Genomic DNA, 54,576 nt, shown 5'->3' with positions numbered 1-54,576 from the left:
GATAGCACAGGCCCCCGTTGACCTTAAAAACAACCGCTCAACCGCTTAAATCAAAATCAAGAAAACCGCCACGCGCGTTCTTTCACGCGCCATTCATCTCCTTTTGTACGCTTGGCTCAGCTCTGTGGTTTGCTACTGATTGTGAATAAAAACTACGAGAAGGCCATTTCCTTTCTTGTAGCTTTCTTCGATTTCGTAACGAACGTAGCGCCTTTCTGCCGTTTGAGATCCAACTAAAACGACGGTAACGCCAGTGCCTTTCAATTGTCGATCAATCCAAGATTTTATCGCTGATACACCTTGTTTTTTTACTGATTCCCATGAGGCAGAATCCATAAAGGTGTTGGTTTCGCCATCATGCAGCAGCCAACTATTCCTGACTTGGCTGACTCGCCAAATATCATTTTGATAATGAAAACTGAAGAATACGCGACGTGCCATAATGAGTTCCCTTTTATGAGGCCAAATACTCCTCTGCCCCTATATCGAGTTGAATGGTAAATTGATGGCGCATCATTTCAAGTTCATTCATCTGCATTAAAACTAGGAAGGCTAAAATGGAGCGCGGCTTTTAAGCCGCTTCAATGCACGATAACTCAAGCGTCTCAAATTATTCGAGCACAGCGTCTGTAGCGTAGGCGTCCTCGCCTGCGGGTTATCGTGGCATCTTGCCACGAGTCCGTTCGGTGGACCGCGGCTGTGTTTCCTCGGTGGAAACCAGCCGCAGCGGGCAGGGTAGCTTCATAGGCTTCGAAATATTTAGAAACGTTGCCCTCGCTTCGTCCCCAAAGCGGCTGATCCTCCAAGGACATCCCGACACCGCATCGGCACAAGCCGCCGCGTTCCAAGATAAATCCGCGCCAATTCGTGAAACTTCACCCCGGCTTCTGTCGCGGTCGTGTCTTCTCCCGTCTCTGGACGTTGAAAGTTGAACGTTGGAAGTTGGACGTTTCCCCGGTCTTCAATTTTGCGCCTTTTTGCGGCCATTAAATCATCCCCGACCGTTTCCTCAACACCCACTCCAACGTCAGCAACGTCACCAGCGGGATAAACCACCACCAGCTCTGCCACAAAATCGTCTCACTCTCCACCACGCGACCTTGGCTCAGCGGACGCAACAACTCCGCCAACCGCCCCGTCTCCTCCTCGCGCAGATACACGCCGCCGGAATGAAACGCGAGCTGTTGCAACAGTTCCTCATCGCAATGCAACTGCGCCATCTCACCCGCGCCCTGCGGCTTCACCGTGAAACTGCTCCGTACCTTGATATCGCTATCCGGAAGTTCCGTCGTGCTCACCCGCACCTCGTATTCGCCTTCCTCAAGCGCCGCCGTGCGACCACGCAACACGCCGCCTGAATTCCCATCCGCACTCAACGCCACCGTCGCCACCTTGCGCCCGTCCTTGTAGAGCTGCGCCTCAGCACGTGCATCCATCTTCAAGCGACCCTGCGCATCCCGCACCCGCACGCGCAGTTCCGCCGTATCACCCGGCGCATACGTCATCGCACCCGAATCCAGCGCGATATGCTTGTCCTGAACCGGGAAGGGCGCTTCCATCACCCACTTCGCCGCCTGATTCCAAAACTTCTGGTGATGCACATCGCCCACTTCATAACGCCAGCGCCACGTCTCCTCGATGCCGTTATACAACACGCGCCCCGCACCCACGCGCCGATACACGATCGATGCCGCCTTCCGCGTCGCATCCGTCACTTCGAGGATCGTCTCCGAGCCCGGCAATGACTCACTGCCCGCCGCCCAACGCGGTGGCTGCAACGCCGCCCACAACTCGCGATTCCGCTCCGGATCACCCGCCAGACTGAACGCCCCCTCCAACGTTCCCGACGCCACAAACGTCTGCTTTAGCCCGCCACCCTCCAGCGGTGCCCCGCGCCACTCCACCGGCAACAATGTCTTCAACGGTGTGGAAATATAATCCTTCAACGGATTACGCGGCCCCTCCACGAAGATGATGCCACCACCACGCTGCTCCACGAATTCACGCATCCAATCCAGTTCATTCGGCGTGAACGTATTCTGCGGCAGATCGCCAAAGATGATGAGCTGATAGCCGAACAGCGTTTCCTTATCCGGCGGGAATTGCCCCGGCAACTTGCCGCGCACCCACTTGATCTGCTCGCCGCCCACACCCGCCAGCAGATTGTTCACATCCCACTTCTGATCGCGCTCCATCAAGTTGCGCAGATAGCGGAACTCCCAGCGCGGCCGCCCATCCATGAAGAGCACCTTCGGCCGCTCCGTGATCGCACTGAACCGCATCACACTGTTGTTATTCCCTGTATCCCGCTCATCCTTCACCGTGCTGACGCTCACGTTTAGATTCATCGGCAAGCTGCTGAACCTGATCTCCCGATCCAGCTTCTGCATCTCCGTCCCCACGATTCCCTTGATCGGAAAATCAAACGAGATGGAGCGCAAGCCACGCTGTTCTGTGATAAAATTCTTCTCCCACAACGTCGTCCCCTGATGCTCGATCTTCACCGTGAACTGCTGCCCCGGCGCCGCATCATCCTTGATCTCCACCGAGCCCTTCACCGACGCATCCTGATACACCGTCTCCGGCACCTTCACCTCCAGCACCGCCAGATCCTGCGGATGATTCGCCGAACCGATGCCCACCACGTACATTGGCGTCTTCTTCGTACCCAAAAGCTTCGCGAGCTGCACCGGCGTCGGCCCATTGTTGTGCTGACCGTCCGAGAGCACCACCACCGCCACGCGCTCGTCATCCTTGATCGTCTCCAACCGAGTGCGGATGCTGCTGTTCAGATCCGTGCTGCCAAACTTCGGCGTGAAATTCAGCGAAGTGGAGATCGCCTGTTCCGATTCCGGCCACCACAGCATCTCGCTCTTGTTCGCCCCCAAATTATGTATCTCCAAGTGATGCTGCACCGAAAGCCGCGACACCAGACTCTCGCTGCCATCCAGCAACAGCGACTCGATACGCTTGTAGCGGGGCAGGGTATCATACTTCGCCGTGGCCGCGCGTGAGGAAGCATCGCCCGTCATCTTCTCCGCATGCACGTTCAAGTTCTTCATGAATTCATTCTCCCAACGCGTCACCGGCTCTTGCAGCCGGAAGAGATCGTTCAAGAAACCGTCCACATTGTTTCCGATATCGCGCTTGCTCAGCTCTGTCGCCTGATTCAGCAATTCATTTTTGAACCGGTCGCGCATCCCGTTATCCACCTTCCAAGTCTCCGGGCGCACCGTCGCCAGACACTTCGCCGCATCCTCCAAATCCTTCAGCACGAGCTTCGCCTGTTCGCGCAAACGATCGCTTGGCCACTCCGCCTGCGTGCTCGCAATGTGCCGTTTCGCCCGCGCCAGAGATTCCGCACCATCCACCAAAACCGTGTCCAGCTTGCCCGGCGGCAACCAGCCCGCTTGTTGCGCATACAGCAGCTTGCGCGAGGCCGGCATCTGCTGATCCGTCACGCTCATGCTCTGCGAGACGTCTACGAAGAAGATCACGCGCGCCAGCTCACCGATGACCTGTCGATGATGCAGCATCGGCCCCGCCAGCATGAAAAGCAGCCAGAGAATCGCCAGCGAACGCAACGTCGGCAGCAACCAGCGTAGCGCCCCTTTGCGATGCCGCGATTCCCGCCAATACAACCACCACGCGAGTGTCGCCAGTCCGATCGACACGATAAGCGTAACCGCGAGCGACCAATCCCCATTCAGGCGTAGAACGGTTGTTTCGTTCATCGCCGCCTCCTTGTGATCCACTGTTGCAGCAGCAGTTCGCTGAAGAGCAAGGCCACGAGCAGCCACAGCAGCGGCTTCCACAATTCACTGCCGAAACGACGGCTGCGATCCAGTGCCTGAAACTCTTTGAATGACGTGATGACCTTCGCCTCAAACGGCTTCGCCACCGTCTCTCGCTCTGCTGCCGAGAGCTGTTGCAAATCGGACTCCTGCCGCGAAGTGCTCGCCACGAAATGCGTCACCTTGCCATCCGGTGCCGTGAGCAGATATTGCCCCGGTCGTTGCGTAGCCCGGAACTCTGCCAAACCACGCGTGCCCTTATCCGTCACTGCGACATCATGCTTTTGGCCCGAGGGATCCACCATCATCGCCTTCTTGCCGATGGCGGCTTTATCGAGGAATACGGCTGCGGGTTTACCTACTTCAAAATTACGCGGCGGGAAAATTGTGGAAGCGAGATAAACGACGAGCCGTTGTGACAGTGGCAGATAAAACGAGCGCACCGGCAAATTGCTCCAATCCACATCACACGGGATCGCACTCATGATGATACGGCCTTCACCCAGCTTCTTCTCCACGAGGAACGGTTCACCCGTCTCGAACCGCGCCAGCACATTCACCGTCTGCTCTTCCTTGCGCTCGGCCAGCTTGAACCACGTAAAAATTTCACCATCGGAAAGCGTGCCATTGCGCGGATCGTTGAACATCTCCATCGCCGGATGCGAATAATTCTGCGAGATGATCTTGGTCGTCTTCTTGCCGTTGCCACCCACGTTCAAGGAGGCAAGGGGCAGGGGAAGCAACTGATTGTCATTCGCCAGCACGCGATTATACCACGTCGTATCAATGCGGTCGCCGGGGAAGATGAGCAAACCACCGCCGTTGTTCACGAAATCGCGCAACCCTTTCACCCAGCGATCACTAAGCTGCCGCACATTCGCCAGCACGATCGTGCGATACTTCGGCAAATCCTCCACCTTGATGTCATTCTCGCCATCGATGACTTTTGTGGTGATCAGGTCCGTCAAATCCGCTTTCGCCTGGCCGAATGGTTGCAGCGCAATCTCCAAAAAGTCTGTTTCACCCTTCAAAGCCTCGACACTCGGCGCACCGTTGTAGAGCAGCACCGGCACCGTGTCCCATACTGGAATGGCCGCTTGAAAACTATTGTCTGCTTTCAACGTATCCGCATCCGCCACCACTTCGATGACGTGCGAGCCTGCCGTATCAAATGCATGGGTGAACAACACCTGCTGCCGTTCACCGGGCCCCAGCGAGATTTGCGAGGCCCCTTTCTCCGTGCCATCCACGCGGAAGTAAACACGCAGATCGGAATACTGCCGCTCGCCAAAGTTTCGCAGATTCGCCCGCACCTGAATAGGCTGGCGCACACCCACGATGAGCCGTGAGAAATCCAACGATTCCGCACTCACATTATCACGACCTTCCACCCCCTGATGCACGAAAGTCACTTGTGGTGGCAACGGCATAGCCTTGAGCAATTCCGATGCACGCGTGCGAGTCGGTGCATCTTCCTCCGTCCAGCTTACTTTCTGGAAATCACTCACCACCACGATCTGCCGGTAGGTGTTCTGCATCTTGCCCAGCATCGCTGCCGCTTTCTCGAAAGAAGCTGCCACATCGGCCTTGCCATATCCCGCATCCAGTTCATTCACCGCTTTGCCGAGACGTGACAGATCGAAGTTCGGGATGGCCTCCAATTCAGGATTCTCCCCCGCCATCAAAATGACTTCCACGTCAGACCCGCGCCCAAGACTCGTGATGATTTCGCTCGCCGTCGTGCGTGCTTGCACAAAATTCCCTGTGTCCTTGCCGCCGGATTCCATTGAATAACTGTTATCCAACAGCAACACCATCGAAGTCTTGGAAGAACCTGCGAGTGCCGCCAACTGGCTCAAGACCGGTCGCGCCATGCAAAAAGCGAGCACCGCCGGAATGAGGCAGCGAAGGATCAGCAACAGCAGTTGCTCGATGCGGATGCGCTTCGAGTTCTTGATGAGCGCGGCATCCATCAGATGCGTCGCGCCCCACTTCACCACGCGGAAGCGGCTGCGATGGAGCAGGTGGATGATGAGCGGGATGGAGGCCGCTGACACACCGGCGAGCAATGCGAAATTCAGGAAGCTCATGCTCGTCCCAGCCGTCGGGTCAGATATTGGGCGAGCGCCTCGGAATAAGGCTGATCGGTGATGAGACGGACGTGGTCGATGCGATGCCTACGGCAGCCATCCACCAGTTCCTTCTGGAACTTCTCCAAGTTCTCCAGATATGCCTCACGGAATTGCGCCGGTTCGACCATCCGATGCCAATCCGCCTGTTCCAGCGATTCAAAGCGTGTCCACGATTCGAACGGAAACTCCAGTTCATCGCGATCCATGATCTGGAAGAGGACGATCTCATGCTTCGCCGCGCGGAAATGCGCGAGCGCCGTGATGAGATCCTTCACTGTCGCAAAACAATCCGAGATGATGATAAGCAAACCACGCCGTTGGATGCGCGGGACAAGGCTGCGGAAGACATCGCTCAACTCCGTTTCACCCGCTGGCTTGCTCTGATCCAGTTCATCCAGCATCACGCGCAAATGCCCGACACCGGAACGCTGTGGAATGAAGCGGCGGATCTCTGTATCAAATGTGACGAGGCCCACGCTATCCCGCTGCTGCATCATCAGGTAGGAGAGGCAAGCCGCGAGGCGCGAGGCGTAGTGATGCTTTGTCACGCCGTTCTCGTTCCCGTAATTCATCGAACCGCTTTGATCCAGTAGGATGGTCGCGCGGAGATTCGTCTCCTCCTCGTATTCACGGATATAATAGCGGTCCGTCTTGCCGAAGAGTTTCCAGTCCAGCCGCCGTATCTCATCGCCCTGCACATATTGGCGATGCTGCGCGAACTCGACGCTGAAACCCTTGTGCGGTGACTTGTGCAAACCCGAGAAGAAGCCCTCCACCACCAGACGCGCCACCACTTGCAGATTGGAAATCTTCTGCAGGTCAGTGGGCGAAAGGAGATTTGCGACGTGAGCCACGTGGGAAAGAGTTATGAAGTATGAATTATGAGGTATGAAGTGAAACTCGAAGCACGTTTACGAACTCGCAAATCATACTTCATAATTCATACCTCATGCTTAGATCACAGCACCGTCTTCGCCTCACCCTTCGGTATCGCTTCGAGAATCTTACCGATGATCGTATCCACCGAGATGCCTTCGGCCTCCGCGTTGAACGTCGGCACGATACGATGACGCAGCACCGGGTAGGCCAGCGTTTGGATATCGTCGATGGTCACGTGGAAGCGCCCTTGCAAGATGGCGCGCACCTTGCCGCCCAGGATGAGCTGCTGGCACGCACGAGGACCAGGTCCCCACGCCACCAGTTCCTTGATGAAGGGCAGGGCATCGCCCTCATCCGGACGGCTGCGGCGGACGAGGTCCAATACGAAATCCGTGACATGATCCGGCACCGGCACCTTGCGCACGATCTTTTGGCACTCGATGACTTCCTCACCTGTCAGCACCGGCACGATGTCTGCTGAAAACGCACTCGTCGTGCGACGGATGATCTCACGCTCCTGTTCGCGGCTTGGATAACCGACCTTCACGTGGAACATGAAGCGATCCCGTTGCGCCTCGGGCAGGGGATACGTGCCTTCCTGTTCGACAGGATTTTGCGTGGCGAGCACGAAGAACGGTTCCTCCAGCTTGAAGGTCTGTCCACCCACCGTGACGGAATGTTCCTGCATCGCTTCCAGCAACGCCGCTTGCGTCTTTGGTGGCGAGCGGTTGATTTCGTCCGCCAGAATCATCTGCGCGAAAATCGGTCCTTTCAGGAATGTCAACCGGCGATGCCCCGTGACCGGGTCTTCTTGAATAACGTCTGTGCCTGTGATGTCCGCAGGCATCAGGTCCGGTGTGAACTGCACACGATGAAAGGAAAAATTCATCGCTTCGGACACGCTCTTCACCATGTAAGTCTTCGCCAGACCGGGCACACCCTCCAGCAAGCAATGGCTGCGTGCAAAGATGGCGATGAGCAACTGCTCGATCACGTCGTCTTGGCCCACGATCTTCTTGGCCACCTCCGTGCGGATGGCGCGCACGGCATCCGAGAGCTTCATCGCCAGCCTCGCATCCTGATGCGATACCTCCGGCGAACCGCCCGGCTTATTGATCGGATGCACGCGGATGGGTTTGTTGGATTGTGGTGCAGATGGCGTCTTGCTGAGGAAAATGGTGTCCGCCTGATCCACCGTTCTGGCTTCGGGCGAATCCGTTTTCGGAATGGTGATCGGCTTCTCACACGAAGGGCAGGAGAGGGCCGCTCCCGCAAGGGAGGATTCCACCGCCAGTTCCTGCTGGCAGACCGGGCATTTGAACACGATATCCATGCAAAACAGCTTCCCAAAAGCCCGGCGCTTTGGGTGTCTCGAGGCACACACATTGCGCCTGCGCCAAAACCGCTGCCGGGCTGATGCGCTGCACTATCCCGAAGGGGTTGCCAGAGTGTCAAGCCAGCGCGGTTGATAGTTGATGGAAAAGAAGCAGTTAAGAATTCTTCGCCGGTTGTTGAAATATTTGTTTACAAGTGTAATCCATACACTAGACTACATCTGTAATCATTAACCGCAGACGCCATGGAACTACCGCCCCGTATTTCGGACACAGAATGGGAGATCATGAAAGTCTTGTGGCAGCGCTCGCCGCTGACCGCGCATGAGATCATCGAGGCTCTCACTAGCCAAGATCCCTCCTGGCATCCGAAAACCGCCAAAACCCTCCTGAACCGGCTCGTGAAAAAGAAAGCGCTCGCCTATCAGCAAGATGGCCGCGCCTATCTCTATAGCCCACTGGTTCAGGAGGGCGATTGCGTGCGTGCCGAGGCTGAGTCCTTCCTCCAACGCGTCTTCGGCGGTTCCTTGCAACCGATGCTCGCTCATTTCGTAGAGGAGAAAAAACTCAGCCCCAAGGAACTTGCTGAGTTGAAACGGTTGCTGGACAAGAAAGGGGATGGCAAATGAGTGCCGATCTTTACCTCAAGGTCGCGCCGTTTTTGCAGAGCCTTGTTGTGCTCTCCTTGCAGGCAACGGTGCTGGTGTTATTGGTTTTGTTGGTTCAACGGATATTCCTGAGACAGCTCACGGCTAGATGGCGTTTTCTGATGTGGTGGATCGTGTTGATTTGCCTGTTGGTGCCGATACGCCCGCCCAGCAGTTTTAGCTTGGCCAACCTTTACCCGCAAATTGACCATCCAATGACCGATGGGACCGAACTTCTGGTTCTGACTGTGCCGGGAAATGAGAAGGAGTTGGAAAAGCATCTCTCTGATGTCGAAGAAACAATTATCCCACGTGATCGGTCAGAGATGACCTCGGAGCCATTGACGAGTGTTGCGCCACCAGTGGTGGTTTCCCAACCGGGTTCAATTGTTCAGGTGCGTGGTGATGCCATGACAGAAGACAAGGCGCTTCATGTCACTGTCACTGGGCCCATGGCGCTTTTGTTTTATTTTTGGATGCTTGGTGTCTGCGCTTTGGTTGGACATCTGTTATTCTTGATGGTTCGCTTTCACCGTTCTGTCTCCACCCGCTGTCAGGTAGTATCAGGCGAGGCTAAGTCAATCTTTGATGAGTGTCGGCACATCATGGATGTGCGTCGCAATGTCGAGTTGCTCGAGACGGACGCCTTGCAAAGCCCCTCAATTTACGGGCTCTTCCGCTTGCAACTCCTTTTACCGAAAGGTCTCGCTACGAGTTTCAGTGAAGCTGAACTCCGCCACATTTTCCTGCACGAGCTTGCGCATGTGAAGCGCGGCGATATGTGGCTGAACTGGCTGGTGACCGGCTTGCAAATCATCCACTGGTTCAATCCTTTCATCTGGCTCGCCTTTGCCCGTTTGCGTGCCGATCGCGAACTGGCTTGCGATGAGCTCGCCTTGATCTACAGCGGTGAGATGGAAGGTCGGAACTACGGCCAGACAATCCTCAAACTGCTTGAGAATATCAGCCAAGCCAAACCCATCCCCGGCTTGGTGGGCATTGTGGAAGACCGTCAACAGATGGCCGAACGCCTGAAGCGGATCGCCTCCTTCCGTTTGCCAACGAAATGGTCCGGTTTGGCGGCAGTGTTGCTGTTAGCTTTGGGATTAGTCGGTTTGACGGGTGCGCAGGCACCTTCGCCTGCGGTCGTGCCAGCTGCTTCAGAAGTCAAGAGCACCGGCAAAAATTTAGACACTCCATCCTTATCTACAAATCTTATGGGCAAGGTCCTGCTGCCTGATGGACAACTCGCTTCAGGTGCGAAAGTCACCACTCGCGGATTCGGTGCCGGCAACCTTTTTGATTTCCAAACTGCAGAGACGGATGGCAAGGGCAGCTTCTCTCTGCCTGATGAGAAAGGAGTTCTCTTCGTCATGGTCTCGTATCCCCAAGGCTTCGCTCAAATCAAAGTCGAAGATTTCCGCGCACAGCCCGTGATACGTTTGGAACCATGGGGACGTGTAGAGGGCACTTTGGCGGTGGAAGCAGCTTCGAGAAAAGGTGGTTACCTGAAACTGTCGCCTTTGCTGCTGGCAGTAGCGAACGGCCCGGTTCTGGTCAATGATTCCAAGTTCTATTCCGTACTGGAGAGCACAGGACGTTACACCTTTGAGAATATTCCGCCTGGTGAGTATCGTGTGTTGTGGGCGCAATCTCCTCCTCCGCATACGGTTTCACGGCCTCATATCGAGACTATCTTTTCTAATGGAGCATTGATGGGATTCGTCCGTGTCGAAGCCGGAAAAACAACAGTCATCAGTCCATTACCCCAAGGGCAAGGCCTGACTGTGAAAGCGAAACTTGTTTTGCCGGAATCGTCGGTGGGCTGGGATTGGTCCAAAGTGCAGATTTCGGGGCGTTTGATTTCGACAAGCATCCGGGAAATTTTTAAGGCAGATTCATTTGATTTCAAAAATCCCCATTGGGAATCGGAAACTTACTGGGATTCCCAGCTTAAATTCAGGGATTACAGCCAGAAGAATCGTGCCGGTGGAGAGATCATTTTCGAAAATGTCACTCCCGGTGAGTATTCTCTCTTAGTAGTTGTATTCTCGGCTGAGCGACCTGCGCAGACCGCAGCGGATGACATGATCGTGATGACTTCCATCGGCGGAGTTGAGCGGGCCGCTGTGCTTATTCCAGAAAAGAAATCTTCGGATCAAGCAGAGCATGACTTGGGAGAGTTGATACTTACCAAGCCCGCAGTGAAAACCTCCGCACCCGCCCAGTCAGAAAAAAAATCTACTTCGGATGCGTCCGCCCAGCAGCCTGCCACGAGCACGGAGGCTGCTCAGCTCCGTGTGCGAGTATTGGATAACGATTCCGGTCAACCATTGTCAGAGGCTACTGTGCGTAACGGCAGAACCGTCGCCACCACGGATAAAGACGGATATGCTTCCGTGCCCAAGCCCGCTGCTTCCAATGCTCCCTTCATGTATGAGATCAGAATCAGGCGTTCCGGCTATGCGGCGCGTGAGCTCAAGTGGTCTTCGCTTCAGCAGGACAAGCAATCTGATATCCCTGACGAATATACTACCCGATTGGACAAGGGCAGAACAATCGGTGGTCAGGTGAGGGATGAAACTGGAAAGGGCATACCCGAAGCAACGGTTGAAATATCGGGACCGTCTAGGTCTGTGATGATGGAGCGTGAAAGATTATTGGAAGGCCACGCCTTCGCCAAAGTGACCACAGATGCGCAAGGAAAATGGATCTTTAACCAGGCGCCGAAAAAATTCGAAGACCTCCAATTCTTTGTCACCCATCCTCAGTACGAAAAGCATAGCTACCGTATTGATCTGGCTAATGAGCCGACCACAGGTCCGTTGAAGTTGCGCATGGCTGACTTGGCGTCGATGAATGCGGTGATGACTTTGAAAGCAGGTATCGCGATCTCGGGTCGCGTCGTCGATGAAGCGGGAAATCCTGTGGCGGGAGTGCGGATCACCATCAACCAGCAGTGGAATGAATCCACCGGTAACATCACCAACGGTGCCGATGGCCGTTTCCATATCAGCAATGCCAGCGGCCCGAGGTTTGTGATCGATGGATTGCCACCCAAGACCATGGCGCTGACTTTGCAGGCCACGGGATATGCGTCCAAAATGGAAGCAATCCCGCTTGATCCTCCTCCTAAAGAATTTTCCATTGTCATGCTCCCGGGCAGGACTTTGCGTGGAATCGTGATGAACACGGATGGCACTACCATCACCAATGGATTTTTTGCCGTGGATTCACCAACTGGAATGGGACAAAGACCTTATTCGTTCACTACGCGCACAGACGCTGAAGGCCGGCTGGTATGGACGTCGGCGCCGGTCGAACCCATCACTGCGAGTCTTTCCGCGCCGGGTTATCTGCCGCAGCGCGTCACTAATTGGGTGGCTGATGGTGTCGAAAAGAAAGTGATCCTCACGCGGGCATCCAATGTCAGCAGTGTAAAAGTATTTAAGGGGCGTGTGTTTGATGCCGTCACCAAACAGCCGATCAAAGACTTTTACCTGCAATGGGAAGCCTTGGGTGCCAGTTCAATTCCAAACCCGACCAGATTCACATCTGAAAACTATCGGATGCCCGTGTCTTTTTCCGGGAATTCGATCAAAGCGACCTTTACGGCTTCAGGTTATCAACCGCTGATAACGACCTTCACCACCGCTCAATTGGAGAAGGACCAGGATGTGTTTTTGGAGCCGGGCAAAGATTACGAAGGCAAGGTCTTGTTGCCAGATGGCACGCCTGCGATCGGCGCTTCAGTCGTTTTTTCCACAGCACGTTTCAATGCAACTGTGGGAGACAGGCGGTTTATAACCTATAACGGGCCGAAAGCCATTGATGTCGATAATAACGGCGTGTTCAGGCACCCGCAAACAGGCGGCTGTCTTGGCATCGCTGCGGCCCATGAACAGGGCGTGGCGATGGTGTCGCCCGAAGAGTTTAAAAAGAATCCTGTCATCCGTCTGCAGCCATGGGGACGCGTCGAGGGGCAATTGCAAATCGGAGAGAAGATTGGCGCAGGCGAGGACATGTGGTTGCGCACGTTAGGGACGGGAAGCGGTAATAACTTGGAGCTCTCCGGCGCTCGATTCAGCACCAAGACAGATGCTGCTGGGCGGTTCGTTTTCGAATACGTGCCTCCCGGTGAGTACAAGATATTCCGCATCGTAAAGGCTGGGCCGGTGGTTCCGGTTGATGATTCGCTTGGACAGGCAGAACTCTTGGCGAAATCCCACGGAGGCTCATTCAGTCACGATACTGTTGTGGTAGTGGCTCCCGGCCAGAAAGTGAATGTCTCGCTGGGAGGAAAAGGTGCTTTAGTCCGTGCCAAGGTATTCATGCCGGAGAAGGCCCCGTTCGATTGGGCGGGGACGAGTCTGTTCGCCCGTTTGGAGAAATCTCCTGTGCAATGGCCATGGCAGGTGGAGAAGCGGGCTCCCAAACCTGGTGAAAACGTTCAGTATATGCGGACAGAGGCATATCGTTCGGCGGCAAAAGCACGCCAGGAATATGCCTTTTCAGTGAATGCGGATGGTTCGATCTCAGTTTACGATGTTCCACCCGGAAATTATCGTTTGGAACTCAGGGTTGAGAGAAAGCTCGACCCTAATTCCAATGTGGTTTTCCGGGGTCCGCGCATGATCGCCGGATTTACGAATGACGTAGTGGTGATCCCCGCTGGCAAGTTGACAGATTTGGGAGAGCTGATGCTGATCAAACCTGAGGTCAGGCTTCTTCCACAATCCAACTCTGAAGCAACGAATAAGAAGTGAGGTTTTGATCATGATTTGTGACAGGAGATCGGCTTATAAAATATTCGCCTAAAAGATAGTTGACTAAATAGTAAATTAAGATAGGTTGCTCTCAGAAACGGAAAACATATGGGACGCACGAGCGATGCAAAAGAGCGGTTGATGGAAGCTGTGTTGGAGCTGATTTGGAAAGGCTCCTACGGCAGCACCACCATCGACCTCATCTGTGACAAGGCGGGCGTCAAGAAGGGCAGTTTCTACTACTTCTTCGAGTCCAAGGCGGATCTGGCCTCTGCGGCCTTGCTGGCGAATTGGGAAGAGTACCGCCCTAAGATGGATGAGACGTTTTCTCCTTCCGTGGCGCCCTTGGAACGCTTGAAGAATTACTGCGATAATTCGTTCCAGAAACAGTCGGAAATGCGCTGCAGTTGCGGTTCCGTGCTGGGTTGCCCGATCTTCACGCTTGGTGCGGAGATCTGCACTCAGGACGATAAATTGCGCCTCACGGTTCAGGATGTTTTGGGCCGTTACCGCAAGTATCTTGAGAGTACCATTCGTGATGCCCAAGCCGAAGGTCTGGCGCGGGCAGGGGAACCGGCCATCATGGCGCGTATGATCTTCGCCTACATGGAAGGCGTGATGACCCAGGCGCGCATCCATAACGATCCGGCCATCTTGAAAGATCTCTATCCCGGTATGCTGGCCATCATGGGTGCGACAAACGTAGAAGTGGTGTCGGCTTAAAATTTTTTTGAACTAAAACTTTACTAAATAGTCAACTACAGGAAAGCGCGATATGAACACACAAACTCACAATCACGAAGTCAGCCAAAACTCGGTCTGCGGTCACATCGCCGCCATCGGTGCATGCCAGAAGGTGCTGAATGCCATTGAGCAGGCGCGGGAGAATTTGAAGAGCAAGTTCAACAATCTTCGCGAGGATCATGACCACATGGTGCAGCTCGCCTTGAACGAGGCAGAAGCGCTCGCGTGGGAGACCACCTATCCGCACTTGCTGTTCCCGACCTTGGCGGAAGAGAAGGTGCAAGCGGTGAACACCTGGGCCGTGCGGCAGAACGCCGTCCGCCATGGACATCGCCTCGCTGCCTTGGCCGCGTGATTCACGAACTCAAAAATTTAGAAACCGCAACCTCAACTGAAACTGAATATGAAAAATACCATTGAACTGACTGATGCGAACTTCGAGAGCGAAGTGCTGCAATCCTCCCAGCCTGTCGTCGTGGACTTTTATGCCGACTGGTGCGGCCCGTGCAAGATGCTTGCGCCCACGCTGGAAGAGATCGCCACGGAGCAGGCCGGTCGCCTGAAAGTCACGAAGCTGAACGTGGACAACTACCCGGAGATCGCCCAGCGCTACGGCGTGCAGGCCATGCCCACGCTGCTCTACTTCCGCGATGGTGAAGTGCGTGACACTACACTGGGCGCAGTAGGCAAACGCACCGTCCTCACCAAGCTCGAAGCCTTAACCACCGTGACTGCGTAAGCGAAAATTCAAGCGGCTGATTTCACCCGAAATCAGCCGCTCTTAAAAACTCGAAACCAAAAACCAGAAACCCCAAACCTTCTAACTAAAACACACATATGAGCCTGAAACTTCAAAACAAAGTAGCCATCGTCACCGGCGGAACCAGCGGCATCGGTCGCGCCTCAGCCGTCGCTCTCGCCAAAGCCGGAGCAAAAGTCGTCGTCAGCGGACGTCGTGAATCCGAAGGGCAGGAGACCGTGCGCCAGATCGAGGCCGCAGGTGGCCAAGGTCTCTTCGTGAAAACGGACGTAGCGAACGAAGCGGACGTCGCCAATCTCGTGAACAAGACGATCGAGAAATTCGGTGCGCTGCACATCGCCTTCAACAACGCTGGTGTGGAAGGCAAACACGCCACCTCCGCTGAATTCACGGCAGAAGAGTATCAGCGCGTGTTCGATATCAATGTGAAAGGCGTGTTCAACTCGTTGAAATATCAGATCCCCGCGATCCTCAAGAGCGGCGGCGGCTCCATCATCAACACCTCTTCTGCGCTCGGCCTCATCGGTATGCCGAACGCCAGTGTGTATGTCGCGAGCAAGCACGCCGTGCTGGGCATCACGAAATCCGCCGCGCTGGAATATTCCAAGCTGGGTGTTCGCGTGAACGCCATCTCGCCCGCGGTGATCCAGACGGAAATGTTCGAACGCTTCGCCGGCGGGGCAGATTCCGAAGTCGGCAAATTCATGGCGAGCCTGCATCCGATCGGTCGCATCGGCCAGCCGGATGAGATCGCGAACACCGTGGTGTTCCTCGCGTCGAACGATTCCTCCTTCATCACCGGTCAATCCATCACCGTGGATGGCGGTTTAACCGCACAGTGATCTTAAAATATTAAACCCACAAAATCTCCAATGTTATGAGCCACGAAATCCTCTTCTCTCCGTTCAAGGCCGGTGCTTTGAAGCTCCCTAACCGCCTCGTCATGGCCCCGCTTACGCGCGGTCGTGCGCATGCGGATGGCACGCCGCATCCGCGCATGATCGAGTATTACCGCCAGCGCGCTTCAGCGGGCCTCATTATCAGCGAGGCCACCGCGATCTCCGCGCAAGGTGTCGGCTGGGTGAATGCCCCGCGCATCTACACGCAAGCGCATGTGGAAGGCTGGAAGCCCGTGACGGAAGCCGTGCATCAGGCTGGTGGACGTATTTTCCTCCAGCTCTGGCACATGGGCCGCGCCTCGCATCCTGATTTCCACAATGGCGCGTTGCCTGTTTCCGCATCTGCCATCGCGGCACAAGGCAACGCTCATACTGCCAGCGGCACGAAACCCTATGTGACTCCGCGTGCCTTGGAGACGGATGAAATCCCTGGCGTGATTGAGGATTACGTTCGTGCGACGAAGCTCGCTCGTGAAGCTGGTTTCGATGGTGTGGAGATCCATGCGGCAAATGGTTATCTCATCGATCAATTCCTGCGCGATGGCTCGAACCAGCGCACGGATGATTACGGCGGGAGCATCGCGAACCGCAGCCGCTTCCTGCTGGAAGTCACTTCCGCAGTCGTAGGCGCATGGTCTGGCGAACATGTGGGTGTGCGTCTCTCTCCGACGAATCCTTACAACGACATGCGCGATAGCGATCCGGTCGCCACGTTCACACATGCCTCGAAGATTCTGAACCGCTTCAAGCTCGCGTATCTGCATGTGCTCGAAGGCAAGCCCGGTCACTTCCTGGCGGCTCCCGGAGTGCAAGTATCGCCGTCCATGCGCGCGGCGTTCAAAGGCCCGTTCATTGCAAATGCGGGTTACGATGCCTCTTCGGCGGCACACAGCATCAATGAGGACGAGACGGATCTCGTGGCCTTCGGTATTCCGTTCATCGCGAACCCGGACTTGGTTGAGCGTTTCCGCGCTGGAGCGCCATTGAATGCGCCGGATCAAAACACATTTTACGGCGGCGATGAACGCGGCTATACTGATTACCCGGTGCTGCAACCGGTGACCGCGTAACATCAACAAAACGACCAGCGATTGGAGAGCGTATGAGTGACAAGTTTCGTGCGTATGGGGCCCGTGAGGCCGGTGGTAAATTGACTCCGTTCGATTTCGATCCCGGCCCACTGAAGCCGGAGCAAGTCGAGATCAAGGTGACCCACTGCGGCATCTGTCACTCAGACCTTTCCATGCTGGATAATGAATGGGGACGCAGCGCGTTCCCGTTCGTGCCCGGCCACGAAGCCGTGGGCACGATCGTCGCCCTCGGCGAACAGGCCAAGGGCTTGAAGATCGGACAGACTGTGGGCATGGGCTGGTTCTCCGGCAGTTGCATGTCCTGCCAGCAATGCCTCTCCGGCAATCACAACCTTTGCCCGAATGCGGAGGAAACCCTCATCGGTCGCCAAGGCGGTTTCGCTGATCGTCTGCGCACTCATTGGGCCTGGGCCACGCCCTTGCCGGACAAGCTGGATGCCGCGAAAGCCGGTCCGCTTTTCTGCGGCGGCATCACGGTCTTTAATCCCATTGTGCAATGCGGTGTGAAGCCGACGGATCGCGTGGGCGTCATCGGCATCGGCGGGTTAGGGCACATGGCCTTGCAATTCCTGAACAAATGGGGCTGCGAAGTCACGGCTTTCACCACCAGCGATTCCAAGCGCGATGAAGCCATGAAGATGGGCGCGCATCAGGTCATCAATTCCAAGGATGCCGCGCAGATGAAAAAAATCGCCGGTTCGCTGGACTTCATCATCTCCACCGTGAATGCGTCGATGGACTGGAACACCATCATCGGTGCGCTGTCTCCGAAAGGACGGTTACACTTCGTCGGTGCCGTGCTGGAGCCGATCCCCGTGGCGGCGTTCTCGCTCATCGGCGGCCAGAAATCCATCTCCGGTTCGCCGCTCGGCAGTCCGGCCACGGTGAAGACTATGCTGGATTTCAGCGCGCGCCATCAGATCGCTCCGGTGACGGAAGTGTTTCCGATGTCGAAGGTGAACGAGGCCATTCAACACTTGCGTGCAGGCAAGGCGCGCTATCGCATCGTAATGGAAGCGGACTTCAAGTGACCGATTAAATATCTCATGAAAAACCGGGCGTAAGGATTTGAGTCCTCGCCCGGTTTTCTTATGCTAGCGGAATGCAACTCCACATCCGTGTTTACCAGCCGGGCGATCTGGCGGAACTCAAGCGCCTCACGCTGGAAGGCTTTGAAGGCATCGCCATCGATCAAAAGGTGGAAGAGGAATGTGGCATCCTGAACGGTCACGATTGGCGCTGGCGCAAGGCGCGTCATATCGATGACGATGTGGCGGCGAATCCCTCAGGCGTATTTGTAGCGGTGAACGGTGAAAAGGTCGTCGGCTACATCACTACGCGCATTGACCGTGAATTGGGCAAGGGGCGCATCCCGAACCTCGCAGTGGATGCTTCCACGCGCGGGCAGGGGTTAGGACGCAAACTGATCGAACACGCGCTGGCTTACTTCCGTGAGCAAGGGATGGAATACGCGATGATCGAGACGATGGCTTACAATGAAGTGGGCAATCATCTGTATCCTTCGTGTGGTTTCAAAGAGGTGGGCCGTCAGATACACTTCGCGATGAAATTGTGATCCTATGCGTTATCTCAAAATCATCAGCGTGGTTCTTTTGCTGGCCGCATGCGTGCAATTACATGCGGCAGATGCGGGCAATGATCGTTTCGCTGTGATCATGCTGCATCCGACGTTGAAGGATGGGCGTGAGTGGTTCGCGCAATGGGATAAGGAACGGACGGTGAAACAGAGCGGCACCGATCCGGCTGATCCGCTGTTTGTGAATAGCGATGGAACCTTGCAGATCAAGGATGGCGTGGCTTCGATCAAAGCCGGTATCACGCGGTTGCGGGTGTTTTCACCCAAGGACAAAGAGGGGAAATACAGTGGCCCGCTGTGGACGAATGTGGAGATGACGGTCTATGCGAAGCGCGGTCCGATCGCCAAGAAGCTGAATTATCAATCGTTCTGCCTGAGTGTTCGCAGCGGAGAGAAGCACAGTGATACGAAGCCGTGTGATGGCACGAGTTATCACGCCACGGCCAGATTCGATGGCAAGTTCGGCTTCAAGAAAGAGATTTGGCATTCCGGTGGCTATACGGATTTGAGGCCGTTGCCAACGCCGAAACCTGTTAAGACGATTCCCGAAGATAAATGGATCGGTCTGAAGTTCGTCTGTCGCAATGTAGATGGCGGCAAGCATGTAAAGCTGGAGCTGTATCTGGATGCCGAGGAGAAGAACGAGTGGAAGCTGGTATCCGAATACACGGACAAGGGCGGTTGGAAAGGGGAAGAAGTCGGCTGCGACCGTCCGCAGGACTACATCATCACAGAAGGGCGGCCGACGGTTTATTTCCGCACCGATGAAGTGGATGTGGAAGTGAAGAAGTTTTCTGTGCGCGAGATTGCGCCTTTGCCTTAATGAACTTGAGTCTTATGAGATCACTTCGTTGGATGGTGTTAGCGATAGTATCTGCTTGTCTGTTGCATGGCAGCATCTTTGCGCAGTCGTCTGAGAAAGCCAAAGACCGTTTCGGCGTCAGTGTCTTGAATCCCACAGCGAAAGGCGGTCGCGAGTGGTTTGCGCAATGGGATAAAGAGCGCGTGGTGAAGTCTTATAGCTTGGATTCTGCCGACCCGTTCTTTGTTAATGAAGATGGCGATCTGCGCATCAAGGATGGTGTCGCTTCCGTGAAGGCCGGATTGACTCGTCTGAAAGTGGTAACACCCAAGACGGCCAATGGACAATACATCGGCCCGCTTTGGACTAATGTGGAGATGACGGTTTATGTGAAACGCGGGAAACAGGCGAAGCAGATGGATTATCAGGCGTTTTACCTGAGCGCGCGCAGTGGTGAGAAGCACAACGACTATGTGCCGTGCGAAGGTACCAGCTATCACGCCACGGCTAGATTCGACGGCCAATGCGGTTTCAAAAAAGAACTCTGGCACACGGGTGGTTATGCCGGGCTGAAACCGGAGCCGACACCCAGACCTTGGCCGACGGTGCCGGAAGGAAAATGGATCGGGATGAAATATGTGTGTCGCAATCTCGACGACGGCAAGCACGTAAAGCTAGAGATGTATCTGGACGTTGAAGAAAAAAACGAATGGAAGCTGGTATCCGAATTTACGGACATGGGCGGTTGGCGCGGGATGAAGGCGGGGTGTGATCGCCCTCAGGACTACATCATCACCGAAGGATGTCCGGCGGTTTACTTCCGTACGGACCAAGTGGATGTGGAGGTAAAGAAGTTTTCGGTGAGGGAGATCGCGCCATTACGACGCTCAAGGCCATAACATAATATAGAAAAACGCTCCAATCACACCGCCGACAAGCGGACCGACGATTGGGACCCATGCATAGCTCCAGTCAGAATGACCTTTGCCAGAGATTGGCAATAGCGCATGAGCGATACGCGGTCCCAGATCACGCGCCGGATTGATCGCATAGCCCGTCGGTCCACCCAGAGAAAGTCCGATCGCCCACACGATGACGCCGACCAGACAAGGTCCGAAGCCTACATCGAAGCCCGAGTTCGGCACCAAGTTCCTCGGAGACAACACGGCGAGCACGCCCAGCACGAGAACGAAGGTGCCGATGATTTCCGTGATGAGATTGGAAGCGGGGCGTCGCACAGCCGGACCGGTGCAGAACACGGCGAGCTTGGCACCTGGGTCTTTGGTAAGTTCCCAGTGAGGCAGGTAGGCGAGCCAAACGAGAACGGCACCTAGAAAAGCACCTAGTATTTGAGCCGCTATGTAAACGGGGACGAGCGACCAATTTAGCAACCCGATGCTGGCCATGGAGATGGTCACAGCGGGATTCAAATGTGCGCCGCTGATGGCTCCCACACAGTAAACTGCGACTGTGACGGCAAATGCCCAGCCAGCGGTGATCACGATCCAGCCGCTGTTTTGGCCTTTCGATTGTTGTAGAACGACGTTTGCGACCACGCCATCGCCCAAAATGATGAGCAGCATGGTCCCAATCAATTCTGCGAGGAATGGGCTCATGAGTTGTGTGTTTGTGGAACGATGGCGACGCTAGCGAGGCTGACGAAGGCCGTCCATATAAAAAGAAATGGCGGCACAGAGTGCCGCCATGGTGGTGGTGAAGTTGTAAGCAGGCTTAAACTTTATCGGGCGTGGGATGAGTCCAGGGTGCGCGATACGGGCGCATCAGCAGCTTGCTCGCTTCAGGATCATTCACGATCTGGCCTTTGGCTGCATCCCATTGGAGAGTGCGGCCTACTTCCAGAGACACATTGGCAAGAATGCTTGCGACGCTGGAGATGACACCTTGCTCGATATCGGCGACTGGTTTGCTGCGTTTCTCGATGGCGGCGAGGAAATCTTTCATGTGACCGCGGATGGCCGGAGCGACGTGCTTCTCCAGATCCTTCTCATCCTTGTCCTCGGGATACTGTTCCAGTTCCATCACCACATCTTTCTTGATGGTTTCGCCTTTGCCTCGGGGAATGAAATCGTATTTATTCACGCTGGCTTTGAGCGTTCCGTTCTCACCATAGATGATGGCAGCCCATGGATACTCAGGGTCAGGCGGTGCGCCCCAGGTGCGATGCGTCCACACCACATTGAGACCATCAAATTCAAACGTCGCGGTTTGCGTATCACTGATGTTCGCCTTGCTTGCTTTGTCCATCAGGATGCCCCCGCTCGAACTGATTCGTTTTGGTGCGCCTAGTTCAAGCATCCAGCGAACCATGTCGAGCATGTGAATGCACATATCGCCCACGATGCCATTGCCATATTCCATGAAGGCACGCCATCTGCGGGGGTGGATCAAATCATTATAAGGACGCATCGGGGCAGGGCCGGTCCACATCTCGTAATCCAAGTTCGCTGGTGGTGCGATGTCTGGCGGATTGTTCTTCGCACGCATCTGATAGTAGCAGCAAATCTCCACGTGGGCGATCTTGCCGAGCTTGCCCGCTTTCACAATCTGCTCACGTGCTTCCATGAGATGCGGTGTGCTGCGGCGTTGGGTGCCGACTTGCACCACGCGATTGTACTTACGCGCGGCAGCGAGCATCGCCTGGCTTTCCACGACGTCAACGCTCGTAGGCTTCTGCACATAGACGTCTGCGCCAGCTTTCACTGCATCGATCATCGCGAGTGCATGCCAGTGATCCGGTGTGGCGATGAGCACGATATCGAGATCTTTTTCAGCGAGCATCTTGCGATAATCGCCGTAAGTGCGTGGTTTCTTCTTCGATACCTGACGTGTTGAGACGATGTCTGCGGCATCGGAGAGCATCTTGGAATCGACATCACAGAGAGAAACGACTTCGACAGGTGCGACTTGAACAAGGCGAAGCAAATCGCTTTTGCCATACCAACCGCAGCCGATGAGGCCTACGCGCTTGGCCTTATCAGCGGCGAAAGTGGTGGGGACGTAACTGGCGGCTGCGGTGAACGCAAGCGCGGCGGAGCTGTCGCGGAGGAATTGGCGGCGGTTCATGCCGATATGAAGCCTGACAAAGCCGTAAAAGACAAGCGACGGAAAGCGGCCTGTCCAACCTTCAGAATGTTAAAGATGTTTTCGTCAACTGCTGGAGAAGAGTTTTGTTCTGGAAAAACTTGGGGTGATTACCCCGTTAGATATTAGAGCCGCTTGACGGGAGATTCCCCTTTATGAACGCGCATACTACTTTGATCACAGGTGCTTCCAGCGGCATCGGTCTCAGCCTGGCCCGGGAGTTTGCGAAACACGGACATCCGCTTGTTCTTGTGGCACCGGATTTCGGAGAACTGCAGTCAGTGGCGAACGAACTCCACGACACTTATGGCGTGGACGTTTACTCCATTGGCAAGAATCTGGAGAGGCCCAATTCGCCTGATGAAATATTTGACGAACTTTATCGTGCCGGTATTCAGGTGGAAATTCTGGTCAACAACGCCGGGATGGGACAACGCGGCCGTTTCTGGGAAATACCGCTGGAAAAAGACATCAGCATGATCCACCTCAATGTGGAGGCGGTCGTCCGTATGACGAAGTGCTTCCTTCCCTCAATGCTTGCAAGAGGTCATGGTCGTATTCTGAATACTGCATCAGTGGCGAGCTTTGAACCTGGACCGCTGCTGGCAGTCTATCACGCCACCAAGGCATTCGTGCTCTCATTCAGCGAAGCTCTGGCCACGGAACTGGAGAATTCGGATATCACCGTTACTGCCTTGTGCCCGGGTCCTACCGATACGGATTTCTTTCCTAAGGCAGATATGCTTACCACACGTGCGTTTCAAAAAGCCAACCTCATGGCCCCACAAGATGTGGCCAAGGATGGCTATGAGGCTGCGATGAAAGGGGAACGCGTGGTGGTAAGTGGAACAGTGAACAAGACTTTGGTCTTTGCCCGGCGTGTGATGACAGAGAGTGCACAAGCAAAACTGAACCAGCAATTTTACGAGGATGTTGATCCATCTGAATGCAAACGCGAACGCGGCCAGCTTGAAACCAAGGCTGCCCGAGATGAGCTTGCCCATGATGAATCATGAAGGGCCGATGCCCTTCGTGGCGAGAAAACCTCCGGTCCGTTAGGGCCGGAGGTTTTTGTTGGCGCAGAACATTGCCCAAAAAAGCGGCTTCAGATGAAGCCGCTCCTGTATAAAAAGAACAAGATCAAGGAGTCTTGATGTTCAACGTGATCGAGCCATTGGCTGAGCGCCAGCCGTCCACCGCAATGCGGTACATCGTGCCAGTCACAGCATTAAAGGTTACTCTGCTGATCTGATAGTCGTCTTCTGGATGGCCGTCATTTGCTGCCACCTGTGTCAAGGCACCCACACTGCTGCCAGTATAAACACCCAGCAATGTATCATAGTTGCTGCCCGAAGTGTTGATCTCCACAGGTCCTGTGACTGTCGATGTCCAATACCACCAGACAGATTGACGGCCGGCAAAAGGATCGTTGATGTCAGTATGCTGTGGTTCGCCAGCTTCGCGTGTCGCGCCGACATTGGTTCCGCTCGTGGTAACAGGGAGACCGGAGATCGTGATTCCGTTGGCAAAATTGTCATTTGCCGGAGTGGGAGGTGTGATGGCCGGAGGGGCGAATTGGATGTCAGTCGTTTCGTTTCTAAAACGGTAACCCGTCTGTACCGTGCCAAGTAACTCATCAATCGCTTCCAGCCGATACGCGGTATAGGGCAGGCGTGCGCGTTGCGGCAAGACCATGGAATAGTAGCCGTCCAGTGAGGTGAAGGTGAACTGGGAATGATCATCACGCAAACGGACGAGTGCGCCGGAAACCGGGAATCTAAAGCTGTCATACACATAACCCTGAACCAAGATGGTGTCGACGGATTGGATGGTAAAGAAGCTGGCAGGCGATCCGGCAGGCGTGGTGTAGGTGGTTTCGATCCGGCGGTTGCCATTCGCATCCGTGCTCACGAAACTGTATTCTACAGGGATCGCAGTGGGTGGGTTGAACGGGATTTCAGTGCCGGTGTAGAGCGTGAATGTTTCATTGTAGGCGATGTCGGAGATCAGCAAGGTGCTGAATCCACTGGCCTGATTTCCCTCATAGGTGACAGTCAGAATGTTCGGCACAGAAAGGGTGACATCGCTGAGGAAGTCTTCGATGTCAGAACGCTTCAGGCCCATGGCTACACCGCCGAAAGTGACATCCGGGAGCGTGCCGCGCACAAATGCATCACCAGAGAACTTGGGCAGAAAGTTTCTTGGGGCACCGGAAGCGGAGAAGTGATTTGCAAGGCTGAAAGTCAAGCCGGGCGCCTGGGTGAGAGCGGTGTTGGGCGAGGTAAGAGATGTCTTTAATTCAGTGATGGTTTGCCGGAAATTCTCTTCCCGCACAGCCATGTCCGTATCGTATTGAAACAGAAGGTCCGTCTGGGAAGAGCGGTTGCGGATGGCGAGCGATGCATTCAGGTAGAATGTGACGAAATCTTCAAAAGCGGTCCTTGCAGCGGTTTGATCTGCCGTGGTGGTGAAGGTGAAGAGTTGCGGGTATGCGGTCAGCAAGTCCTTGGCATTCAAGGTTTGATTGACCGCCAGACTTTTCAAGGTGATCAGTTGCACATCCGTATTCCATGAATTCACGGTGTAGATCCAATAGTTCAAACCTTTCAGAAGCGCACGCAGCATCAAGACATCTGCGTAATCGATGTCCACTGCGCTGCTACCGGTTTCATCCGCCGTAAGCGAGACACGAAATGAAGGGCTGACAACTTTGGCAAGATTGGCTTCTGCATTCACAATCTCAGGCAGAATCTGATTCCGAAGATGTACGGTAAAGGCGGAGGCGGACATGCCTGAAGGGGCCTCGGGATCACCGTTGCCATCCTCAGCCACAGTCGCATCCCATTCGTAGATGTTGCGACCGCTGGCGCTGATACCGAGCTGGTTTAGGAAATTTTGACCTGCCGAAGTATGGGCGGAATTCAATATCCGAGTGAGGCCGTAAAAGAAATTGGCGGTCTCATGGTTGGCATTGCTCTGGACAGCCTCGCTGAAACGCAGGGTGGCAGTGGGCATGTCATGGGCAGCAAGCGCCGCGCGCCCTTGAGTGATCAAAACTTCGGTTTGGCCCCACGCGGCTGCATGGGCGCAAAGCAGGATGAGGGTTAAGAGGAGTTTTTGTGTGTTCTTCATGGGATTAGTCTTAAAATGAGCAAGCTGGCAATGCGTCACAGGCGTTGGCCTTAATTGAAATGATGCATGTCACGGCATTGCATATTTCCACATATGTACTTGGGCGGGTGAGAGTCAAACTGCACGCACAGGTTTTGGCACGAAACATGGCGTAGAAGAAAAAGCCCGATTTTATTGAGGAAGATGCACGGATTTGGGTTTCTGAAAACCTTGGTTGGGGTGAACACCCTAAGGCGATAACGGTTAGCCTTCGTTTCACTTGGTATTGGCGATCAGGTCACTGGTCCTGATACACGCCTCTTTGCGGGCGACCTGTTCGTAGATTTTAAGTGTAGCGGATGCGGTGCGCTTCCAGTCGAAGAGACGGGCTTGCTGCAAGCCGGCTTGGGAGAGTTGCTCGCGCAAGCGCGGATTGCCCGCCAGACGCAGAAGTTGCCATTTGAGGGCGACTACATTTTCCGGATCTGCGGTGGCAGCGGCATCGCCTGCCACTTCCAACATACTGCTGCAGTTTGAGCAAATGACGGGCGCTCCGCAGGCCATGGCTTCAGCAATAGGCAGCCCAAAACCTTCGTAAAGCGAAGGATAGACGAACACATCAGCGGCGCGCATCAAATCGGGCACGACTTCGTCAGGGACAAAGCCGAGACTGTGGATGGAGTTCTTGCAACGTGATTTACTGATGGCGTTGTGGATGACATCGGCTCCGTTCCAATCGCTTCCAGCAAACACAAGTTGCCAGGGAGAGTTTTTCTCCTGAAACATTTCAAATGCCTGGATCAGACGGACATGGTTTTTGGCGGGATGCTCCAAGCGCGAGATATACAGGAAAAATGGCTGTTTAAGACCATAACGTTCCGCAATGAGCTTCTTGGATGCTTGCGCTCCGATGGCCGAATACCGCTGGTGATCTACGCCATTGTGAATCACCGTGATTTGCGGTTGGGGAAGGTGAAAGAAATGCTGGATGTCTTCGGCTGTGTGTTTGCTGACGGAAATGATGTGGTCTTGTCGGCGAGCCAGATGCTTCACAACGCCACTGGCATAGAACGTCCGTTTCCAATCGTATTTACCTTTGACCCGCAGAGGTGCGAGGTCGTGAATGGTGGCGACCATGGGGCAGGGCTGCCGCCAAAGCATTCGGCGGTAGCTCGGGATGTGCAGCACATCGATCTGTTCGTGCCGCACAAGGCCAGGAAGGATAGCCTGATGCCACAGGATGTTTTTGACGGCCGGACGATAACGTTCTGCGACTGGAACCAATTTCACGCTGTCACGGGCGAATTCGAATAGCGGCAAATCTTCCTCTAAGACGAAAAGCGTGAACTGATGTTCGGTCTCGGCTTCGATTAACGCCTTGGTGAGAGCCAGCAGATATTGGCCCACACCGGTTTTGCCACGTTGGACGACGGAGGTGGATATCCCGATGTTCATTGGGTGTTAAGCGGCAAGAGGTGTCGCCATCGGCAAAGAGTGGATCTCAGCGCGTGGGGAAGTTTTCTGTGCGGCTTCCTCTTCGCTTTTTACCACGGTCAGATGCTGGAGAAGGCGGCGGCGTTTGAGCGTGATCAGAACGGTCGGCGAAGGATTAAGCAGCAGCAGTGCGTGGCCTTGCTGCTTCAACCTTTGATGCAGGCGGATGAGCATGCCTGCGCCTACGGCATCGATGAATTCCACGTTTTCGAGATTCAACAGGTAATCGTGATGGCTCACGTGGTGCCAGAAGACCGCATGATCTGTGATCAAGTTCGAATCCAAGCGCGCAGGTATATGAATCCGGCGCCACTTGGTTTCCTCCACTTCAATGGGCCCATGGAGCAGGGGAATTTCTGGCGGATGTTGATCGTGCCACTTTTCCATCAACATGGCGGTGACGAAGCCGTAAAGATCTACCGCATAACGGCGAAAGAGGCGGCGCGGTTCCTGTGAAAGGCGATAGACCCATTCCAAGCCGGATTCACGCATCCAGACTGGGGCGCGTTTGACGCGACGGGCGTAGAAATCAATCACTGCGCCCACACCGATCACTACAGGCACACCCAGAGCCTGATAGTTCATGGATATCCATTTCTCCTGTTTGGGGCAACCGAAGGACACGAGCAGGATGTCAGCATCGGCTTCGCGAATACGTTGGCAGATGCCTTCATGGTCCATGTCCTTCAAGGGAGCAAAGGGTGGTGAGTAATGTCCCGCGATGATCAGGCGAGGGTGTTGCTCTTCCAGATTCTTGACAGCGGCTTCATTGGCTTCAGGACTGCCGCCTAAAAGGAAAATGCGGTAATTTTTCTTTTCGGCCAACTCCATGAGGCGCGGGACGAGATCAGAACCGGCGACGCGTTCCGGTAATGGGTGACCGAGCAAACGTGAAGCCCAGACCAAAGGTGTGCCATCACAGAGGAGAAGGTCGGCATCCAAGAATATCTGATGCAATTTTTCGTCATGCAGTGATTGCACCAGAAAGTCGACATTGGCGGTGACGATGTGGTGAGGGCGTCGTGAGCGGATCATCTTCTGCACGATCTCGACTGATTCATCCATCGTGACCTGATCGAAAGGCACGCCGCACATGACAAAGGGGAAAGTGGCCATAAAGTTCTCACTGTTCTGGACCCGGGAATTGGTTAAAGGGCATTGTGTTTGAGTTCGTCCGCCCGAAGCATGTGACAGGTCCGGTTTTCGCGTAATGGGGCCTTTCCCGGTCTCTGCGCCAAAATACCCGCAAACGGCCGTGCGATATGGTGGAGATACACCCCCAGAGTAAGGTCTACACCCACTGTGTCTTCGCCCGCAATTAGCTTACCACTTATGCAGTTTTGGTAGACCCACGAGATACAAGGTCATGAAGGATTCAGTGTTGCCAATGGCAGATGCGGGGACAGAGCAGGGGGCATGCCCGCTGCGGGATGGGATAGAAATCATCCAACCACAGCTTTCCGATGATGAGTGCCAAAAAGTGCTTTTTGATTGGAATGCCACGGAGATGCCTTTTCCTGCGGACAAGTGCGCGCATCAGCTCCTCGAAGAGCAATGCCGCAAAACTCCCGATGCCACGGCAGTCATCTACGGAGATAAAACTCTGACCTATATGGAACTGCACCAGCGCGCCAATGCGCTGGCCGTGAGGTTGCAAAACCTAGGCGCACGGCCGGATGATCGGATCGCAATCTTGGCGGAACGCTCTCTGGAGATGATGATCGGTCTGCTGGCCATCTGGAAAAGCGGCGCTGCTTACGTCCCCTTAGACCCCACATACCCGCAAGAACGCCTGACTTACATGCTGCAGGATTCCGGTGCCAAGGTTTTGCTGAAGTATGGCGCAGAGAATTTCGAGGCAAATCCCGCTGGTGTTCAAGTGATCCGTTTGGAGGAGGCAAATGAGTCTTTGGCGTATGCGCCGGTTACTTCCGTTTCATCCGGCAACCTCGCCTACGTGATCTACACCTCTGGCTCCACCGGTCAGCCGAAAGGCGTCATGCTGACGCATCGTAATGTCAGCAATTTCTTTGTGGCCATGGACCGCGAACTGGGCGCTGAACCCGGAACATGGTTGGCGGTGACGAGCATTTCGTTCGACATCTCAGTGCTGGAACTCTTCTGGACTCTGGCACGTGGGTTTAAGGTGGTGATCCAACCCGGTGGCACCAGCACACTGGCTGCAGCGAGTGGCATGACGGTGCCCGAACAGATCATCCGGCACGAAGTTACCCATTTTCAGTGCACCCCGTCTTTGTTGAAAGGATTGTTGGGTGACTCCAGTGCGGAAGCCGCGATCCGTCGTTTGAAACGACTTTTGCTGGGCGGAGAAGCATTGCCGGTTTCGTTGGTCGGGCAACTTTGCGAGACCAGCCCTAACGGTGTCTTTAACATGTATGGGCCCACAGAGACCACGGTCTGGTCTACGGTCCAGCATATCCAGCGCGGTGATACGCAGGTTTCCATCGGCCATCCCATTGCCAATACGGAGGTCTATGTACTGTCCGAAACGCTCCAACCGCTGCCCATCGGTGAAGTGGGCGAACTTTACATCGGCGGTGAAGGTGTGGCGCGTGGCTATCTGAACCGTGAAGCATTGACGGCCGAGAGATTTCTTCCGCACCCGTTTCTTGCGGGCGACAGCAGGCGTATCTATCGCACCGGTGATTTGGCCCGCTGGCTGGAGAACGGTACGTTGCAATGCCTCGGCCGCGTGGACAATCAAGTGAAGATCCGTGGGCAACGCATCGAGTTGGGCGAGATCGAGACTGTATTGCAACGCACTCAGGGCATTGCTGAAGCAGTGGTGATCGCCCGGGCTGATGATGGGAAGGAGCCGCAACTGGTGGCGTATCTGGTGAAGTCGATGGATGCAGCCCCTACGATCGTTGACCTGAAGCGCGCGCTGAAAGAGATTTTGAGCGAGGCGATGATTCCTTCGGTTTACTTGTTCTTGGATAAACTTCCGCTGACTCCCAATGGCAAGATCGACCGGAAGGCATTGCCCAAGCCGGAGAAAGCGACTGTGATTTCAAAGCCCGCTTCGCTTGCTTCCGGTTCAGCGATGGAGAATCGCATCATCACCATCTGGGCGGAGTTGCTGGGTGTAAGCGCATCAGAGATCGGTTTGCACGACAACTTCTTCGATCTGGGCGGTCATTCCCTGCTCGTGGTGCAGATGCAGGCAAAGTTGAAGGAGCAATTGGGCGCGGACATGCCTTTGGCGAAATTATTCCAATACACGACCCCATCTTCACTTGCAGCTCACCTAGGCGGCAGTAAGGGCCAAACCATGAATGCAGTGCTTCAACGAGGAAAAATGAAACAGAGAGGTCTTCAAGCCCGGCAACGGGATGAGGTGACTGTATGAGCACTGAGGAAAATACACACGGCATAGCGATCATCGGCATGGCGGGACGCTTTCCGGGGGCGCGCAATATCGATGAATTTTGGCGCAATCTCTGCGGGGGAGTAGAATCCATCGCTTTCTTCAACGGAATCGAAGAAGCATTCCAACAGCCGCAAGACGCGCCGAATTATGTGCGGGCACGCGGTATACTGGACGAGGCGGACCATTTCGATCCTGGTTTCTTCGGCATGACGCCGCAGGAAGCGACCATCACTGATCCCCAACAACGTCAGTTTCTAGAGTGCGCGTGGGAAGCATTGGAAAACGCTGGCTGCATTCCGGAAAAATTCAATGGCTCCATCGGCGTGTTCGCCGGTATGAGCATGAACACGTATCTGGCTTACAATCTGGCAACTTCTCCGGCATTGATGGCACAGGCGGGGAATTATCAACTGATCTTAGGCAATGATAAGGACTACCTGCCCACACGTGTCTCATACAAGTTGAACCTGAAAGGCCCGAGCATGACGGTGCAGACTGCTTGCTCCACATCGTTAAGCGCCGTCTGCGTGGCCTGTCAGAATTTGCTGAATTACGATTGTGATGTGGCCATTGCTGGCGCCGTATCCGTTTCATTTCCGCAACGTCAGGGTTATTTCCATCAGGCTGGTGGTGTCGCTTCTGCTGATGGACATTGCCGCGCTTTCGATGCTTCTGCGTCAGGCACAGTCCCGGGTGAAGGTGTGGGAATCGTGGTCTTGAAGCGCCTGGATGAAGCGTTGGCAGATGGTGACCGGATCTATGCAGTCATCAAAGGGTTTGCACTGAATAACGATGGCTCCTCCAAGATGGGTTTCACGGCTCCGAGCATAGATGGACAGGCGGAAGTGATCGCGACCGCCCTGGCGATGGCTGGATTTTCGGCGGATACCATCGGCTATGTCGAAGCACACGGCACTGGAACACCGGTAGGCGATCCCATTGAGATCGAAGGTCTGACCAAAGCCTTTCGCGCCACAACGGAGAAGACCGGATTCTGCGCGCTTGGCTCGGTGAAAACGAATATCGGTCACCTTGATACAGCGGCAGGCATGCCGGGACTGATCAAGGCGGCATTGTCACTCTATCATAAGCGCATCCCGCCCAGCCTGCATTTCGGCGAGCCGAATCCGAAGATCAATTTTGCCCATTCGCCATTTTACGTGAACAACACTTTGCGGGAATGGCCTGAAGGTGAATTTCCCCGGCGGGCAGGCATCAGCTCGTTCGGCATGGGAGGGACGAACACGCATCTAGTTTTGGAAGAGATAGCGCCAAAAATTCCGAACGTTCCAGTGCGTCCGGCTCAAGTGCTGACGATCTCGGCCAAGACACCGACAGCCCTCGATGTCGCTACTGCCAATCTGGTGAAGTATCTGAAGGAGCATAATGAGTGTGAGCTCGCTGATGTAGCCTATACGTTGCAAACGGGAAGACATGACTTTGCCTGCCGCCGTGTCTGTGTCAGCAGTGATCGCACCGCAGCCATCCAAGCACTGAGCGAGAATAAGAATGTCTTTAATCGTGCAGTGAAACGTGACAATCCGGCTGTCACGTTCATGTTCCCGGGGCAGGGCACTCAGCAAGTGAACATGACCAAGGGGCTTTATGATGGCGAGCCGGTGTTCCGCCAGGCAGTTGATACCTGCGCCAGTTTGTTGAAGCCCCATCTCGATTGTGATCTGCGCGATATCCTGTTTCCCAAAGGAACTGATATTGAAGCTGCGCAATTGAAACTTACACAGACCGAATTCGCACAACCGGCCCTGTTCACTGTGGAGTATGCCTTGGCGCAGTTGTGGATGAGTTGGGGCATCCGCCCAAGTGCATTTATCGGTCATAGCTTGGGAGAGTATGTGGCAGCCTGCTTGTCTGGTGTGTTCAGCCTGCCGGATGCATTGATGATCGTGGCAAAGAGGGGGCAGATGATGCAGTTGCTGGAGCCGGGCAAGATGCTGGCGGTGCGCAATTCAGCTTCGAGTGTCAGCTCATGCTTGAGCGAGGATGTCTGCTTGGCATCGGTCAATTCTCCCTCCCTCTGTGTGCTTTCCGGTCCATCAGCGCATATCGAAGAAGTGAAGAAGCGGTTGGAGGCGCAACAGATGGCTTGCACGTTATTGCAGGTTTCACATGCGTTCCATTCGGCGATGACGGAGCCGATGCTGGAATCATTGGTCAAAGTGATTTCCGGTGTCACCCGCAATGCTCCTGAGATTCCCTTTATCTCCAACGTCACGGGCGATTGGATCACGGCTGATGAGGCCGCTGATCCGCAGTATTGGGCCAAGCATACGCGGCAGACGGTTTTATTCGGCAAAGGCGTGCATGAGTTGATGCAGGTGCCGCATCAAGTTTTGCTGGAGACCGGTCCCGGAAAGGTGTTGGGCAATCTGGCCAAGATGCAGCCGGAGATTCACAATACGGTCACAATAATCAGCGGCCTGCCGCATGCGGTGGGAGAGGGCTCAGATATAGAAGCGGTGATGCGGACGGTAGGACAGCTTTGGCTTGCTGGCGTGGCGGTTGAATGGAAAGCATTGCACGGGAAAGGAAATGGCTCGTTGATCTCGCTGCCAACCTATCCTTTCGAACACAAACGCTATTGCGCAGAGCCATCTGCGAAAACACTGGAAACACGGGTGGCAGCGAAAACGGTGAATGAAGAGAGTACCGTTCCAGCAGAAAACACCGGATACCATGACCAGAAGCTGGTGGCTGATGAAGAGCCGATCACGGTGAAGTCGGCTGTGCGCAGCATTCTCTGCGAATTGTCAGGCTTTTCATCTGGAAATGTTGAAGATCATGCGACGTTCACCGAACTGGGATTGGATTCACTGTTCCTGACGCAATTCAGCCTGGCGATTGAGCGGCGTTTGGGAGTTCGTGTGGCTTTTGGTCAATTGCTAGATAAGTTTTCAACGATCGAAAAACTGGCCGCGCATGTTGAGTCGGAGCTGGAGTTACACCTGTCGGCAGAAGAGTGCGAGCCTGCTAATAGCAGTGTGGTTTCCTCCACAGTGAAGACGCCAGAGACGGTTCGGATACCTTTGACGGAGGCTCAACGCGAGATTTGGTTCGCATCACGGATCAGCCCGGTGGCTTCCTGCTCTTACAATGAAAGCTGCCTGCTGCATCTGCGTGGCACGCTGCAGACAGACCGCTTGCAACAGGCGTGGGAGAGGATGACGGAACGTCACGAAGCCCTGCGAGTCACGATCGAGCCCGAAGGTGAAGGCCAGGTCATTCATGCGGATGTGAACTCTTCTTTCGAGTTTCGCGATCTGATTGCGATGGCTGGTGATCGTCGCAAGGAAGAGCTTAATGCGTTTCTGGTGGCGGATGCTGGCAAACCTTTCGATCTGGTGGCGGGACCGCTGGTGCGTGCATCGTTGATACGGTTGGAGAAGGACTATCATGTCTTCGTTCTGACGCTTCATCACATCATCTGTGATGGACATTCATTCGGGCGGTTGCTGGGTGAATTGGGTGAGTTGTATTCGGCGGCAGTGATGGGGCGGGAGCCTGAACTGGATGAAGCCATGCAACTGAGCGAGTTTGTGCATTCGCAAACAGCCCGTACATCCACGGAGTCAGCCCAAACCAGTGAAGGCTACTGGGTGCAACAATTTGCTGACGGCCTGCCCGTGATGGAGTTGCCCGTGGATTATCCGCGCCCGAATGAGTGGACTTTTCAAGGTGCCCGTGAATTCCGTTCTTTGCCGGCATCTTTGACGCAGGAGTTGCGGAAACTCAGCGCCAAGAATGGCTGCACACTTTATCAAACCCTTCTTGCGGCATACGCCTGCCTGTTACAACGCCTGAGCAATCAGGAGGATATCGTGATCGGTGTGCCGGTGGCAGACCGGGGATTAGAACGTGGCGGTACAGTGGTGGGGCATTGCGTGAATTTCCTGCCATTGCGTATTCAGGCGAGTTTACGCCAAACGTTTCATAACTATCTGGCAGCGGTGCATCAGCTTTTCGTGACGGCTTATGAGCACCAGAATTGCACCTTCGGGACCTTGATCAAGAAACTGAATGTCGCCCGTGCTTTGGGGCGCATGCCGCTGACTTCAGTGACATTTAATGTGGAACACTGGGCGCAGGCACCTGCCTTCCGTGATCTGGAGATCGGGTTGGCGGCGAACCGTCACAGCTTCACGAACTTCGATCTGGGCTTCAACATCATCGAGGTCAACGGTGCATTGGAACTGGATTGCCGCTATAACACGGCGCTTTTTTCCGGTGCCACCATTCAACGCTGGCTGGAACATTTCCAGACACTACTGGAAGGCATCGCTTCCAATCCGTATCAACTCGCGTGTGAACTGGAGATTCTCGCCGCTGAGGAGAGAGAGAAAGTTCTCGTGCAATGGAATCATCCGGCGATTCCTCCTTTGAGTGTGCCGACGGTGCATGAGCTTTTTGGACAGCAGGTGGTGGCGACTCCTGAAGCCATCGCTGTGGTGCAGGGAGATTGTTTCCTTACTTATCATGAGTTGAACGAGCGGGGTGGTCGGCTGGCGACTGCGTTGAATGGTTTAGGTGTAGGCCCCGATGTGCCGGTGGGGATATTTGCCAAGCGTTCTTTGGAGATGGTGATAGCGGTGCTCGCTGTGCTGAAGGCCGGTGGAGCTTATGTGCCGTTGGATCCCACTTATCCACGTGAGCGCATCGCAGCGATGCTGGGCAATGCTAAGGTGAAGGTTTTGCTTGCACAGAGTTCACTGGTGAGTTTGTTGCCTGCTCATGGTGCTGAGGTCGTTGAACTTGACCGGTTCACGGCGGAAGAATCGCTTGAAGCGGTCATCCGTCCTGTCGCTGGTCCTGAGAATCTGGCATACGTCATTTACACATCGGGTTCTACCGGAACGCCAAAAGGTGTGGCGATGCCACACCAGGCTTTGGTCAATCTGATCGACTGGCAACGGCGCAATTCCAAGATGGGACGGGGGGATTCGACCCTGCAGTATTCCTCGCTCAGTTTTGATGTCTCGTTCCAGGAGATATTCTGCACATGGTGCTCGGGAGGGACGCTGGTGTTGATCGAGAATGAAGTGCGGCGTGATCCCGTGGCGCTTTCACGGTTTCTGGCGAAGCATCAGATTCACCGTCTCTTCCTCCCGTTCGTGGCTTTGCAACAACTCGCAGAGGCAGCTTTGGAACACGAGATCAATCTGCCGTGTCTCAAAGAGATCAATACGGCGGGTGAGCAACTGCAAGTGACGCCGCAGATACGCGACTTCTTCTCGCGGTCTACACACGCGACACTGTGCAACCAATATGGACCGAGTGAAAGTCATGTGGTCACGGCTTACACATTGCATGGACGTCCGGAGGAATGGCCGGCGCTGCCGCCGATCGGCAAGCCGGTGGCAAATGCGTGCCTCTATGTGCTGGATGCATGCCGCCAGCCAGTGCCGGTAAATGTGGTGGGCGAGCTGTACATTGGTGGCCAATGTCTCGCGAAGGGATACTTGAACAATCCCGCGCAGACGGAACAGAAGTTTGTGCCGGATATCTTTGCTCCCGGAACTGAGAACCGCCTTTACAAGACAGGCGATCTGGCGCGCTGGAAGGCAGATGGGAACGTTGAGTTTCTGGGAAGGGCGGACAACCAGATCAAAATCCGGGGGTATCGGGTGGAGTTGGGTGAGATCGAGGCAGTATTGGCAACACATCCGGGAGTCTCGGAATCGGCGGTGACGGTGTATCAAGGTGAAACGGGGGACAAGCGCCTGGCCGGGTATGTGGTCCGCAACAATCCCGATGTCACATGGCCTGAGCTCAAGAAGTTTCTGGATGCAAAACTGCCGGAGTTCATGGTGCCCAGCGCGTTCGTCTTCCTAGAGAAACTGCCGCTGACACCGAGTGGCAAGATCGACCGCAAATCATTGCCTGCACCTGATGTCACTGCTGCTCCGAGCGAGCAGGCGTATGTGGCGCCGAGGAATGAGACCGAAGAATCCCTCGTTCAGATATGGTCGGAGGTGTTGGGGCGGTCGAAGATCGGTGTACATGATGATTTTTTCGAGTTGGGTGGTCACTCCCTGCTGGTCACTCAGGTGATCTCGCGGGTGCGCAGTGCCTTTGAAGTAGAACTTCCTATGCAAATCTTTTTTGAAAGGCCGACGGTTGAAGCCATGGCGGCGGAGATCGAGCGGATCGTGATCGAGGAAATCAGTGCTCTCAGTGATGAGGAAGCGGCGGTTAACGCGAGGAGCGCCACATGATCGTGGAGAATGACACGGTAACGGGAAAGCCGCAGTTGAGCGCTGAGAAAAGGGCGTTGCTGGAAAAACGCCTCAAGGGGGCAGTCAAGCCGGCGACAGCAACTCCCCGCATCCCGCGAGCAGCCAAGCATGGCAAGGCGCCGCTTTCTTTTGCGCAACAACGGCTCTGGTTCTTCGACAATCTGGAGCCGGGAAGTCCGCTCTACAATCTGCCTTCGGCGATCCGGTTGCAGGGAGAGCTGGATGTGGTGGCGGTGCAGAAGACTCTCGATTGGATGGTGCAACGGCACGAATCGTTGCGGACGCGTTTCGTGAGCGAGGACGGAACACCAGTGCAAATCGTACAAGAGCCAGCCAAGGCTGATCTCAAGAGCATCGATATCACGAAGCCGTTTGAATCATTAGGCGAATCGGCTCTGCAACAGGCATTGCTGACGGAGGCAGCCAAACCGTTTGATCTGACGGTGGGGTATTTGATGAGAACGGTGCTGTTCCAGTTGGGAGAGCGCGATCATGTGATGCTGGTGACGATGCATCATATCATCTCGGACTCATGGTCGTTGACGGTTTTCTTCAAGGAATTCGCGACAGTTTATGAAACGGTCAAAGCCCTTCGTGAGCCGACTGTGCCTGAATTGCCATTGCAGTATGTGGACTATGCGTTGTGGCAGTTGCAGGGGATGAGTGGTGAGGTGATGGAGCGGCACTGGAAGTATTGGGAGAAGCAGTTGAAGGCTGCACCGCCTTTATTGGAATTGCCGACCGAGAAAGTCCGTCCGGCTCAGCAGACGTTCAAAGGTTCCTGGGTTACGAGGAAGCTGCCGATGAACTTGGCGGCGGAAGCGCGTGTTTTGGGCAAGCAGAACAATGTCACGCAGTTCATGCTGTTTCTCACAGCGTTCAATGTGCTGGTTAGCCGCATCACGCAGCAGACGGATGTGGTGGTGGGGTCGCCGATCGCAGGGCGTACGCAATTTGAGACGGAAGGGATCATCGGCTTCTTCGTCAATACACTGGTGTTACGGACGGAGCTGACGGGAAATCCTTCGTTCACGGAAGCGTTGACGCGCGTGCGTAATGTCACGCTGGAGGGATTTGCGCATCAGGATTACCCGTTCGATAAGTTGGTGGAGGAACTGCAGCCGGAACGCAGCCCCAGCTACTCGCCGTTGGTGCAGGTGTTGTTCGCCTTGAACAGTGAAGAGACGCAAAATTTGAAGCTGGAAGGGCTTTCTGTCTCAGCGCTACCGATGGATACGGGGACGGCGAAGTTCGATCTTATCTTCACGGTGCAGGAGAATGCGGGACAGATCACGCTGCATGCTGAGTATAACGTGGATATCTTCACGGAGACGGCGATCGCACGTTTGCTCGGAAATTATGAAACATTGCTGGCTTCAGCGGTGGCACGCCCAGAGACTAAGTTGAGCGATCTGGAGATCATTTCGGAGAATGAACGCAACCGGTTGTTAAATGAGTGGGCGGGGCAGAGGACGGATTATCCGGCGGATAAATCAATCAAGAGTCTGTTTGAGGAAGTGGTGGAGCGGTATGGTGAGAAACGGGCGCTCAGCTTTGAGAAAGAGCAACTGACTTATCGGGAATTGAATCGGCGTGCGAATGTCGTGGCTGATCGGTTGCTGAAATGTGGCGTGAAGACGGGCGACTTGGTGGTGGTCTCGTGCGAACGGTCTTTGGCGATGGTGGTGGCGGTGTTGGGAATCATCAAGGTAGGCGCGGGGTATGTGTCGCTGGACGCCACGATGCCGGAGCCGCGTCTCAAGGCGATGATGAAGGATGTGCATCCGCGGGTGATCTTGACGGAGGAAAAGTCTTCAAGCGTGCTAGAGCAGGTGGTGGCGGCTGTGGCTTCTGAGAATGGCGGGAACTTTTGCCAGACGCTGATTTTGCAGAAGGTGTTGGAGAATTCGGCGGATGTTGCAAATCCGAATGTGGCCATTGATGCCGAGAACATCGCGTATGTGAGTTTTACTTCGGGGTCTACGGGGACGCCAAAAGGTGTGCGCGTGCCGCATCGGGGCGTGGTGCGATTGGTTAAGAATACGAACTATGCGCCGTTTGGTGAGGATGAGGTTTTCCTGCAGTTCGCGCCGCTGGCGTTTGACGCATCCACTTTGGAGATATGGGGACCGCTGTTGAATGGTGGCGAGTTGGTAGTGTTTCCTCCGCATCTGCCGACGATGCATGAGATGGCGGAGTTCATCCGTGAGAACAAGATCACGACATTGTGGCTCACGGCGGGATTGTTTCATCAAATGGTGGAACATGATCCGAAGGCATTCCAAGGTTTGCGTCGCGTGCTGGCGGGTGGAGACGTGCTATCACCTGCGCATGTGGCAAAGGCGATGGAATGCTGCGAGGTGATCAACGGGTATGGCCCTACTGAGAATACGACGTTTACTTGCTGTCATAAAGTGACGGCGAATTTTTCACGAAGCCAGACGATTCCGATCGGAAAACCGATCGCTAACACAGATGTGTATGTGCTGGATGAGAACCAGAAACTGGTGCCAATCGGTGTCACGGGCGAGCTGTATACCGGGGGTGATGGACTGGCCTTGGATTATCTGAATGCACCGGAATTGACAGCGGAGAAGTTCGTTCAGCTTGCCGTCGGTGGTGGGCCGGTGAAGCGGCTTTATCGCACGGGGGACAAGGTGCGGTGGTTGGAAAGCGGAGTGATTGAATTCCAAGGGCGTTCTGATTCTCAGACGAAGATACGCGGGTTCCGGGTGGAGTTGGGCGAGATCGAGAATGCGCTGAAGAAGCATTCGCAAATAGCGAACAGCGTGGTGGTGACCCTACCCAATGCACGAGGGGATAAGGATGTGGGCGCATATTACACGACGGGTGATGGAAAGGATGTGACTGCTGAAGAGCTGCGAGTGTTCCTGCGGCGGACATTGCCCGAATACATGATCCCGGCGTTCTTTATGCGGGTGGAAGCGTTTCCGCTGAATGCTAATGGCAAAGTGGACAAGAAACGGTTGCCAGCATTCAAGCCAATAGAAGACGGCAATGCGTCGAAAGAATTGCTGGAGCCACGTGATCAACTGGAGCGGAAGATGGTAAAGGTGTGGGAAGACGTGCTGGGAGTGCATCCGGTGGGCGTGCAAGACAACTTCTTCGAGATGGGTGGGCATTCGCTGCTGGCGGTGAAATTGGTATCACAAGTGGAGAAGACATTTGGGAATCGCGTGCCGGTGGCGGAGGTCTTTTTACGTCCGACGGTGGAGCAGTTGACGGATCATCTGCGGAGTTTGCAACCGCGTGACCGTGTTCAGCATATCGCGGAGATCCAGGGCAAAGGCTCCAAGCCGCCGCTGTTTCTCGTGCATGGAGCGGGCGGCGGAATGTTCTGGGGGTATACGAATATTTCGCACTCGTTGGGGAAAGATCAACCGATCATCGCGTTCAGTTCGCAAGGAATGATCGGACAGGAAGAGTTTAAGACGATTGAGGAGATGGCCGCATGTTACGTGGCGGAGTTACGCGCTTATCAGCCGCAGGGGCCATACTATTTGGGTGGATACTGCTTCGGCGGGAATGTGGCGTATGAGATGGCACGGATGCTGGAAGAGCAGGGAGAGAAGGTGGCATTGCTGGCGTTGATCAACTGTGTGCCTCCGAATTCATCTTATGACAAGGTGAAGATCAATCTGCGCACAGGTGGCAAGTTTCTGCTGAACTTGGGGTACTGGGCGGGTTACTTCCTGCAACTCGATGGCCGGGATCAGCGCAATATCATGCTGTGGAAGGCCAAGGGTGTGGTGAAACGCATCAAGCGGCTGGGAAAATATTTTGGTCAGAAACCGAAGATCGATGTGGAGGAGTTTGTGGACCTTTCCACCCAACCGGCTGAACGGCGTGAACTGTGGAAGACTCATATCAATGCGCTGATGAGTCACCATCCACGCCCGATAAACGGGCATGTCACCCTATTTCGAACGCGCGGACATTCGCTATGGTGTTCCTTTGATGAGAGTTACGGATGGAACGATCTGGCGGCGGGTGGAACAACGATCCGGTATGTGGCCGGGGCGCATGAAAGCATTTTAGCGGAGCCGTTCGTGAAGGCGACGGCCAATGAGATCAGAATTTGCCTCCAGAAGGCGTAACCAAAAAGACACGAAGATGAACATGATGCGATATCTGCTGGGTTCGGGGCGAAAACTGCTGTTTTGGACATTCATGGCAGCGGTGATCGGTGGCGTGTGCAATGCAGCATTGATTGCCCTCATCAACCATGTGCTCGCCCGCGAGGGTGGAATCACCGATGTGCTGATGTATGGCTTCATCGCGCTGGCGCTGGGCAAACTGGGGTCAACTTTTGCCGCACAAGTTTCACTCGTGCGCTTCTCGCAAGACACGATCGCCAATTTGCGGCGCAATCTGGTGAAGAAGATTCTCGCCGTGCCATTGCGGAAGCTGGAGGAGATCGGTGCGGCTCGCGTGATGGTCACCTTGAGCGAGGACATCTCACAAGTGACCCAGGCTTTGCTTATCATTCCAACTTTCGCGGTGAATGTGGCGATCCTGATCGGTGGTGCGATCTATCTGAGCTGGCTTTCGTGGAAGGTGGCTTTGTGCATGTCCATCGTGATCTTGCTCGGTGTTGTCGCTTATCGGTTGTTGATCGTGAGCGGATTCAGCCATCTGGCCCAGGCACGTGAGGGCGAGGATAGCTTGTTCGGTTGCTTCCGTGGTCTGACGGAGGGTGTGAAGGAATTGAAGCTGCATCGTGAGCGGAGAGGGGATTTTCTCGATCAGATCCAAGACATCACCGAGAGGTTTTCCCGAAACAATGTCTCGGCAGAGATACGGTTCATCATCGCGCATACATGGACACAGGTGCTTTTCTTCATCCTTGTAGGTGTCATTCTCTTTGGCCTGCCCAAGATGCAGACTATCACGCCAGCGGTGCTGACAGGCTACGTGGTGACGGCACTATACTTGATGGGACCGCTGGCGGGTGTGCTGGGCAGTCTTTCGGCCTTCAGCCGTGGCAATATCTCGTTCAAGAAGATCGAAGCCATGGGCGCATCGCTCTTGGACAATGGTGATATGACAGCATTGCCAGCAGCGCAGGAGAAGGTAATCAACTTCGACAGTCTGGAACTGGTGGACGTCACGCATTCCTATCATCGCGAGAAAGAAGACGAGAAATTCACTCTCGGTCCGATCAACCTCAAGTTTCACCCGGGTGAGATCGTTTATCTCGTAGGCGGTAATGGCAGCGGCAAATCATCTCTGGCGAAGCTGGTTACGGGGCTTTATCCGCCAGAAGGTGGGCATGTCCTGTTGAATGGCAAACGGGTGACGGATCAGAATCGCGACGATTACCGGCAGATTTTCTCAGCGGTGTTCTCGGACTTTTACGTTTTTGAGAATCTTCTCGGACTTGAGGGCACGGATCTGGATGCGCAGGCGAAGCAGTATCTGGATCATCTGCATCTTTCCCATAAGGTGAAGGTGAAGAATGGTGTGCTTTCGACGGTCGCGCTGTCACAGGGACAACGCAAACGCCTCGCTTTGATGACGGCTTATCTGGAAGACCGGCCGTTCTATCTCTTTGACGAATGGGCATCCGATCAGGACCCGCTCTTCAAACAGGTCTTCTACGAGCAACTGCTGCCGGAGTTGAAGAACCGGGGCAAGACGGTGCTCGTGATCACGCATGACGACAAATATTTCCATCTGGCCGACCGGTTGTTGAAACTGGATTACGGCAAACTTGTATATGAACCCCAGTTTGATCAGCCGGTTCTGGAGTGTGCGGAGCCCTTGGCAGGCAGGAGTTTCGCCCGAGTCTGAACCTATCGAAACGCAAACGAGCGCGCCGAGTCTGCGGCAATTCGCGGACCATGGCTGGCAAGTCCAGCCGGGCGAAGTGCAGGTATGGTGCTTGAATCTGGATGCTGTCCGGGTCGATGAGATCGGCGGCTTGTCCGATGAAGAGAAGGCACGGGCGAACCGTTTTCGGCATCGTCTCGATCGTCAACGATTTCTGGCGTGCCGCGGAATACTGAGAGAGATGCTGGGGCGTTATCTTTCGAGAGAACCCGGCGAGCTCGTTTTCCATTACGGAGCCAATGGGAAACCGGAATTGGCAGGTTTGCCGCAAGAGCAGGCGTTGCAATTTAACGTGAGTCACTCGGGGGAGCTGGCGCTCTATGGATTCAGCACGGATGCGGAGATCGGTGTAGATATAGAGCGAGTGCGGACGATGGGAGACATGGAAGAGATGGCGTGCATGATTTTTTCCCACGCGGAGTGGCGGTTCTGGATGACTTTGCCGGTGAGTGAAAGACCCGCAGCATTCTTTGATTGCTGGACGAAGAAGGAAGCCATTCTCAAAGCGAATGGCACAGGACTGGCTTGTGGCATGAAGAGTCTCACGGTGTTGACTGGGGCGGATAACGGAATTGATACAAGCAGTGTGGATCTGCTGACCAGTTTTTGGGCACAAGACGGATGGCGGGCGGCGCTGGCGGCGAAACGATTGAAGCGCGGTGCGAGGGATGAGGGAAGAAGAGGGACGATCGAACTGCGCATCACTTAAACGAAAGCCGAATGTCGTGAACAAAGAACTCTTCATTCTGGTGCTGGAAGATTCGGCCTACGATGCGGCTCTGATCGATCTGGAGCTGGAGAAGAGCGGCTTTAAGTTCAAGTCCCAACGGGTGGAGACAAAGGATGAGTTCGTCAGCGGCCTGAACCAGCATCCGGACATCATTTTATCGGATCATGGGCTGCCTTTATTCGACAGCTTCATGGCACTCAAGCTCGCGAAGGAGCAGGCCCCGGATGTGCCTTTCATCTTTGTTACGGGCAACTTGGGGGAGGAAGTCGCGATCAAGACGTTCAAGTGCGGCGCAACGGACTATGTGCTCAAGAGCAAGCTGAGTTCCAATCTGGCACTGGCGGTAAGACGGGCAGTGAGAGAAGCGGAAGAGAGGAAGCTGCGGAAGGAAGTGGAGGATGCGCTCCGGGAAAGTGAAGCGCGTTTCCGCATGCTGATGGAAGGGGTGAAAGATTATGCCTTGTGCCTGCTGGACCCGGAGGGGAAAGTGGTGAGCTGGAATAGCGGTTCCACGAGTCTCAAGGGATATGGGAATGAAGATATCTTGGGGCAGAATTTTTCGCGGTTTTACATTGAATCAGACCGTCAGAAGAAATTGCCGGAACATGCGTTAAGGCAGGCGGCGACGGATAGCCGTTTCGAAGAGGAAGGATGGAGAGTAAGAAAGGATGGTTCCACGTTCTGGGCGAATACGGTTATCACGGCGTTGGAAGATCCGGAGGGGAATCTGCAGGGGTTCGCACTGGTCACGCGGGATGTGACGGAGCGGAGAAGAGTTTTTGAGGCGTTGCATGCGAGTGAGGCGCGGAAGAAGGCGATTCTGGATACGGCGCTGGATGCGATCATATCCATCGATTCCGAGGGGCTGATCCGGGAATGGAATCCGGCGGCGGAGAGAATGTTCGGTCATACACATAATGAAATCATCGGGCGGAGCATGGAGGAGATCGTCATCGCGCCAGCACTGCGGAAGCTGTATCAGGACGGGCTGACGAATTATCTGATCCATGGCGTGGGAAGTTTGATCGGGCATCGGATGGAACTCACGGCACAGCGTGCAGATGGATCGGAGTTTCCGGTGGAGATGGCTATCACACGAGTCGTGGACGGGCAGCTTATGCTTACGTGTTTCGTGCGAGATATCGCCAAGCGCAAGGAAGCGGAAATGGAGATCTGGCGGCTCAATTCCATCCTGGAAGACCGGGTGATGCAGCGCACGGCGGAACTGGAGGCGGCCAATAAGGAGCTGGAGGCGTTCAGCTACTCGGTTTCGCATGATTTGCGCGCACCTTTGCGGCACATCAACGGATTTGTCGAGATGTTGCAGCAGAGACTTGGTGGGCGTCTGGATGAGGAAGATGCACAGCTTTTCAAGACGATTGCGGCGGCGGCTTCACGCATGGGCAAGCTGATCGATGACTTGCTGGCGTTCTCGCAGATGAACCGGACAGAATTGCGAAAGGTGCCAGTCGGCTTGGAGAAGCTGGTGAATGAAGTTCGCGAAACGGTGAGCCACGACCTTAACGGACGAAAGGTGGCATGGGAGATCGGGCCTTTGCCTGAAGTGCTAGGAGATATGTCACTGCTGCGGCAGGCATTGATCAATCTGATGTCAAATGCGTTGAAGTATACACGGCAACGGGAGGAGGCGCATATAAAGGTGGGGTCAATGCAGGCAAAACAGGAGCATGTCATCTACGTGCAGGACAATGGCGTGGGCTTCGACATGAAATATTCGGACAAATTGTTCGGCGTGTTCCAGCGTTTGCATAGGGCGGCGGATTTTGAAGGAACTGGCATCGGGCTGGCTAATGTAAGGCGGATCATCAACCGGCATGGAGGAAGAACCTGGGCCAAGGGAAAGTTGGGCAAGGGAGCAACGTTTTATTTTTCATTGCCGAAAAGCATCTGACATATGTCCAAGTATATCCTGGTGGCGGATGACAATGAGAACGATCTGCAACTGGCGCAGATCGCCCTTCAGCGCGGGCCGACAGGTGCGAAGCTGGCCGTGGTGCATGGTGGCGAGGAGGTTTTGGATTATCTGTATTGTCGTGGATGTTTTGAGGGGCGGACTGATCCGGACCCGGACGTGATCCTGTTGGACATCAAGATGCCGGGGGTGGACGGACTGGATGTGTTGCGCCAAATCAAGGAGGACGACCGGTTGCGTATCATCCCGGTGGTCATGCTGACTTCTTCGCGTGAAGAAAGCGACATCGCCGCTTGCTATCGTCTGGGGGCCAATGCTTATGTGGTAAAGCCGGTCGATTTCACAGAATTTGTCGAAGCCATCCGGGTGACTGTGACATTCTGGACAGGGAGGAACGAATTGCCGCACCGTTGCGCCGAGAGGTGAAGACATCATGTGCTGGAAAATGGCAGTGAAAACTTGGGCCGGTCAGAGCAGTCAATTGGACTGGAATATTCTAACAGGTTGCTACGGAGAATCTTTGCCCGGATTAAGGTTGTCACCCTACTGTCGAACATTGCGGTCTGCATTAGTTTTGTTGCGTGAAGAATGAGATTCGTGTGCTGATCGTGGAAGACGATGCCGCGGACGCTGAGCTGGCCCGGTATGCCTTGCGTGAAAGCGGCTTGGGAAGTTTTTCTTGGCATCAGGTGGATACGAAGGAGGAATATCTCCGGGAACTTGATGGGTTTCCGCCAGATTTGATTCTTTCTGATTATGCGTTGCCAGCATTCAACGGGTTGCTGGCGCTGGAGTTGGCCAGGAAACGATGTCCTAATGCGCCATTCATCTTTGTGACCGGGACGATGGGTGAGGAGGTGGCGATCGAATCTTTGAAGAAGGGGGCGACGGATTATGTGCTCAAGACGCGTTTGACACGGCTGGCACCGGCGGTCAGGCGCGCGATGGAAGAGGCGCATGAACGCAAGGAGCGCAAACAGGCTGAAGACCGGTTGAGGGAGTCACACGAGCAGTTGCGGGCGCTGTCGGTATATCTGCAGTTCGTGCGGGAAGAGGAGCGGACACGCATCGCACGCGAAGTCCACGATGAATTGGGGCAGGCGATGACGAGTTTGAAGATGGATGTGCGCTGGCTGGATACGCGGTTGCCGAAAGGAGCGGCTGAGCTGCATGAGAAGATGCGGAAGATGTCCGCGCATATCGATACGACCATCCATACGATACGGAGGATCGCGACGGAATTACGGCCGGGAGTGCTGGATGACTTGGGACTCGTGGCTGCGCTGGAATGGCAGGCGAATGAATTTCGCGAGCGAACGGGGGTCGAGTGTGTGGTATCTTCCACGGCCGCATCGGAAACATTTGACCAGGATGTGAACACGACGTTCTTCCGTATTTTTCAGGAGATTTTGACGAATGTGACCCGTCATGCAGGAGCCACGTATGTGGATGCCTTGCTGTCGGAGGGGGGCGATAATCTGACGCTGACTGTTAAAGACAATGGACGGGGAATTTTGGCGAAAGAGATCAATAACACGAAATCCATCGGACTGGTGGGCATGCGCGAAAGGGCCGCGCTGTTGGGCGGGGAGATCACTTTTCAGGGATCGCCGGGGAGGGGAACAACGGTGACTGTGCGCATCCCCTTGACGCACGTGCAGTCAGCCATGAAGCACCGCAGTTATGCGATTTCTCATAGTGGATGATCACGCAGTGGTCCGTCAGGGGCTGAAGCAGATACTGAACGATTCGTTCAGGACGGCGACTTTTGGTGAGGCGGGGAATGCCCAGGCGGCACTGGACAAGGTGTGGAAAGAGGACTGGGACGTGGTGATGCTGGACATCAGCATGCCGGGACGCAGCGGCCTGGAGGTGTTGAAAGACATCAAGAAGGCGAAGCCGAAATTGCCGGTACTGGTATTGAGCATGCATCCGGAAGATCAGTTCGCAGTGCGTGTGGTGCGATCGGGTGCGGCGGGTTACATGACGAAGGAGAGTGCGCCGGATGAACTCGTGGGGGCGATCAAGAAGGTTTTGAGCGGTGGACGTTACATCAGTGGAGCGTTGGCTGAAAAGATGGTGATGTATCTGGATGTGGATGCGCAGAAGCTGCCGCATGAACATCTTTCCGACCGGGAATTCCAAGTTTTCAAAATGATCGGAGCGGGGAAGACGGTGCGGGATATCGCGGAGGAGCTTTCATTGAGCGCCAAGACGGTGAGCACGTATCGCACGCGCATCTTGGAGAAGATGTCCATGAAGACGAATTCGGAACTGATCCATTACGCGGCGCATAACAGCTTGGATAAGTGAGCCGGTTGCACCGGCGGGCCTATTAAGTGAGGGAAAGAAGTTGTTTTCAGTACAAGCAGAGGAAGTATGTCTGATTTCTGGCTTAGGATGTTGCAATTGGAGACGTTTGGCATGAGTTGGCATGGGGGTATGGATTTCAGCTCTTTACGGTATTCACCTACTTAGCCTGCCATCATATCGGGTCTAACATTTCCGCATAAATTGCACGATGAAAGTCGCGCTGAGCCAAACAACCGGAGAACAAAATAATTTCAAAACAGCCCTATGAAGAAAACGGATGCGAATGAGGATGTGGTCTATGCCCGGCGAAAAGGAGGATCGCGGACAAACCACCGGGATGAGATCGATGACCGTCGCGAGCGTGTGAGCGACGGTTTCGGCCATTCCGATCAGCCGCAGAACAGCGCGCCTGCATTCGATGTGCTGCCGTTCCTGGGGATCGTGGCCGGGCAATGGAAGAAAATCGTGGTAGGAGGCGTGGTGATAGGCGCACTCGGATTGGCCGCAGGCATGAAACTTTGGGACAAGCATTACACGGCCGTCGCGCAACTGGTGCGCAACGAATCACCGAACACGGCAAGTGTGCTGGGTGACCGGGAGATGTCCGCCCAGACATTTGCAGGGATGCTGCGCGCGCCAGACTTGATCGAGCGGGTGGGTGGCAAGCTGGGGCTTGAAGCGGAGCAGCTATCCGAGAGTTTACGGATCATGCCTGAGCGCAACAGCGAGATACTGACGGTGGCAGTTTCAGGAAAGACGGCGGAGGAGGCGGTGCGCGGGGCGAACACTTACGCGACGGAATCCGTGACTTACACGCAGGAGATGCAGGGTGAATCGGCGAAAGAGATCAGCCGGTTCCTGCACCATCAGTTGACGCAGATCAACGAGGAGATCCAGGTGCTGAACCGTCAGTGGTGGACGGCGAGCAAGTCTTTGGCGGCGGCATCAGTGGCGGCAGCGGGAACTTCTCAATCGAAGATGCCGATGGCCTCGGTGATGACGCCGCAGCAGATGACTCCGGCGCGGACGATGCAGTTGATCAGCAAGCTGGATACGGCGCGGGATGAGCTTTTCGACCTGTTGACGCGTTATACGGATGCGCATCCGCAAGTGGTGGCGCAGCGGTCAAAGATCGCGGCGCTGGAGAAGCAGATTCAGCAGATGGAGCCGGCTACCAAGGCCGCACCTGCTGTGCCAAGCCCGGTGCTGGCTGTGGAGGCGGCAACCAAGGCGCCAGAAGAAGCAAAGGCAACAACGGTGGCATCTAATCCGGATACGGATCTGGATATCATCAAGACGAAGTTGACGGCTTTGGAAAGCGCACGACTGGCCTTGCTGAGCAAACAAAACACGTTGCAGCTCTTTGAACGCAATTCGCCGGGCAATTATCGGGTGCTGCTGCCAGCGACAATCGGTGAGGCGATCGTGCATGATCCGAAGTTGAAGATCGCGTTTTTGGCAGTGTTTGGCGCGGTAGTCGGAGCGTTTGGCATGGCGTTGTTTGTGGCGGGACGTGAATTTTTCGATGACCGTCTGAAGACGGCTGATGATGTGAAACGGGTGACGAGTCTGCCGGTGCTGGCGCGTTTGAACAATTTGGAAGGGATGACGGCGCTGGAACGGCGGGATTGGGCATTCCGCACGTGGACGATGTTGCAGAAGCGCATCGGCACGTCGCCGAATGAAGGTCTGGTGTGCGGTATCACGGCGTCGAGTTCGGCGGAGGAGCGTTCGGTGTGGATGAACCTGCTGGCGCAGGCGGCGAGCCAATGCGGTTTCCGCGTGCTGACGATCACTACGAAGAAATCACCCGATCAGCCTGATGCACTGCCGATGATCCCTTCTGCGGAAGATTCGCATAAGGCGCTGACGGAGACATTGGTGAACTCGGAATCGGCGTTGCTGGCACCGGTCAACACGAATGCCTTGGAAAGTCCGATGGAGGTCTCGCAGAAGCTGACGGGGGTGGATGCGCAGCCGATGGTGCATATCCCGCTGCCGGGCTGGGTATGGAATCTGGAGCGCCGCCGTCAATGGAAGGCGGCGCTGGATCAATGGCAGCAGATTGACAATGTGGTGATCCTGGTGGAATTGCCACCGGCATCGTCACCGGAAGCGGTGTTGCTAGCGGAAAATCTGCCGAACCTCATCTGGTTGACAGAGAGTGGAAAAGCGACAGCGAGCGACACACGCACGCAGCTTGAGACCTTGAACAACGCGTCCTGCAATATAGTGGGCGCGGTGATGAAGGATGATGCAACGTCATCGTCGTTTAAACCGAATTTTGCGCGGTGGACCCAAACCGCAGCAGCTTAAAAAGGGACATTCATATGGAAAAATTCACTAACACACTACTTTTACGCCTTTTCGCCGTGCACATTGCACTGGTGGCGTTTTGTGCTTCCTCTGCCATCGCGCAGAATGCGAAGACACCGAAAAAGGAACAATTCGCGGTGGCGGGCTGCAAGGTATCCAACTTGCAAGTGAACGCCAGTGGCGCGAAGGAAGCGACACTGACGATGGATTATGATTACGACGGGAAAGGACGTCCGCCGATCAAGATCATCACGGTGATGGAGAAGAAGGGAAGCAGTTCGGTGACGAATTCCTTTCATGTAGAGGATGCGGAGATTCCTGTGGGGCAAGGCTCGGTGAGCGTGAAGGTGCGGTATCTGAAGGATGAGCCGCTGACGACGGATCGTGTGAAAGTGCATTTCCGATATCCGATCAGCAAGTATCAGCTGGGGACAGCGACGTTTGAGGAGCCGATCTCTTGGGGAGATAAAGGTGCGGAGAAAGTGAAACTGCCGCCTGCGACAGCGGAAATGCCGGTAACGGCCAAGGCGAGTGAGGAAGTGAAGACTGTGGCAGCGGTGGCGCCGACGGAGTCGGCAGCGAAACCGGTGGAAGTGGCGGCACTGCAGAATGCGGATGCGCCCGTGGCTGCGGGAGGTTCTTTCTCCGCGATGCATACGGTGAAGCGGGCACCATGGCAGGAGAAATTGACCTTGGGGCCAGGCGATGTGCTGCACTTCTCGCTGTTCGGCGAGCCAGACTTGGTGGTGGAGGATGTGTTCATCGGGCCGGATGGACGCTTGAGTTACCTGGAGGCGCAGAATGTGATGGCGTCCGGACTGACGGTGGATGAGTTGCGCACGAAGTTTGACGAGGAACTGGGCAAGTTCCGTCGCTCGCCCAGGGTGATCATCACGCCGGCGGCTTTCCACAGCAAAAAATATTTCGTGCTGGGACGGGTTTCACAGAAAGGTGTGTTCACGCTGGACCGGCCGGTGACGGTGATCGAGGCGATCGCGCGGGCGCGGGGATTTGAGACGGGAATGTCGGAGCGTGATCTGACGGATCTGGCGGATCTTTCGCACAGCTTTATCGCGCGCCGCGGACAGCGGGTGCCGGTGGATTTTGAGAAGCTGTTCCTGGAGGGAGATCTCTCGCAGAACATTCCGCTGGAGCCGAATGATTATCTCTACTTCCCGGCGACGGATGTGAAGGAAGTCTATGTGCTGGGTGAGGTGAAGTTTCCGGGCAGTGTGAACTTTGCGGGCAGCGGTTCCACGATCGGAGCGATCTCACAGCGCGGGGGATTCACCGAGAAAGCGTGGCGCAGCAAGGTGCTGGTGGTGCGCGGTTCGCTGAACAAACCGGAGACCTTCGTGGTGGACATGAAGGATGTGCTGGCAGCGCGGACGCCGGATTTCAAATTGCAGCCTAAGGATATCGTGTTCGTGAGCAGCCGTCCGTGGGCGAAGGCTGAGGAGCTGCTGGATGTGCTGGCGACGGCCTTTGTGCAGGCGGCGGTCATCACATGGACGGGCGGCAACATCGGATCAATCATCAAGTAACGAAAAGGGGTTATGAAAAACTTTAAAGGATTAGTCATCGCGGCGTTGGGCATCTCGCTTTTTACGGGATGCAAGAGCAATCCCGGACCGGCGTTTGATGCGCGGCAACCGGTAGATACGAATGCGCCGGTGGTGAAGGTGACCGAGATGACGAGCGTACCGAGCACGCTGGATGGACGGTGGCTGGAGATGCCGACGAATTCGTTCACACTGGGACCGGGTGACAAGCTGGAGATACAGATCCCGGGCGATATCACCACAAAGAGCACAACGATCGTGGGGCCGGATGGGAAGATCTATTATTACCTGCTGCCGGGCGTGGATGTGTGGGGGCTGACGTTGAGCGAGGCGAAGACGAAGCTGGAAGGGCAGCTCAAGGAATTCTTCCGCGAACAACCGCAGGTGTCGCTCACGCTGCGCGGTGTGGAGAGCAAGCGCTTCTGGATGATGGGGCGCGTGAATGGGCCGGGCATCTATTCACTGGCGATGCCGGTGACATTGCTGGAGGCGCTTACCCGTGCGGGTGGGCCGAGTGTGCCGAGCCCGCTGGCATCGCTGGCGAGCCTGGGTGGAGCCGGGACGGGGACATCGAGCAGCAGGCAGGAATCGGCGGATCTGAAGCGGAGCTTTGTGATCCGTGATGGGAAGATGCTGCCGGTGAATTTTCAGAAGCTGTTGCGCGAGGGTGATATGAGCCAGAACATTTATCTGCAAGCGGATGATTTCGTGTTCCTGCCGGCGGCGGCATCGCAGGACATCCATGTGCTGGGAGCGGTAGCGCAACCGAGGGCGGTGACGTTCACGGACGAGGTGACCTTGATCTCGGCGATCTCGAGCTCGGGCGGTTCGATCAAGAATGCGTATCTCTCGCATGTGGCGATCGTGCGCGGTTCGTTGACGGAACCGAAGATTGCGATCGTGAATTATTGGGACATCGTGAAGGGCAAGGCACCGGATGTTCGGCTGGAAGCACAGGACATCGTGTATGTGCCGTACACGCCGTATCGTCACCTGACACGTTACTTGGACCTGATCGTGAACACGTTTGTGCGCACAGTGGGTGCGAACGAAGGTGCGCGGGCGGTCTCGGATGGCGAGACGCAGGTGGATGTGAATGTGCCGATCAATTTCTGACGGCTGTCCGTTTGGTTGGTTAGTTAGTGTATTGTGTGAAAACCGGAAGGAGAGGGCTCCTTCCGGTTTTTCTTTTGTGTAAGGGAGTGTGAAAGTCGATCGCAAAGCTAGGATTCACGCCCGGGCCATGGCCGGATGACAAACGAGAATGTACCGTTCTGTTCGGCTTCCATCAGTTCAGAGACATAAAAGGACAGGTCCTGTTGGGAGAAGAACACGGCGGGTAGATGGGAAAGCAAATGGTAGAATTTTTCCCGGCCGCGATTGGGGATTTTTAGGCCGCGTTGAGCCGGACCGGTCTTCGTCAAGATATCCACCACAATATCCAGGTCATCCGGGCAAGCGGTGATGATGAGATCGCAAGGGCCTTGAAGGATGCCTTTTTCGTAGGCCCAGAAAGCCATTTCAGAATTTAGACCGCTACCTACACAAATCTGGTGTGCGCCGTCTTTGCTCAAGATGAATCCCTGCAAACCAACCCATGGCGTGGGATTGGGAAAGAACCAGTAGCCGCCCCGATCAATGGCCAACCCGGGAGGGTAATCACAGGGCGGCATGTGTTGATTCCTGATGGCTATACCTTCGGCCAAAGTCATGCCGCATTGAACCTTTCTTTCAGTAAAATTTCCACACTTCCTTATTGGCAGGGAAGGTTTCCATCACAATATTCTTTGCCCGAACCGTAATTGATCTGATTTGTATGGCGGAAGAGAAGAAGCACGTTTACGACGAGAGCAAGATCAAGACCCTGTCTTCGATCGACCACATCCGGCTGCGCACGGGCATGTACATCGGGCGCATCGGCGATGGGTCGCATTATGATGACGGCTGCTATGTCTTGCTGAAGGAGGTCATCGATAACGCCATCGACGAATACATCATGGGCCACGGGCGCGAGGTGAAGATCACCTTGGAAGGGAATCATGCGACCATCCGTGATTTCGGTCGCGGCATCCCCTTGGGCAAGGTCATTGATTGCGTTTCCCAGATCAACACGGGTGCGAAGTATAACGATGAGGTGTTCCAGTTCAGCGTGGGTTTGAACGGCGTGGGTACGAAGGCGGTGAACGCACTGGCGAAGGAGTTCACGGTGCGGAGCCATCGTGAGGGCGAATTTTTTGAGGCGACGTTCAAGCAGGGCAAGCTGAAGAGCGAAAAGAAGGGCAAGACCTCGGAGCCGAACGGAACGTTCGTGAGCTTCGAGCCAGACCCGACGATCTTCAAGGACAGCACGTACAAGCTAGAATACGTGGAGCGCCGTCTGCGCCACTATAGCTATCTGAACGCAGGGCTGAAGCTGAATCTGAACGGGCAGGAGTTTGTCTCGCGTCGCGGCCTGATGGATCTCGTGCTGGAAGATCTGGAGAAGGATAACAGCGAGCCGATCTATGCGCCGCTGCATTACACGAGCAAGACGCTGGAGTTCTGCTTCACGCATACGAACAGCCGTTACGGTGAGACGTTGTATTCGTTCGTGAACGGCCAGTATACGAGCGATGGTGGTACGCACTTAAGCGCGTTCCGTGAAGGTTTGCTGAAGGCGGTGAATGAGTATTCCAAGGGTAAGTTCGACGGTGACGATGTGCGTGAGTGCATCGTGGGTGCAGTGGCGATCCGTTTGAAGGATCCGATGTTCGAGTCCCAGACGAAGAACAAGCTGGGTAATACGGAGATCCGCACGGAGCTAGTGAACACGGTGCGCGAGGAGTTATTGCATTACTTCAATCGCAACAAGGAGATCGCGACGAAGATCATGACCAAGGTGCAGGACACGCAGCAATTGCGGAAGGAGCTGCAAGAGGTCAAGAAGCTGGCGCGTGAGCGTTCCAAGGCGGTGAGCCTGCGCATCCCGCAGTTGAAGGATTGCAAGAATCACTTCGACAAAGAAAAGGGGAAGGGCAAGGGGACGATGGTGTTCATCTGCGAAGGTCAGTCCGCGGCGGGTTCCATCACGAGCTG

General features: G+C 55.1%; 36 protein-coding genes (1 of these 36 cut by a window edge). 25 read left to right on the top strand and 11 right to left on the bottom strand.

The features are described 5' to 3' along the window. Window positions 1-132 precede the first annotated feature (132 nt). The 5 genes from VGH19_08250 to VGH19_08230 all read right to left on the bottom strand — a co-directional run bounded on the left by VGH19_08250 (window position 133) and on the right by VGH19_08230 (window position 7,868). The gene (locus VGH19_08250; protein HEY1171342.1) at window positions 133-441 is read right to left on the bottom strand and encodes a TIR domain-containing protein; all 309 of its coding nucleotides are present in this window, start codon (window positions 439-441) and stop codon (window positions 133-135) included. A gap of 545 nt (window positions 442-986) precedes the next feature. Beyond that, window positions 987-3,755 (bottom strand): hypothetical protein, encoded by a 2,769-nt coding sequence (locus tag VGH19_08245; GenBank protein HEY1171341.1) that lies wholly within the window; start codon window positions 3,753-3,755, stop codon window positions 987-989. Beyond that, complete coding sequence (locus tag VGH19_08240) at window positions 3,731-5,884, bottom strand: VWA domain-containing protein (protein HEY1171340.1); 2,154 nt, start codon at window positions 5,882-5,884, stop codon at window positions 3,731-3,733. Before VGH19_08240 ends, VGH19_08245 begins: the two co-directional genes overlap by 25 nt. Continuing rightward, window positions 5,881-6,780, bottom strand: a complete 900-nt coding sequence (locus VGH19_08235; GenBank protein ID HEY1171339.1) for a DUF58 domain-containing protein — start codon at window positions 6,778-6,780, stop codon at window positions 5,881-5,883. The genes VGH19_08240 and VGH19_08235 overlap by 4 nt, the downstream gene beginning before the upstream one ends. 104 nt (window positions 6,781-6,884) lie before the next feature. Beyond that, window positions 6,885-7,868 (bottom strand): MoxR family ATPase, encoded by a 984-nt coding sequence (locus VGH19_08230; protein ID HEY1171338.1) that lies wholly within the window; start codon window positions 7,866-7,868, stop codon window positions 6,885-6,887. A 516-nt stretch (window positions 7,869-8,384) separates the two neighbouring features. On the opposite strand from VGH19_08230, the gene VGH19_08225 reads away from it, so the two are divergent. The 11 genes from VGH19_08225 to VGH19_08175 all read left to right on the top strand — a co-directional run bounded on the left by VGH19_08225 (window position 8,385) and on the right by VGH19_08175 (window position 20,344). Then, window positions 8,385-8,768 carry a BlaI/MecI/CopY family transcriptional regulator gene (locus VGH19_08225; protein HEY1171337.1) on the top strand — a complete coding sequence of 128 codons (384 nt, stop codon included), beginning with the start codon at window positions 8,385-8,387 and terminating at the stop codon, window positions 8,766-8,768. Next, window positions 8,765-13,552: a M56 family metallopeptidase gene (locus VGH19_08220; GenBank protein ID HEY1171336.1), complete on the top strand. Its 4,788-nt coding sequence runs from the start codon at window positions 8,765-8,767 to the stop codon at window positions 13,550-13,552. The genes VGH19_08225 and VGH19_08220 overlap by 4 nt, the downstream gene beginning before the upstream one ends. A gap of 108 nt (window positions 13,553-13,660) precedes the next feature. Continuing rightward, complete coding sequence (locus VGH19_08215) at window positions 13,661-14,275, top strand: TetR/AcrR family transcriptional regulator (GenBank protein ID HEY1171335.1); 615 nt, start codon at window positions 13,661-13,663, stop codon at window positions 14,273-14,275. 52 nt (window positions 14,276-14,327) lie between these two features. Continuing rightward, the gene (locus VGH19_08210) at window positions 14,328-14,651 is read left to right on the top strand and encodes a hypothetical protein (protein ID HEY1171334.1); all 324 of its coding nucleotides are present in this window, start codon (window positions 14,328-14,330) and stop codon (window positions 14,649-14,651) included. Window positions 14,652-14,699: 48 nt separating this feature from the next. Next, window positions 14,700-15,035: a thioredoxin gene (trxA, locus tag VGH19_08205; protein ID HEY1171333.1), complete on the top strand. Its 336-nt coding sequence runs from the start codon at window positions 14,700-14,702 to the stop codon at window positions 15,033-15,035. Window positions 15,036-15,133: 98 nt separating this feature from the next. Further along, on the top strand, window positions 15,134-15,898 hold the full coding sequence (locus VGH19_08200) for an SDR family oxidoreductase (protein ID HEY1171332.1): 765 nt from the start codon (window positions 15,134-15,136) through the stop codon (window positions 15,896-15,898). A gap of 35 nt (window positions 15,899-15,933) precedes the next feature. Continuing rightward, window positions 15,934-17,025, top strand: coding sequence for an alkene reductase (locus VGH19_08195; GenBank protein HEY1171331.1), 1,092 nt, complete (start codon window positions 15,934-15,936; stop codon window positions 17,023-17,025). A 32-nt stretch (window positions 17,026-17,057) separates the two neighbouring features. Then, window positions 17,058-18,077 (top strand): NAD(P)-dependent alcohol dehydrogenase, encoded by a 1,020-nt coding sequence (locus VGH19_08190; GenBank protein HEY1171330.1) that lies wholly within the window; start codon window positions 17,058-17,060, stop codon window positions 18,075-18,077. Between the two features lie 71 nt (window positions 18,078-18,148). Continuing rightward, window positions 18,149-18,622, top strand: coding sequence for a GNAT family N-acetyltransferase (locus tag VGH19_08185; GenBank protein HEY1171329.1), 474 nt, complete (start codon window positions 18,149-18,151; stop codon window positions 18,620-18,622). Between the two features lie 4 nt (window positions 18,623-18,626). Then, window positions 18,627-19,466, top strand: a complete 840-nt coding sequence (locus VGH19_08180) for a hypothetical protein (protein HEY1171328.1) — start codon at window positions 18,627-18,629, stop codon at window positions 19,464-19,466. A gap of 14 nt (window positions 19,467-19,480) precedes the next feature. Beyond that, window positions 19,481-20,344 (top strand): hypothetical protein, encoded by an 864-nt coding sequence (locus VGH19_08175; protein HEY1171327.1) that lies wholly within the window; start codon window positions 19,481-19,483, stop codon window positions 20,342-20,344. On the opposite strand, the gene VGH19_08170 is transcribed toward VGH19_08175, so the two are convergent. Then, window positions 20,333-21,061 carry an MIP/aquaporin family protein gene (locus tag VGH19_08170; protein ID HEY1171326.1) on the bottom strand — a complete coding sequence of 243 codons (729 nt, stop codon included), beginning with the start codon at window positions 21,059-21,061 and terminating at the stop codon, window positions 20,333-20,335. The genes VGH19_08175 and VGH19_08170 overlap by 12 nt on opposite strands. Before the next feature lie 115 nt (window positions 21,062-21,176). Beyond that, window positions 21,177-22,529, bottom strand: coding sequence for a Gfo/Idh/MocA family oxidoreductase (locus VGH19_08165; protein ID HEY1171325.1), 1,353 nt, complete (start codon window positions 22,527-22,529; stop codon window positions 21,177-21,179). A 173-nt stretch (window positions 22,530-22,702) separates the two neighbouring features. Between VGH19_08165 and VGH19_08160 the strand changes: the two genes are divergently transcribed. After that, a complete protein-coding gene (locus VGH19_08160; GenBank protein HEY1171324.1) occupies window positions 22,703-23,563 on the top strand; it encodes an SDR family oxidoreductase in 861 nt (286 codons plus the stop codon). A 124-nt stretch (window positions 23,564-23,687) separates the two neighbouring features. Here VGH19_08160 and VGH19_08155 read toward each other — a convergent pair whose 3' ends face one another. The 3 genes from VGH19_08155 to VGH19_08145 form a co-directional block, all read right to left on the bottom strand. After that, window positions 23,688-25,679: a hypothetical protein gene (locus VGH19_08155; GenBank protein ID HEY1171323.1), complete on the bottom strand. Its 1,992-nt coding sequence runs from the start codon at window positions 25,677-25,679 to the stop codon at window positions 23,688-23,690. Between the two features lie 255 nt (window positions 25,680-25,934). Beyond that, the gene (locus tag VGH19_08150; protein ID HEY1171322.1) at window positions 25,935-27,065 is read right to left on the bottom strand and encodes a glycosyltransferase family 1 protein; all 1,131 of its coding nucleotides are present in this window, start codon (window positions 27,063-27,065) and stop codon (window positions 25,935-25,937) included. A gap of 54 nt (window positions 27,066-27,119) precedes the next feature. Continuing rightward, window positions 27,120-28,268: a WecB/TagA/CpsF family glycosyltransferase gene (locus VGH19_08145; protein ID HEY1171321.1), complete on the bottom strand. Its 1,149-nt coding sequence runs from the start codon at window positions 28,266-28,268 to the stop codon at window positions 27,120-27,122. Window positions 28,269-28,518: 250 nt separating this feature from the next. On the opposite strand from VGH19_08145, the gene VGH19_08140 reads away from it, so the two are divergent. The 12 genes from VGH19_08140 (at window position 28,519) to VGH19_08085 (ending at window position 52,617) form a co-directional block, all read left to right on the top strand. Beyond that, window positions 28,519-30,522, top strand: a complete 2,004-nt coding sequence (locus VGH19_08140) for a non-ribosomal peptide synthetase (GenBank protein ID HEY1171320.1) — start codon at window positions 28,519-28,521, stop codon at window positions 30,520-30,522. Beyond that, window positions 30,519-36,773 carry an amino acid adenylation domain-containing protein gene (locus VGH19_08135; GenBank protein ID HEY1171319.1) on the top strand — a complete coding sequence of 2,085 codons (6,255 nt, stop codon included), beginning with the start codon at window positions 30,519-30,521 and terminating at the stop codon, window positions 36,771-36,773. Before VGH19_08140 ends, VGH19_08135 begins: the two co-directional genes overlap by 4 nt. Next, the gene (locus VGH19_08130; protein HEY1171318.1) at window positions 36,770-40,912 is read left to right on the top strand and encodes an amino acid adenylation domain-containing protein; all 4,143 of its coding nucleotides are present in this window, start codon (window positions 36,770-36,772) and stop codon (window positions 40,910-40,912) included. Before VGH19_08135 ends, VGH19_08130 begins: the two co-directional genes overlap by 4 nt. Before the next feature lie 16 nt (window positions 40,913-40,928). Then, window positions 40,929-42,608 carry a cyclic peptide export ABC transporter gene (locus tag VGH19_08125; GenBank protein HEY1171317.1) on the top strand — a complete coding sequence of 560 codons (1,680 nt, stop codon included), beginning with the start codon at window positions 40,929-40,931 and terminating at the stop codon, window positions 42,606-42,608. Next, window positions 42,535-43,356: a 4'-phosphopantetheinyl transferase superfamily protein gene (locus VGH19_08120; protein HEY1171316.1), complete on the top strand. Its 822-nt coding sequence runs from the start codon at window positions 42,535-42,537 to the stop codon at window positions 43,354-43,356. The genes VGH19_08125 and VGH19_08120 overlap by 74 nt, the downstream gene beginning before the upstream one ends. A gap of 16 nt (window positions 43,357-43,372) precedes the next feature. Continuing rightward, window positions 43,373-45,289, top strand: a complete 1,917-nt coding sequence (locus tag VGH19_08115; protein HEY1171315.1) for a PAS domain S-box protein — start codon at window positions 43,373-43,375, stop codon at window positions 45,287-45,289. A 3-nt stretch (window positions 45,290-45,292) separates the two neighbouring features. Further along, a complete protein-coding gene (locus VGH19_08110) occupies window positions 45,293-45,736 on the top strand; it encodes a response regulator (GenBank protein ID HEY1171314.1) in 444 nt (147 codons plus the stop codon). 155 nt (window positions 45,737-45,891) lie between these two features. Next, window positions 45,892-47,016 carry a response regulator gene (locus tag VGH19_08105; GenBank protein ID HEY1171313.1) on the top strand — a complete coding sequence of 375 codons (1,125 nt, stop codon included), beginning with the start codon at window positions 45,892-45,894 and terminating at the stop codon, window positions 47,014-47,016. Further along, on the top strand, window positions 46,994-47,623 hold the full coding sequence (locus VGH19_08100; GenBank protein ID HEY1171312.1) for a response regulator transcription factor: 630 nt from the start codon (window positions 46,994-46,996) through the stop codon (window positions 47,621-47,623). Before VGH19_08105 ends, VGH19_08100 begins: the two co-directional genes overlap by 23 nt. Window positions 47,624-47,887: 264 nt before the next feature. Further along, a complete protein-coding gene (locus VGH19_08095) occupies window positions 47,888-49,939 on the top strand; it encodes a hypothetical protein (protein ID HEY1171311.1) in 2,052 nt (683 codons plus the stop codon). Window positions 49,940-49,953: 14 nt separating this feature from the next. Further along, on the top strand, window positions 49,954-51,483 hold the full coding sequence (locus tag VGH19_08090) for a polysaccharide biosynthesis/export family protein (GenBank protein ID HEY1171310.1): 1,530 nt from the start codon (window positions 49,954-49,956) through the stop codon (window positions 51,481-51,483). 12 nt (window positions 51,484-51,495) lie between these two features. Next, the gene (locus VGH19_08085; GenBank protein ID HEY1171309.1) at window positions 51,496-52,617 is read left to right on the top strand and encodes a polysaccharide biosynthesis/export family protein; all 1,122 of its coding nucleotides are present in this window, start codon (window positions 51,496-51,498) and stop codon (window positions 52,615-52,617) included. Between the two features lie 107 nt (window positions 52,618-52,724). Here the strand turns inward: VGH19_08085 and VGH19_08080 are convergent, their stop codons facing one another. Beyond that, on the bottom strand, window positions 52,725-53,213 hold the full coding sequence (locus VGH19_08080) for a hypothetical protein (protein ID HEY1171308.1): 489 nt from the start codon (window positions 53,211-53,213) through the stop codon (window positions 52,725-52,727). 104 nt (window positions 53,214-53,317) lie between these two features. Here VGH19_08080 and VGH19_08075 point away from each other — a divergent pair, with 104 nt between their 5' ends. Then, window positions 53,318-54,576, top strand: partial view of a toprim domain-containing protein gene (locus VGH19_08075; GenBank protein HEY1171307.1) — the 5' portion only. 571 nt of this gene lie beyond the right edge of the window; only the first 1,259 of its 1,830 coding nucleotides appear in the window; the start codon lies at window positions 53,318-53,320; its stop codon lies off the right edge, out of view.

The organism is Verrucomicrobiia bacterium (assembly GCA_036405135.1).
Classification (GTDB): Bacteria; Verrucomicrobiota; Verrucomicrobiia; order Limisphaerales; family JAEYXS01; genus JAEYXS01.
This window is presented reverse-complemented; position numbering and strand designations above follow the sequence as displayed.

What these genes read in the sequence shown, in the direction of transcription:
- VGH19_08130 (HEY1171318.1), top strand. Translation starts at nt 36,770, where the DNA reads ATGATCGTGGAGAATGACACGGTAACGGGAAAGCCGCAGTTGAGCGCT.
- VGH19_08215 (HEY1171335.1), top strand. Translation starts at nt 13,661, where the DNA reads ATGGGACGCACGAGCGATGCAAAAGAGCGGTTGATGGAAGCTGTGTTG.
- VGH19_08085 (HEY1171309.1), top strand. Translation starts at nt 51,496, where the DNA reads ATGAAAAACTTTAAAGGATTAGTCATCGCGGCGTTGGGCATCTCGCTT.
- VGH19_08170 (HEY1171326.1), bottom strand. Translation starts at nt 21,061, where the DNA reads ATGAGCCCATTCCTCGCAGAATTGATTGGGACCATGCTGCTCATCATT.
- VGH19_08135 (HEY1171319.1), top strand. Translation starts at nt 30,519, where the DNA reads ATGAGCACTGAGGAAAATACACACGGCATAGCGATCATCGGCATGGCG.
- VGH19_08225 (HEY1171337.1), top strand. Translation starts at nt 8,385, where the DNA reads ATGGAACTACCGCCCCGTATTTCGGACACAGAATGGGAGATCATGAAA.
- VGH19_08195 (HEY1171331.1), top strand. Translation starts at nt 15,934, where the DNA reads ATGAGCCACGAAATCCTCTTCTCTCCGTTCAAGGCCGGTGCTTTGAAG.
- VGH19_08140 (HEY1171320.1), top strand. Translation starts at nt 28,519, where the DNA reads ATGAAGGATTCAGTGTTGCCAATGGCAGATGCGGGGACAGAGCAGGGG.
- VGH19_08080 (HEY1171308.1), bottom strand. Translation starts at nt 53,213, where the DNA reads ATGACTTTGGCCGAAGGTATAGCCATCAGGAATCAACACATGCCGCCC.
- VGH19_08090 (HEY1171310.1), top strand. Translation starts at nt 49,954, where the DNA reads ATGGAAAAATTCACTAACACACTACTTTTACGCCTTTTCGCCGTGCAC.
- VGH19_08190 (HEY1171330.1), top strand. Translation starts at nt 17,058, where the DNA reads ATGAGTGACAAGTTTCGTGCGTATGGGGCCCGTGAGGCCGGTGGTAAA.
- VGH19_08160 (HEY1171324.1), top strand. Translation starts at nt 22,703, where the DNA reads ATGAACGCGCATACTACTTTGATCACAGGTGCTTCCAGCGGCATCGGT.
- VGH19_08175 (HEY1171327.1), top strand. Translation starts at nt 19,481, where the DNA reads ATGAGATCACTTCGTTGGATGGTGTTAGCGATAGTATCTGCTTGTCTG.
- trxA (HEY1171333.1), top strand. Translation starts at nt 14,700, where the DNA reads ATGAAAAATACCATTGAACTGACTGATGCGAACTTCGAGAGCGAAGTG.
- VGH19_08145 (HEY1171321.1), bottom strand. Translation starts at nt 28,268, where the DNA reads ATGGCCACTTTCCCCTTTGTCATGTGCGGCGTGCCTTTCGATCAGGTC.
- VGH19_08210 (HEY1171334.1), top strand. Translation starts at nt 14,328, where the DNA reads ATGAACACACAAACTCACAATCACGAAGTCAGCCAAAACTCGGTCTGC.
- VGH19_08095 (HEY1171311.1), top strand. Translation starts at nt 47,888, where the DNA reads ATGAAGAAAACGGATGCGAATGAGGATGTGGTCTATGCCCGGCGAAAA.
- VGH19_08180 (HEY1171328.1), top strand. Translation starts at nt 18,627, where the DNA reads ATGCGTTATCTCAAAATCATCAGCGTGGTTCTTTTGCTGGCCGCATGC.
- VGH19_08185 (HEY1171329.1), top strand. Translation starts at nt 18,149, where the DNA reads ATGCAACTCCACATCCGTGTTTACCAGCCGGGCGATCTGGCGGAACTC.
- VGH19_08165 (HEY1171325.1), bottom strand. Translation starts at nt 22,529, where the DNA reads ATGAACCGCCGCCAATTCCTCCGCGACAGCTCCGCCGCGCTTGCGTTC.
- VGH19_08155 (HEY1171323.1), bottom strand. Translation starts at nt 25,679, where the DNA reads ATGAAGAACACACAAAAACTCCTCTTAACCCTCATCCTGCTTTGCGCC.
- VGH19_08110 (HEY1171314.1), top strand. Translation starts at nt 45,293, where the DNA reads ATGTCCAAGTATATCCTGGTGGCGGATGACAATGAGAACGATCTGCAA.
- VGH19_08200 (HEY1171332.1), top strand. Translation starts at nt 15,134, where the DNA reads ATGAGCCTGAAACTTCAAAACAAAGTAGCCATCGTCACCGGCGGAACC.
- VGH19_08230 (HEY1171338.1), bottom strand. Translation starts at nt 7,868, where the DNA reads ATGAAGCTCTCGGATGCCGTGCGCGCCATCCGCACGGAGGTGGCCAAG.
- VGH19_08125 (HEY1171317.1), top strand. Translation starts at nt 40,929, where the DNA reads ATGAACATGATGCGATATCTGCTGGGTTCGGGGCGAAAACTGCTGTTT.
- VGH19_08220 (HEY1171336.1), top strand. Translation starts at nt 8,765, where the DNA reads ATGAGTGCCGATCTTTACCTCAAGGTCGCGCCGTTTTTGCAGAGCCTT.
- VGH19_08120 (HEY1171316.1), top strand. Translation starts at nt 42,535, where the DNA reads ATGAACCCCAGTTTGATCAGCCGGTTCTGGAGTGTGCGGAGCCCTTGG.
- VGH19_08240 (HEY1171340.1), bottom strand. Translation starts at nt 5,884, where the DNA reads ATGAGCTTCCTGAATTTCGCATTGCTCGCCGGTGTGTCAGCGGCCTCC.
- VGH19_08100 (HEY1171312.1), top strand. Translation starts at nt 46,994, where the DNA reads ATGCGATTTCTCATAGTGGATGATCACGCAGTGGTCCGTCAGGGGCTG.
- VGH19_08250 (HEY1171342.1), bottom strand. Translation starts at nt 441, where the DNA reads ATGGCACGTCGCGTATTCTTCAGTTTTCATTATCAAAATGATATTTGG.